Annotated in this window: 54 protein-coding genes (2 of these 54 running past the window's edge); 33 read left to right on the top strand and 21 right to left on the bottom strand. The window is 70.5% G+C overall.

What is annotated here, in order from left to right; translation table 11 throughout:
• Together G3I78_RS39050 and G3I78_RS39045 are read right to left on the bottom strand one after the other, a co-directional pair.
• A protein-coding gene (locus G3I78_RS39050) for a cation-translocating P-type ATPase (protein ID WP_164433717.1) crosses the window boundary here: on the bottom strand, positions 1 to 2,335 show its 5' portion. 56 nt of this gene lie to the left of the window's left edge; only the first 2,335 of its 2,391 coding nucleotides appear in the window; its start codon is at positions 2,333 to 2,335; its stop codon lies beyond the left edge, outside the window.
• A gap of 98 nt (positions 2,336 to 2,433) precedes the next feature.
• The gene (locus G3I78_RS39045) at positions 2,434 to 2,694 is read right to left on the bottom strand and encodes a DUF2530 domain-containing protein (protein ID WP_164433715.1); all 261 of its coding nucleotides are present in this window, start codon (positions 2,692 to 2,694) and stop codon (positions 2,434 to 2,436) included.
• Between the two features lie 112 nt (positions 2,695 to 2,806).
• Between G3I78_RS39045 and G3I78_RS39040 the strand changes: the two genes are divergently transcribed.
• Positions 2,807 to 4,201: an NCS2 family permease gene (locus tag G3I78_RS39040; RefSeq protein WP_164433713.1), complete on the top strand. Its 1,395-nt coding sequence runs from the start codon at positions 2,807 to 2,809 to the stop codon at positions 4,199 to 4,201.
• A gap of 7 nt (positions 4,202 to 4,208) precedes the next feature.
• Here G3I78_RS39040 and G3I78_RS39035 read toward each other — a convergent pair whose 3' ends face one another.
• Entirely contained in the window at positions 4,209 to 4,391 is a 183-nt protein-coding gene (locus G3I78_RS39035) for a hypothetical protein (protein ID WP_030317890.1), read from the bottom strand.
• Positions 4,392 to 4,542: 151 nt separating this feature from the next.
• Here G3I78_RS39035 and G3I78_RS39030 point away from each other — a divergent pair, with 151 nt between their 5' ends.
• On the top strand, positions 4,543 to 4,980 hold the full coding sequence (locus G3I78_RS39030; protein WP_037709597.1) for a MarR family transcriptional regulator: 438 nt from the start codon (positions 4,543 to 4,545) through the stop codon (positions 4,978 to 4,980).
• 23 nt (positions 4,981 to 5,003) lie between these two features.
• Positions 5,004 to 6,359 carry an MFS transporter gene (locus G3I78_RS39025; RefSeq protein WP_203616096.1) on the top strand — a complete coding sequence of 452 codons (1,356 nt, stop codon included), beginning with the start codon at positions 5,004 to 5,006 and terminating at the stop codon, positions 6,357 to 6,359.
• Between the two features lie 3 nt (positions 6,360 to 6,362).
• Here the strand turns inward: G3I78_RS39025 and G3I78_RS39020 are convergent, their stop codons facing one another.
• The gene (locus G3I78_RS39020; protein WP_164433709.1) at positions 6,363 to 6,881 is read right to left on the bottom strand and encodes a GNAT family N-acetyltransferase; all 519 of its coding nucleotides are present in this window, start codon (positions 6,879 to 6,881) and stop codon (positions 6,363 to 6,365) included.
• A gap of 26 nt (positions 6,882 to 6,907) precedes the next feature.
• Between G3I78_RS39020 and thpR the strand changes: the two genes are divergently transcribed.
• A complete protein-coding gene (gene thpR / locus G3I78_RS39015) occupies positions 6,908 to 7,480 on the top strand; it encodes an RNA 2',3'-cyclic phosphodiesterase (RefSeq protein WP_164433707.1) in 573 nt (190 codons plus the stop codon).
• A gap of 189 nt (positions 7,481 to 7,669) precedes the next feature.
• On the opposite strand, the gene G3I78_RS39010 is transcribed toward thpR, so the two are convergent.
• Positions 7,670 to 8,659, bottom strand: a complete 990-nt coding sequence (locus G3I78_RS39010; RefSeq protein ID WP_164433764.1) for an aldo/keto reductase — start codon at positions 8,657 to 8,659, stop codon at positions 7,670 to 7,672.
• A gap of 124 nt (positions 8,660 to 8,783) precedes the next feature.
• On the opposite strand from G3I78_RS39010, the gene G3I78_RS39005 reads away from it, so the two are divergent.
• Positions 8,784 to 10,388: an amidase gene (locus tag G3I78_RS39005; RefSeq protein WP_203616095.1), complete on the top strand. Its 1,605-nt coding sequence runs from the start codon at positions 8,784 to 8,786 to the stop codon at positions 10,386 to 10,388.
• 108 nt (positions 10,389 to 10,496) lie between these two features.
• Here the strand turns inward: G3I78_RS39005 and G3I78_RS39000 are convergent, their stop codons facing one another.
• The 4 genes from G3I78_RS39000 to G3I78_RS38985 all read right to left on the bottom strand — a co-directional run bounded on the left by G3I78_RS39000 (position 10,497) and on the right by G3I78_RS38985 (position 13,228).
• On the bottom strand, positions 10,497 to 11,417 hold the full coding sequence (locus tag G3I78_RS39000) for an RNA polymerase sigma-70 factor (protein ID WP_164433705.1): 921 nt from the start codon (positions 11,415 to 11,417) through the stop codon (positions 10,497 to 10,499).
• A gap of 97 nt (positions 11,418 to 11,514) precedes the next feature.
• Positions 11,515 to 11,898, bottom strand: a complete 384-nt coding sequence (locus tag G3I78_RS38995) for a DoxX family protein (RefSeq protein WP_164433703.1) — start codon at positions 11,896 to 11,898, stop codon at positions 11,515 to 11,517.
• 92 nt (positions 11,899 to 11,990) lie between these two features.
• Positions 11,991 to 12,620, bottom strand: a complete 630-nt coding sequence (locus tag G3I78_RS38990) for a 1,4-alpha-glucan branching protein (protein ID WP_164433701.1) — start codon at positions 12,618 to 12,620, stop codon at positions 11,991 to 11,993.
• A 17-nt stretch (positions 12,621 to 12,637) separates the two neighbouring features.
• Positions 12,638 to 13,228 (bottom strand): Uma2 family endonuclease, encoded by a 591-nt coding sequence (locus G3I78_RS38985; RefSeq protein WP_164433699.1) that lies wholly within the window; start codon positions 13,226 to 13,228, stop codon positions 12,638 to 12,640.
• 304 nt (positions 13,229 to 13,532) lie between these two features.
• Here G3I78_RS38985 and G3I78_RS38980 point away from each other — a divergent pair, with 304 nt between their 5' ends.
• Positions 13,533 to 13,841, top strand: a complete 309-nt coding sequence (locus tag G3I78_RS38980) for a DUF4111 domain-containing protein (protein WP_343243961.1) — start codon at positions 13,533 to 13,535, stop codon at positions 13,839 to 13,841.
• Here G3I78_RS38980 and G3I78_RS38975 read toward each other — a convergent pair.
• Complete coding sequence (locus G3I78_RS38975; protein ID WP_203616094.1) at positions 13,829 to 14,767, bottom strand: NADP-dependent oxidoreductase; 939 nt, start codon at positions 14,765 to 14,767, stop codon at positions 13,829 to 13,831. The genes G3I78_RS38980 and G3I78_RS38975 overlap by 13 nt on opposite strands.
• 241 nt (positions 14,768 to 15,008) lie before the next feature.
• Here G3I78_RS38975 and G3I78_RS38970 point away from each other — a divergent pair, with 241 nt between their 5' ends.
• The gene (locus G3I78_RS38970) at positions 15,009 to 15,392 is read left to right on the top strand and encodes a hypothetical protein (protein WP_164433547.1); all 384 of its coding nucleotides are present in this window, start codon (positions 15,009 to 15,011) and stop codon (positions 15,390 to 15,392) included.
• A gap of 9 nt (positions 15,393 to 15,401) precedes the next feature.
• Here G3I78_RS38970 and G3I78_RS38965 read toward each other — a convergent pair whose 3' ends face one another.
• Positions 15,402 to 16,079, bottom strand: a complete 678-nt coding sequence (locus tag G3I78_RS38965; protein WP_164433695.1) for a GDSL-type esterase/lipase family protein — start codon at positions 16,077 to 16,079, stop codon at positions 15,402 to 15,404.
• Positions 16,080 to 16,275: 196 nt separating this feature from the next.
• Between G3I78_RS38965 and G3I78_RS38960 the strand changes: the two genes are divergently transcribed.
• Complete coding sequence (locus G3I78_RS38960) at positions 16,276 to 17,295, top strand: WD40 repeat domain-containing protein (protein WP_164433693.1); 1,020 nt, start codon at positions 16,276 to 16,278, stop codon at positions 17,293 to 17,295.
• Here G3I78_RS38960 and G3I78_RS38955 read toward each other — a convergent pair.
• Complete coding sequence (locus tag G3I78_RS38955) at positions 17,275 to 18,111, bottom strand: TetR/AcrR family transcriptional regulator (protein ID WP_164433691.1); 837 nt, start codon at positions 18,109 to 18,111, stop codon at positions 17,275 to 17,277. The genes G3I78_RS38960 and G3I78_RS38955 overlap by 21 nt on opposite strands.
• Before the next feature lie 88 nt (positions 18,112 to 18,199).
• Between G3I78_RS38955 and G3I78_RS38950 the strand changes: the two genes are divergently transcribed.
• From G3I78_RS38950 to G3I78_RS38940, 3 genes are all read left to right on the top strand, one after another.
• A complete protein-coding gene (locus G3I78_RS38950; RefSeq protein ID WP_164433689.1) occupies positions 18,200 to 19,171 on the top strand; it encodes an ATP-binding cassette domain-containing protein in 972 nt (323 codons plus the stop codon).
• Complete coding sequence (locus G3I78_RS38945; protein WP_164433687.1) at positions 19,168 to 20,001, top strand: ABC transporter permease; 834 nt, start codon at positions 19,168 to 19,170, stop codon at positions 19,999 to 20,001. Before G3I78_RS38950 ends, G3I78_RS38945 begins: the two co-directional genes overlap by 4 nt.
• Before the next feature lie 132 nt (positions 20,002 to 20,133).
• On the top strand, positions 20,134 to 21,657 hold the full coding sequence (locus tag G3I78_RS38940; RefSeq protein WP_164433685.1) for a cellulase family glycosylhydrolase: 1,524 nt from the start codon (positions 20,134 to 20,136) through the stop codon (positions 21,655 to 21,657).
• An 82-nt stretch (positions 21,658 to 21,739) separates the two neighbouring features.
• Here the strand turns inward: G3I78_RS38940 and G3I78_RS38935 are convergent, their stop codons facing one another.
• The 3 genes from G3I78_RS38935 to serC form a co-directional block, all read right to left on the bottom strand.
• Positions 21,740 to 22,426 carry a hypothetical protein gene (locus G3I78_RS38935; protein ID WP_164433683.1) on the bottom strand — a complete coding sequence of 229 codons (687 nt, stop codon included), beginning with the start codon at positions 22,424 to 22,426 and terminating at the stop codon, positions 21,740 to 21,742.
• Between the two features lie 222 nt (positions 22,427 to 22,648).
• Positions 22,649 to 23,305 carry a TetR/AcrR family transcriptional regulator gene (locus tag G3I78_RS38930; RefSeq protein WP_164433681.1) on the bottom strand — a complete coding sequence of 219 codons (657 nt, stop codon included), beginning with the start codon at positions 23,303 to 23,305 and terminating at the stop codon, positions 22,649 to 22,651.
• Positions 23,306 to 23,639: 334 nt separating this feature from the next.
• A complete protein-coding gene (gene serC, locus G3I78_RS38925; RefSeq protein WP_164433679.1) occupies positions 23,640 to 24,758 on the bottom strand; it encodes a phosphoserine transaminase in 1,119 nt (372 codons plus the stop codon).
• Between the two features lie 127 nt (positions 24,759 to 24,885).
• On the opposite strand from serC, the gene G3I78_RS38920 reads away from it, so the two are divergent.
• From G3I78_RS38920 to G3I78_RS38900, 5 genes are all read left to right on the top strand, one after another.
• Positions 24,886 to 27,861, top strand: a complete 2,976-nt coding sequence (locus tag G3I78_RS38920) for an FAD-binding and (Fe-S)-binding domain-containing protein (protein WP_164433677.1) — start codon at positions 24,886 to 24,888, stop codon at positions 27,859 to 27,861.
• Between the two features lie 127 nt (positions 27,862 to 27,988).
• Complete coding sequence (locus G3I78_RS38915) at positions 27,989 to 28,588, top strand: hypothetical protein (protein WP_164433675.1); 600 nt, start codon at positions 27,989 to 27,991, stop codon at positions 28,586 to 28,588.
• A 61-nt stretch (positions 28,589 to 28,649) separates the two neighbouring features.
• Positions 28,650 to 29,468 carry a metallophosphoesterase family protein gene (locus tag G3I78_RS38910; protein WP_164433673.1) on the top strand — a complete coding sequence of 273 codons (819 nt, stop codon included), beginning with the start codon at positions 28,650 to 28,652 and terminating at the stop codon, positions 29,466 to 29,468.
• 23 nt (positions 29,469 to 29,491) lie between these two features.
• Entirely contained in the window at positions 29,492 to 29,950 is a 459-nt protein-coding gene (locus G3I78_RS38905; protein WP_164433671.1) for a GNAT family N-acetyltransferase, read from the top strand.
• 64 nt (positions 29,951 to 30,014) lie between these two features.
• Positions 30,015 to 30,854 (top strand): endonuclease/exonuclease/phosphatase family protein, encoded by an 840-nt coding sequence (locus G3I78_RS38900; RefSeq protein WP_164433669.1) that lies wholly within the window; start codon positions 30,015 to 30,017, stop codon positions 30,852 to 30,854.
• A 95-nt stretch (positions 30,855 to 30,949) separates the two neighbouring features.
• Here the strand turns inward: G3I78_RS38900 and G3I78_RS38895 are convergent, their stop codons facing one another.
• Entirely contained in the window at positions 30,950 to 31,828 is an 879-nt protein-coding gene (locus G3I78_RS38895) for a hypothetical protein (RefSeq protein ID WP_164433667.1), read from the bottom strand.
• Positions 31,829 to 32,040: 212 nt separating this feature from the next.
• Between G3I78_RS38895 and G3I78_RS38890 the strand changes: the two genes are divergently transcribed.
• The 5 genes from G3I78_RS38890 to G3I78_RS38875 all read left to right on the top strand — a co-directional run bounded on the left by G3I78_RS38890 (position 32,041) and on the right by G3I78_RS38875 (position 37,752).
• On the top strand, positions 32,041 to 32,190 hold the full coding sequence (locus G3I78_RS38890) for a hypothetical protein (RefSeq protein ID WP_164433545.1): 150 nt from the start codon (positions 32,041 to 32,043) through the stop codon (positions 32,188 to 32,190).
• Positions 32,191 to 32,365: 175 nt separating this feature from the next.
• Positions 32,366 to 32,500, top strand: a complete 135-nt coding sequence (locus G3I78_RS53025; protein ID WP_275424895.1) for a hypothetical protein — start codon at positions 32,366 to 32,368, stop codon at positions 32,498 to 32,500.
• Between the two features lie 74 nt (positions 32,501 to 32,574).
• Entirely contained in the window at positions 32,575 to 34,491 is a 1,917-nt protein-coding gene (locus G3I78_RS38885) for an ABC transporter ATP-binding protein (RefSeq protein ID WP_164433665.1), read from the top strand.
• A 108-nt stretch (positions 34,492 to 34,599) separates the two neighbouring features.
• Positions 34,600 to 35,505 (top strand): EamA family transporter, encoded by a 906-nt coding sequence (locus tag G3I78_RS38880; protein WP_164433663.1) that lies wholly within the window; start codon positions 34,600 to 34,602, stop codon positions 35,503 to 35,505.
• Between the two features lie 522 nt (positions 35,506 to 36,027).
• Complete coding sequence (locus G3I78_RS38875) at positions 36,028 to 37,752, top strand: ABC transporter ATP-binding protein (protein WP_164433661.1); 1,725 nt, start codon at positions 36,028 to 36,030, stop codon at positions 37,750 to 37,752.
• Here G3I78_RS38875 and G3I78_RS38870 read toward each other — a convergent pair whose 3' ends face one another.
• The 3 genes from G3I78_RS38870 to G3I78_RS51355 all read right to left on the bottom strand — a co-directional run bounded on the left by G3I78_RS38870 (position 37,753) and on the right by G3I78_RS51355 (position 39,834).
• Positions 37,753 to 38,493, bottom strand: coding sequence for a class I SAM-dependent methyltransferase (locus G3I78_RS38870; RefSeq protein WP_164433659.1), 741 nt, complete (start codon positions 38,491 to 38,493; stop codon positions 37,753 to 37,755).
• 67 nt (positions 38,494 to 38,560) lie between these two features.
• Entirely contained in the window at positions 38,561 to 39,199 is a 639-nt protein-coding gene (locus G3I78_RS38865) for a hypothetical protein (protein ID WP_239158321.1), read from the bottom strand.
• Between the two features lie 2 nt (positions 39,200 to 39,201).
• Positions 39,202 to 39,834 (bottom strand): hypothetical protein, encoded by a 633-nt coding sequence (locus tag G3I78_RS51355; protein ID WP_239158320.1) that lies wholly within the window; start codon positions 39,832 to 39,834, stop codon positions 39,202 to 39,204.
• Between the two features lie 207 nt (positions 39,835 to 40,041).
• On the opposite strand from G3I78_RS51355, the gene G3I78_RS38850 reads away from it, so the two are divergent.
• The 11 genes from G3I78_RS38850 to G3I78_RS38800 all read left to right on the top strand — a co-directional run bounded on the left by G3I78_RS38850 (position 40,042) and on the right by G3I78_RS38800 (position 52,534).
• Positions 40,042 to 40,446, top strand: a complete 405-nt coding sequence (locus G3I78_RS38850) for a GntR family transcriptional regulator (RefSeq protein ID WP_164433657.1) — start codon at positions 40,042 to 40,044, stop codon at positions 40,444 to 40,446.
• Complete coding sequence (locus G3I78_RS38845; protein WP_164433655.1) at positions 40,443 to 41,339, top strand: ABC transporter ATP-binding protein; 897 nt, start codon at positions 40,443 to 40,445, stop codon at positions 41,337 to 41,339. Before G3I78_RS38850 ends, G3I78_RS38845 begins: the two co-directional genes overlap by 4 nt.
• Entirely contained in the window at positions 41,336 to 42,313 is a 978-nt protein-coding gene (locus G3I78_RS38840; protein WP_164433653.1) for an ABC transporter permease subunit, read from the top strand. The genes G3I78_RS38845 and G3I78_RS38840 overlap by 4 nt, the downstream gene beginning before the upstream one ends.
• 183 nt (positions 42,314 to 42,496) lie before the next feature.
• The gene (locus G3I78_RS38835) at positions 42,497 to 43,291 is read left to right on the top strand and encodes a TIGR03084 family metal-binding protein (protein ID WP_164433651.1); all 795 of its coding nucleotides are present in this window, start codon (positions 42,497 to 42,499) and stop codon (positions 43,289 to 43,291) included.
• The gene (locus tag G3I78_RS38830; RefSeq protein WP_164433650.1) at positions 43,288 to 44,964 is read left to right on the top strand and encodes an acyclic terpene utilization AtuA family protein; all 1,677 of its coding nucleotides are present in this window, start codon (positions 43,288 to 43,290) and stop codon (positions 44,962 to 44,964) included. The genes G3I78_RS38835 and G3I78_RS38830 overlap by 4 nt, the downstream gene beginning before the upstream one ends.
• Positions 44,961 to 46,559 carry a carboxyl transferase domain-containing protein gene (locus G3I78_RS38825; protein WP_164433648.1) on the top strand — a complete coding sequence of 533 codons (1,599 nt, stop codon included), beginning with the start codon at positions 44,961 to 44,963 and terminating at the stop codon, positions 46,557 to 46,559. Before G3I78_RS38830 ends, G3I78_RS38825 begins: the two co-directional genes overlap by 4 nt.
• Positions 46,560 to 46,567: 8 nt before the next feature.
• Complete coding sequence (locus tag G3I78_RS38820; protein WP_164433646.1) at positions 46,568 to 48,409, top strand: biotin carboxylase N-terminal domain-containing protein; 1,842 nt, start codon at positions 46,568 to 46,570, stop codon at positions 48,407 to 48,409.
• 42 nt (positions 48,410 to 48,451) lie between these two features.
• Entirely contained in the window at positions 48,452 to 49,588 is a 1,137-nt protein-coding gene (locus G3I78_RS38815) for an acyl-CoA dehydrogenase (RefSeq protein ID WP_164433644.1), read from the top strand.
• 17 nt (positions 49,589 to 49,605) lie between these two features.
• Positions 49,606 to 51,201 (top strand): 4-coumarate--CoA ligase family protein, encoded by a 1,596-nt coding sequence (locus G3I78_RS38810; RefSeq protein ID WP_164433642.1) that lies wholly within the window; start codon positions 49,606 to 49,608, stop codon positions 51,199 to 51,201.
• A complete protein-coding gene (locus tag G3I78_RS38805) occupies positions 51,198 to 51,932 on the top strand; it encodes an enoyl-CoA hydratase family protein (RefSeq protein WP_164433640.1) in 735 nt (244 codons plus the stop codon). Before G3I78_RS38810 ends, G3I78_RS38805 begins: the two co-directional genes overlap by 4 nt.
• On the top strand, positions 51,920 to 52,534 hold the full coding sequence (locus G3I78_RS38800; RefSeq protein ID WP_164433638.1) for a TetR/AcrR family transcriptional regulator: 615 nt from the start codon (positions 51,920 to 51,922) through the stop codon (positions 52,532 to 52,534). Before G3I78_RS38805 ends, G3I78_RS38800 begins: the two co-directional genes overlap by 13 nt.
• Positions 52,535 to 52,609: 75 nt before the next feature.
• On the opposite strand, the gene G3I78_RS38795 is transcribed toward G3I78_RS38800, so the two are convergent.
• Positions 52,610 to 53,710: a citrate synthase 2 gene (locus tag G3I78_RS38795; RefSeq protein ID WP_164433636.1), complete on the bottom strand. Its 1,101-nt coding sequence runs from the start codon at positions 53,708 to 53,710 to the stop codon at positions 52,610 to 52,612.
• A 236-nt stretch (positions 53,711 to 53,946) separates the two neighbouring features.
• Between G3I78_RS38795 and pdxH the strand changes: the two genes are divergently transcribed.
• Entirely contained in the window at positions 53,947 to 54,576 is a 630-nt protein-coding gene (gene pdxH / locus G3I78_RS38790) for a pyridoxamine 5'-phosphate oxidase (RefSeq protein WP_164433756.1), read from the top strand.
• A gap of 43 nt (positions 54,577 to 54,619) precedes the next feature.
• Here pdxH and G3I78_RS38785 read toward each other — a convergent pair whose 3' ends face one another.
• Positions 54,620 to 55,083: the end of a PAS domain-containing protein gene (locus tag G3I78_RS38785; protein WP_164433634.1), read on the bottom strand. The gene runs 952 nt beyond the window's last position; the window shows 464 of its 1,416 coding nt (coding positions 953–1,416); its start codon lies off the right edge, out of view — the gene reads right to left on this strand; its stop codon occupies positions 54,620 to 54,622.

Here is a 55,083-nt window from a genome sequence, read left to right as displayed (position 1 = left end):
CCACCGAGATGCCCACCGCGATCCACGGCATGGTCACCCCGACCAGCTTCAGCGCGAAGAAGTCCTGGAGCCACGGCACGACCAGGACGAGCACGAAGCCGAGGCCCATCGCCGCGACCAGGGCGACCCGCCACCAGGTGTAGGGGCGGGCGACGATCGCCAGGACCCACATCGAGATCAGGAACAGGGTCAGGGTCGCCGCGCTGGTCTCCGCGTCCAACGAGCCCGCGCCGGTGTAGTGGTGACGGGCGATCAGATAGGTGACGAAGGTCGCGACCGCGGCCACCACCCCGCCCGGGATCGAGTACCGCATCACCCGCCGCACGAAGTGCGGTTTCGCGCGCTCCTTGTTGGGCGCGAGGGCCAGGAAGAACGCCGGGACGCCGATCGTCAGCGTGGACAGCAGGGTCAAGTGCCGGGGCAGGAAGGGGTATTCGACCTGCCAGCACACCACGAGGATCGCCAGCAGCACCGAGTACACGGTCTTCACCAGGAACAGCGTGGCGACCCGGGTGATGTTGCCGATCACCCGCCGCCCCTCCGCGACCACCGAAGGCAGCGTCGCGAAGCTGTTGTCGAGCAGCACGATCTGCGCGACCGCCCGGGTGGCCTCGGACCCGGAGCCCATGGCCACCCCGATGTCGGCGTCCTTGAGCGCGAGCACGTCGTTCACCCCGTCACCGGTCATCGCGACCGTGTGCCCGTGCGACTGGAGCGCTCCCACCATGTCCCGCTTCTGCTGCGGGGTGACCCGCCCGAACACCGTGCCCTCGTCGAGCGCCTCGGCCATCCCGTCCCGGTCGGCGGGCAGTCGCCGCGCGTCCACGGTGCCCCCGGTCAGCCCCAGCTTGGCCGCCACCGCCCCGACCGACACCGCGTTGTCCCCGGAGATCACCTTGGCCCGCACGTCCTGCTCGGCGAAGTAGCGCAGGGTGTCGGCCGCGTCGGGCCGCAGCCGCTGTTCCAGTACGACGAGGGCGGTCGGCCGTGCTCCCCGGGCCGGCTCGGGATCGTCGAGGTCATGGACGGCCCGGGCCAGCAGCAGCACCCTGAGGCCCTGTTCGTTGAGCCGCCCGGTCTCGGCGAGCGCGGGGTCGTCCGCGCCCAGCAGCACGTCCGGCGCCCCCAGCAGCCAGGTGCTGGACTCGCCGTCGCCCTCGCTGAAGGTGGCGCCGCTGTACTTGCGGGCGGAGGAGAAGGGCAGCGACTCGGTGCAGCGCCACTCCTCGACGTCCGGGTGGACGTCGATGATCGCCTGGAGCGAGGCGTTGGGCCGGGGGTCCGACTCGCCCAGGGCGCCCAGGACCTTGCGGACGTACGACGGGTCGGCCCCCTGGAGCGGTCTGACCTCGGTGACGTCCATGCCGCCCTCGGTGAGGGTGCCGGTCTTGTCGAGGCAGACCGTGTCGACGCGGGCGAGGCCCTCGATGGCCGGGAGTTCCTGGACGAGACACTGTTTCCGGCCGAGCCGGATGACGCCTATGGCGAAGGCGACCGAGGTCAGCAGCACCAGCCCCTCCGGCACCATCGGCACGATCCCGCCGACCGTGCGGGCGATGGAGTCCTTGAGGTCGTTGTCCTTCACGAACAGCTGGCTGATGACCAGGCCGATCGCGGTCGGGATCATCATCCACGTCACGTACTTGAGGATCGTGGAGATGCCCGAGCGCAGCTCGGAGTGGACCAGCGTGAACCGCGAGGCCTCTTCGGCGAGTTGGGCGGCGTAGGCCTCGCGGCCCACTTTGGTGGCCTTGAAGGCGCCGCCGCCGGCCACCACGAAGCTGCCGGACATCACCTGGTCGCCGGGCCGCTTCACCACCGGGTCGGCCTCGCCGGTCAGCAGCGACTCGTCGATCTCCAGGCCGTCCGCCTCGACGACCACCCCGTCCACCACGGCCTTGTCGCCGGGCCCGATCTCGATCAGGTCGTCGAGGACGATCTCCGAGGTGCTGACCTCGGCGGCGGTGCCGTCCCGCCGTACCGTGGGCCGGGCCTCGCCGATCACCGCGAGCGAATCGAGGGTCTTCTTCGCCCGCCACTCCTGGATGATGCCGATCCCGGTGTTGGCGAGGATGACGTAGCCGAACAGGCTGTCCTGGAACGGCGCGACGAACAGCATGATCAGCCAGAGCACGCCGATGATCGCGTTGAACCGGGTGAAGACGTTGGCCCGGACGATCTCGGGCAGGGACCGGCTGCTGCGCACCGGCACGTCGTTGACCTGCCCCCGCGCGACCCGCTCGGCGACCTCGGCCGCGGTGAGTCCGGTCACCGGCCGCCGGATGGTCGTGGGGTGCACAGGGTCGAGTTCGGCGCCCGCGTCGATGTGCGTCATGCATTCGACGGTACGTGCGGTTTTGCGGCTTCACCCGCCGAGTGGGCGGAAGTTCCGACCTGGGGAGGAGACGGCTCGTGCCCTGGTTGTACGCGGCCCTAGTCCTCTGCGGTGTCCGCAGCAGCCCGCTTGATCGCCGCGTCCCTCCTGCGCACGAAATAGGTCCCGTACAGCCCGAGCACTCCTCCGGCCAGGCAGGTCCACACCCACCAGGTGCGGTCGTGGTCCGCGAACCAGCCGTAGAAGGGCAGCTGCACGAGGAAGAGCGCGAACCAGAGGATCGTGCCACCGGTGATCGTGGCGACCACGGGCCCCTCAAGGGGTTCCGGTGCCTCGTGCTGGGGGGTCCACTTCGCCATGGGGACAGCTTACGAGGCGATCACATCTACGCGCGGAGATGGTCACCTTCAGAGTCATACGTTCATACTGAAACCGTTTCCCTCTGTCCACTTCTGCTCGTAGGAACATCCAATGCCAACCGCCCTCGACCGCTACTTCAAGATCTCCGAGCGGGGCAGCACCCTGCCCCGCGAGATCCGGGGCGGCTTCGCCACGTTCTTCGCGATGGCGTACATCATCGTGCTCAACCCGATCATCCTCGGCAGCGCCAAGGACATGTACGGCCACCACCTGGACAACGGCCAGCTGGTCACCGCGACCGCCGTGACCGCCGCCTTCACCACGCTCCTCATGGGCGTGGTCGGCAACGTCCCGATCGCGCTGGCCGCAGGGCTCGGTGTGAACTCGGTGGTCGCGCTCCAGCTCGCGCCCCGGATGTCCTGGCCGGACGCGATGGGCATGGTGGTCCTGGCGGGCTTCATTGTGATGCTTCTGGTCGCCACGGGCCTGCGCGAGCGCGTGATGAACGCGGTGCCCTTCGGCCTGCGCAAGGCGATCTCCATCGGTATCGGCCTGTTCATCATGCTGATCGGGCTCGTGGACTCCGGCTTCGTCTCCCGCATCCCGGACGTCGCCCAGACCACCGTCCCGCTCCAGCTCGGCGGCGACGGTCACCTCAACGGCTGGCCGGTCCTGGTCTTCATCCTGGGCGCCCTGCTCACCCTCGCGCTGATCGTCCGCAAGGTCTCCGGCGCGATCCTGATCTCGATCGTCACGATGACGGTCCTCGCGGTGATCATCGACGCCGTCGCCAAGGTGCCGTCCTGGGGCCTGACCACCCCGAAGTGGCCCGGAAACCCGGTCGCCACCCCTGACTTCGGCCTGCTCGGCAAGGTCAGCCTCTTCGGCGGCTTCGGCAAGGTCGGCGTACTGACCGGCATCCTCTTCGTCTTCACGGTCCTGCTGTCGTGCTTCTTCGACGCGATGGGCACGATCATGGGCGTCTCCGACGAGGCCAAGCTCACCGACGGCGAGGGCCAGATGCCCGGCATCAACAAGGTCCTGTTCGTGGACGGCCTCGCGGTCGCCGCGGGCGGTGCGAGCTCGTCCTCGGCGACGACGGCTTTCGTGGAGTCGACCGCCGGTGTCGGCGAGGGCGCCCGCACCGGCTTCGCGAACGTGGTCACCGGCGGTCTCTTCGCCGTGGCCCTCTTCCTGACACCCGTCGCCACGATGGTCCCGTCCCAGGCGGCGACCCCCGCACTGCTCGCGGTGGGCTTCATGATCCTGGCCAACTCGGTCAGGGACATCGACTGGGCCGACTGGACCATCGCGATCCCGGCGTTCGTCACCATGGTGATGATGCCGTTCACCTACTCGATCACCAACGGCATCGGCATGGGCTTCATCACCTTCGTGGTGCTGCGCCTGGCGGCCGGACGGGCCAGGGAGATCCCGGCCGCGATGTACGTCGTCTCCGCCGTCTTCGCCTTCTATTACCTGATGCCGGCGCTGGGTCTCACGTGATCCGCCCTCACGTGACCCCGTAGAACTTCTCCGTCTCGTCGACGGCGGTCTGGAACCGCTCGTCGAAGTCGTCTCGAATGAGCGTCCGGATCACATAGTCCTGGACGCTCATTCCCCTTTTGGCCGCATGGTCCCGGAGCCGTTCGAGCAGCTCCCCGTCTATCCGCAGGCTGAGCACGCTGGTCCCCATGTAGACGAGGGTCGCCGCCCGCGGGACGCGACGGTCACTTTCCGCACAGGACTCACTCGTTCGGGTGATGATCGGGTTTCAGTGGCCAGGCTCACGGGAATCCCGGTGCGCGCCAGCTTGTTTAGCGAGAGTAATGAGTTACGCTAAAGAGATGCCGGATCTAACCCATGGCGACGACGCTGCCGCCGTGAACTCCCTGCGATCAGCCGTGATGCGACTGTCCCGTCGGCTCAAGCACCAGCGGGTCGACGAGTCGCTGAGCCCCACCGAGATGTCGGTCCTGGGCACCCTCTCCATCTGCGGCAAGGCCACACCGGGCGAACTCGCCCGCAAGGAGCACGTCCAGCCGCCGTCGATGACCCGCATCGTGGCACTGCTGGAGGCCAAGGGACTGGTCCGTCTCGAGCCGCACCCCGAGGACCGGCGCCAGAAGGTCGTCACGAAGACCGAGCAGGCCGAGGCCATGCTCGCGGAGTCCCGCGCCAAGCGGAACGCCTTCCTGGCCACCCTGGTCGACGGCCTCGACGAGGACGAGTGGGCGAAACTGCGCGAAGCCGCCCCCGTGCTGGAGAAGCTCGCACACCTGTAAGCCACATCGAGGAGGCGACCCTTTTGAGTACGGGACCCGGAGCAGACTCCGCCCCCGCACCGACCCCTACTACCCCTGACACCCCCAGAACGCGCAAGTCCTCGATGTTCAGCTCGCTGAAGGTCAGGAACTACCGCCTGTTCTTCGTCGGCCAGGTCGTCTCCAACATCGGCACCTGGATGCAGCGCATCGCCCAGGACTGGCTGGTGCTCAGCCTCACCGGCTCCGCCACCGCCGTCGGCGTGACGACGGCGCTCCAGTTCCTGCCGATGCTGCTCTTCGGCCTCTACGGCGGTGTCCTCGTCGACCGGCTGCCCAAGCGCCGCGCGCTGCTGTTCACGCAGTCCGCGATGGGCGCCACCGGCATCGCGCTGGCCGTCCTCACCCTGACCGGACACGTCCAGGTCTGGCACGTCTACGTCGCCGCCTTCGCCATGGGCCTCGCGACCGTCGTCGACAACCCGGCCCGCCAGACCTTCGTCTCCGAGATGGTCGGCCCCGACCAGCTCCAGAACGCGGTCAGCATGAACTCCGCGAACTTCCAGTCGGCCCGCCTCATCGGCCCCGCCGTCGCGGGCGTCATGATCACCGGCGTGGGCACCGGCTGGGCGTTCCTCGCCAACGGCCTGTCCTTCGTCGCCCCGCTCGTCGGCCTGCTGATGATGCGGTCGCGTGAGCTGTTCGCCGTCGAGCGCGCCCCGCGCGGCAAGGGACAGCTGCGGGAAGGGCTCCAGTACGTGGCCGGGCGGCCCGAGCTGATCTGGACCATCGTCCTGGTCGGGTTCGTGTCCACCTTCGGCTTCAACTTCCCCGTGTACCTCTCGGCCTTCGCCGACGACGTCTTCCACGCGGGCGCCGGCTCCTACAGCCTCTTCAACACCCTGATGGCCGTCGGCTCCCTGGCCGGCGCCCTGCTCGCGGCCCGGCGCGGCACCGCCAAGATGCGGGTGCTGGTCGTGGGCGCGGTGGCCTTCGGCACGCTGGAGATGGTGGCCGCGGTCGCGCCCTCGCTGTGGCTGTTCGCCCTGTTCATGATCCCGATCGGGATGTTCGGCATGACGGTCAACGTCACCGCCAACACCAGCGTCCAGATGGGCACCGACCCGGCCATGCGCGGCCGGGTGATGTCCCTCTACATGATGGTGTTCATGGGCGGCTCCCCGGTGGGCGCCCCCATCGCCGGCTGGATCACCGACGCGTACGGCGTCCGCGCCGGCCTCGCGGCGGGCGGCGCGATCGCCGCGGCGGCGGCCGTGACGATCGGCCTGGTCCTGGCCAAGGTCGGCAACCTGCGGCTCTCGGTGGGCTGGAACCGCGGCCACCCGCACGTCAGGTTCGTCCCGCGCGAGGCGCAGGAGCGGCTGGCGACGGCGGCCTGAGCCCTACGGCAGCACGCGCATGGCCAGCACCTGGCCCGGCCACTCGCTCTCCCCGACGGTGAAGGCATCCGTCGGGGAGAAGCCGTTGCCCTCGTAGTAGCGCACCAGCTTGCCGTCGCCGCCCGCGTAGCAGTCCACCCGCAGCAGGGAGACGCCCGCGCGCCGGGTCACCTCGGCCGCGTGCGCGAGAAGGGCGCTGCCGACGCCGTGGCCCTGGAAGCGGCGGTCGGAGGCGAGCCAGTGGATGTACCGCTCGGGCTCGTCGACCGGCGGCAGGTAGGCGGAGGGGGCGTCGGTGAGGGTCAGCGTGGCCGCGGGGACCCCGTCCGCCTCGGCGATGTAGACGCTGCCCGTCTCCATGTACCGCGCCACGGATTCCACCGTCTTCGGGTGCTGGGACAGCGGCTTCGTGCCCCACTGTCCGGTACGCCCCTGCGCCACCAGCCACTCCACACAGCTGTCGAGCATGCCGAGGATCACGGGTATGTCGTCGGGTCCGCCGTCTCTGATGGTGATCTCCATGTGCCCATGGTGACAGGCTGACCCTCATGAGACTCTTCGCCGCGGTGCTGCCCCCGCAGGACGTGTCCGACGAACTCGCGCTGAAGGTGGCCGAGTTGAGGAAGCTGCCCGGCGCTGAGGTGCTGCGCTGGACCGGCGTTCCCGGGTGGCACTTCACTCTCGCCTTCTACGGCGAGGTCGACGAGGACGTCGTACCGGAGCTGTCGGAGCGGCTGGAGCGGGCGGCCCGACGGACCGCTCCCTTTCCGCTGGCCGTGCGCGGTGGCGGGGTGTTCGGGCACGGGAGGGCGCTGTGGGCGGGGGCCGCCGGTGAGCTGCCGGTGCTGCGACTACTCGCCGAGCGGGCGGAGGCGGCGGGGCGGCGGGCCGGGGTGGAGATGGGGGAGCACCGACGGTACAAGGCTCATCTGACCGTGGCGCGCAGCCGGGAGGCCTTCGAGGTACGGCCGTACCTGGAGGTGCTCGACGGGTTCACCAGCCGTACGTGGACGGTGGACGAGCTGGCGTTGGTGCGGAGCAATCTGCCCACCTCGGGGGTGGCGGGGGAGCAGCCCCGTTATGAGGTGGTCGGCCGTTGGGCGCTGGGCGGGGGCGGTTAGGCTCGACGCGTGGACCCGAAAACCCGGAACCGGATCATGGCCGGTGTGCTTGTGATGATGTTCGTCGTCGTGGCGTTGGCCGCCGCGCTCGGCAGGTAGGGGAACTGCGGCCAGTTCTCCGGCCGCTGCGCCGTCGTGGCTGGTCGCGCAGTTCCCCGCGCCCCTAGAGGCGCCTTTGCCGGCCTGCGGTCACCAGGCGAAGGCCTCCGGCGACGGGCCCGGGCCCGGGAAGATCTCGTCCAGGCCGGTCAGGACCTCTTCGCTCAGGTCCAGCTCCACCGCGCGGATCGCCGAGTCCAGCTGTTCGGCCGTGCGCGGGCCGACGATCGGGCCGGTGACGCCGGGGCGGGTGAGGAGCCAGGCCAGGGCCGCCTCGCCGGGCTCCAGGCCGTGCTTCTCCAGCAGGTCCTCGTACGCCTGGATCTGCGCGCGGGCGGCCGGGTCGGCGAGGGTGTCGGCGGCGCGGCCCGAGGCGCGGCGGCCGCCCTGGACCTCCTTCTTGATGACCCCGCCGAGGACACCGCCGTGCAGCGGGGACCAGGGGATCACGCCGAGGCCGTACTCCTGCGCGGCCGGGATGACCTCCATCTCGGCGCGCCGCTCGGCGAGGTTGTACAGGCACTGCTCGCTGACCAGCCCGATGGTGCCGGCGCGGCGGGCGGCGATCTCGTTGGCCTGGGCGATCTTGTAGCCGGGGAAGTTGGAGGAGCCGACGTACAGGATCTTGCCCTGCTGGACGAGGACGTCGATCGCCTGCCAGATCTCCTCGAAGGGAGTGGCGCGGTCGACGTGGTGGAACTGGTAGACGTCGATGTGGTCGGTGCGCAGCCGCTTCAGGCTGGCGTCGACCGCGCGCCGGATGTTGAGCGCGGAGAGCTTGTCGTGGTTCGGCCAGGCGTCGCCGTCCGCGGCCATGTTGCCGTAGACCTTCGTGGCGAGGACCACCTTGTCGCGGTGGGAGCTCTTCGCGAACCAGTTGCCGATGATCTCTTCGGTACGGCCCTTGTTCTCGCCCCACCCGTAGACGTTGGCGGTGTCGAAGAAGTTGATGCCCGCGTCGAGGGCCGAGTCCATGATCGCGTGGGAGTCGGGCTCGTCGGTCTGCGGGCCGAAGTTCATGGTGCCGAGGACGAGTCGGCTGACCTTGAGTCCGGTGCGTCCGAGCTGCGTGTACTTCATGGTCGTCAAGCCAACGCCTTGGAGTGGACTCCAGGCAAGTGTGGGCTTCGGGGGGATTGCTCCCCCGTGGAACCGGGGGACAGCCGGAGGGAGTTGGGGCGGTTCTGTCTCTAGCGTTCCCTGTATGAAGCACACGGAGGGTATGCACACCAGCCGGCGGAGCGTGCTCGCGCTCGGCAGCGCGGCGGCCGCCGCTCCCTTGCTGGGCGCGGTCCCGGCCCGGGCGGCCGACGTCGGTGCCGGGGAGTTCGACGAGCTGGGCGTCACCGAGCTGCGCGCCCTGATGGACGCGGGACGGCTCGACGCGGAGCGGCTCACCCGCTACCACCTGGAGCGGATCGAGCGGATCGACCCGCTCCTGCACGCGGTGATCGAGGTCAACCCCGACGCGGTGCGGGAGGCGCGGCGGCTGGACGCGTCGGGGCGCCCGCGCGGCCCCCTGCACGGTATGCCCGTACTGCTGAAGGACCTGGTGGAGACCGCCGACCGGATGCACACCACGGCCGGCTCCCTCGCCCTGGAGGGGCTGCGGCCCGCCCGGGACGCGACCGTCGCCGCCCGGCTCCGGGCCGCCGGCGCGGTCGTGCTCGGCAAGACCAACCTCAGCGAGTGGGCGGGCGGGCTCTCGCTCACCCACCACGCCGGCTGGAGCGCGCGCGGCGGCCAGACCCGCAACCCCTACAAGCTCGACCGCTCGCCCAACGAGTCCAGCTCCGGCACGGGCGCCGCCGTCGCCGCGGGCCTCTGCGTCGCCGGGATCGGCACCGAGACCAACGGCTCGATCATCGACCCCTCCTCCGCGAACTGTGTCGTCGGGGTCAAGCCGACCGTCGGACTCGTCGGGCGCGGCGGGGTGATCCCCGGAGTGCCGAGTCAGGACAGCGTCGGCCCCATGGCCCGTACGGTCCGGGACGCGGCGATCATGCTCGGCACCCTCGTGGGCGTCGACGGCCGCGACCCGGCGACGGCGGCGAGCCGGGGGCACTTCCACCGCGACTACACCCGCTTCCTCGACGCGGACGGACTGCGCGGCGCGCGGATCGGCGTCCCCAGGACCGTCTACTTCGGCTACAGCGACCACGCCGACGAGATCGCCGAACGGGCCATCGCCGTCCTGCGGTCGGCCGGCGCGGTGATCGTCGACCCGGCGGACATCCCGACCGCCGAGCAACTGGAGGACCTGCCCGGCTCGATGGTCGTCCAGGCCTACGAGTTCAAGCGCGCCCTGAACTCCTACCTGGGCGCCGCGCCCGGTGAACACCCGCGTGACCTGGCCGAGTTGATCGCCTTCAACCGGGCGCACGCGGACCGTGAACTGCGCTACGTACGGCAGGACGGACTGGAGGCGGTGCAGCGGCTGGACTTCTCGGAGCGGGAGTACCGCGAGGCGCTGGCCGTGAACCACCGGCTCTCCCGGGCCGAGGGCATCGACGCGGTACTGCGCCGCCACCGCCTGGACGCCCTCGTGATGCCCACGTCCGGCCCCCCGGCCAAGATCGACCTGATCCGCGGGGACACCTACGGCGGTGGCGCCTCCACCCCGGCGGCGCTGGCCGGCTATCCGGCGGTGAGCGTGCCGGCGGGGTTTGCGTTCGGGCTGCCGGTGGGGCTGACGTTCATGGGGACGGCGTGGAGCGAGCCGGTGCTGCTGAGGCTGGCGTACGCGTACGAGCGGGCGAGCAGGGTGCGGAAGGCGCCGACGTACCGGGCGGCGGACGTGGGGTTCTGAGGCGGGGTTCTGAGGCGGGGTTCTGACGTCGGGTTCTGAGGCGAGGTTCTGACGTCGGGTTCTGACGTGGGGTTCTGAGGCGGGTTTCTGAGGCGGGCTCGGCCGGGGTCAGTCCCCGGAGAGGTTGGCCCGGAACTCCCGGTGGATCGCCCACGCGTCCGCGACCGGGCCCACATGGCCCAGCTTGTCGGGGTTGATCACCGTGCGGATCGTCTGGATCCGGCCGTCGAGGACGTCGAGGGTCAGGGTGTGGAGGACCCTGCCCTCACGGTCGTAGAAGATCGCGCCGGGCTGGCCGTTGAGCTCGTGCGGCTCGAAGGTGACGGAGATACCGGCCAGCCGGGGCAGGACCGAGCCGAGCAGCCGGGCCACGTTCGGTGCGCCGGTGACCGCCCTGGCCAGCTGGGGGGCCTTGCCGCCGCCGTCGCCGACCATCGAGACGTCGGCGGCGAGCAGCCCCTGGAGGGCGTCCACGTCTCCCTCGCGCAGGGCGTCGAAGAAGCGGGCGGCCAGCTCCGCGCGCTCCGTCCGGTCCGCCTCGAAACGCGGGCGGCCCGCCGCCATGTGGCGCCGGGCCCGAGACGCGAGCTGGCGGCACGCCGCCTCCGAGCGGCCCACCGCCGAGGCGACCTCGGGGAAGCCGAAGTCGAAGACCTCCCTGAGGACGAAGACCGCGCGTTCCAGGGGGCTGAGCCGCTCCAGCAGCAAGAGGGCCGCCATCGACACCGAGTCGGCGAGTTCGGCCGCTCGCGCGGGGTCGTCGTAGGGGTCGTCGAGGAGGGGTTCGGGCAGCCACGTGCCGACGTACCGCTCGCGGCGGACCCGGGCCGAGCGCAGTACGTCGATCGCGATGCGGGTGACCGTGGTCGAGAGGTAGGCCCGCACCGACCTGGGCTCGGTCCCGACGGCCTCGTAGCGGATCCAGGTCTCCTGGACGGCGTCCTCGGCCTCGGCGACGCTGCCCAGGATGCGGTAGGCGATCGAGAACAGCAGCGGCCGCAGCTCCTGGAACTCCTCTGTCCTGGTCATGCGGGGCGCTCGGCTCCTCTCAGCCGGTGAGGGACTCGGGGCCGTTCAGCCGTCGTACGGCTCGGGGCCGATCAGCCGTCGAACGACTCGGAGCCGTTCAGCCGGTGAACGGCTCGGGTCCGAAGCGGCCCCACGCGACGAACACCGCGAGGGCCAGATAGGCCAGGTTCAGTACGACCAGCGCGGACTCGCCGCGCCGGCCGTGGGTGATCATCGCACCGATCATCAGGAGGACCCAGCAGATGGCGGTCACCGGGACCAGGACCGGGGCGATGCCGAGCGCCGCGGTGAGCATCAGGCCCGCCGCCGCGAGGAGTTCGAGGACGCCGAGCGTCTTCACGAACGCCGTGCCGACCTCTCCGGTCCAGCCGCCGCCGTGGGCCGCGGCCAGCTTCTGCCGGGGTACGAAGGTCTTGGTGACACCGCCGGTCAGGGCCACCGCGGCCAGCAGTCCGGCGGCGATCCACAGTGCGAGGTTCATCGTCCGCTCCTCGGTTCCTCGGTCGGGGTTCAGCTTCACCCCTCGGGACGAGACAGTCGGCCCCGCTGTGACACGCCTTCCCTCAGGTTCTCTCAGGGGGTGCGCAGGGTGGCGAACACGCCTCGCGCTCGGGTGCCGTCGGGGGCGTCCCACGCTCCGGCGACATGACCGGCCGCCGCCTCGGGGACCGCGGGCGACAGCACCCGGTGGACGGTGAGGACCGTGCCGCCCGGGAGGGAGAGCCCGGTGCCGTCCTGGTCCTCGGTGACCTGGGCCGGGCCGGTGGGGAGTCCGGGACCGGCGTAGGAGCGGACCACGTCGTCGTCGAGGGCGTCGCTGACGCTCTGGGCCTGGGCCCGGACGCGGCCCTCGATCAGGGCGAGGAGCTCGGTGCGCAGGACCGGGTCGTGGGTGCCGTCGTAGGCCCAGCGGGGGCCCAGTACGCCGTGTTCCATGGTGCCGACGAGGGCGTGCTCGGCGCCGGGCAGCGGGGCTGCGCGGTAGGTGAGGGGGACCAGGTAGGCGACGGGCTCGGGGCCGGAGGAGTCGACGGCCACCATGAATTCGATGCCGACCTCGCCCTCCGGATCATCCAGCCGGAACCCACCGGCCTTCGTCAACTCCGGTGTCCCGGCGCCGACGTACCACGGGCGGGTGGGCAGCCAGGCGGTGAGCAGTTCGAGCTTGGTGGGCTTCAGGGTGGTGCGGTGGATGATCGCCATGGGGCGGATTGTGTCAGTCAGTCCCGGGGGAACTCATCCGTTTTCATGGTGAGTTCCAGAGGGGTCGCGGTCATGTCGACGTCCACGCCGTAGGCGAGGGTGGTGTCGCTCAGGTACTCGCCGTCCTTGGGCTGGGTGTAGAGGTGGCACTTGCCCTGGTAGGGGTCGGCGATCAGGTAGACGGGGACCGCGGCGACGGCGTAGGCGCTCTTCTTGGGGCCGTAGTCGTTCCTGCCCGTGTCCGTGGAAATGACCTCGGCGACGAACTCGACGTCTTCGTGACGCCAGCGGCCCTCGGAGTTCTTCTCGGCGCCGTCGCGCAGCTTCGCGACGTCCGGAGCGAGACCGTTCTTGCGGCCGGGGAAGTCGATACGGACGTCCGAGAACACCCTCGTGCGCCGGCCGAAGTGGTCCCTCAGCGCATCGATGATCAAGAGAATGGTCTCCCAGTGGATGTCCCGCTGCGGCGACATGTAGATGGTCCCCTCGACGATCTCGACCTTGTATCCCTCGGGGACGGGCAGTTTTTCGAGCCGCTCGAACATGTCGTCGAGCCAGCTCGTGTCGTCGCTGTCGGCCATCGCGATCCTGTCTTCAAGGACGGTCATCGTGGCGCTCCTCCCCGGCCGCCCCATGGACGAGGGCAGCCGCGCGGTACAACGATACGCACGGTGACCAGGGCACGGAGGGGTGACGCACATGCCGGTCGAGGGCGCCGGGACAGTCGCGCGGATCATCCTCCGCACCCTCTCCGACAACCCCCTCGGCATCTGCCTCCACGGCTCCGCCGTCCGTGCAGGTCTCCGGGGGAGTTGATGCGGGTGTCCGGGGTGCTGGGGGCGCGGCCGGTGGAGGTCACCGTCGTCGTACAGGAGGACGTACGGGCCGCCACCGGCTCGGCTCCTCGATCCCGTGCCGCGCGAGGACCTCATGCGCGGGATCGTCGCCGGGGTGCCGGAGCTGCTGCGGGACCTGGACCACGACACCCGCAACGTCCTGCTCCCCCTCGCCAGGGTCTGGACCACGCCGGCCACGGGGGACATCCGTGCCAAGGACGCGGCGGCCGACTGGGCCGTTGGCCGGATGCCGCCCGAGCAGGGGGCGGTCCTGGCGCACGCCCGGGACGTCCATCTCGGTGCGGCGGAGGAGTCGTGGGCCGGGTGCGGGGTCCGTCCGTGTGCCGAGTTCCTGGTGGCGGCCATCGAGGGTCAGCGGGGGTGAACCGTCTCCTGCGGCCGGAGCACGATCTTGCCGTGGGTGTGGCCCTGTTCCAGGTCGCGGTAGGCGTCGCGCACCCGGTCCAGCGGGTAGGTACGGGCGATCGGCACCTCCAGGTCCCCGCGTGCGGCGAGGCGGGCGAGTTCGCCGACGACGACCGCGCAGGCGGCCGAGCCCTCCCCGTAGGTGCGGGCGCCGACCTCGGCCGCGGTCCGCCAGTCACGGATCGTGTTGATCCGCTCGGGGCGTACGCCCAGCTCGACCGCCAGCCGTACGTAGCCCTCGCCGAAGGTGTCCAGGAACGCGTCGACGCGCCCGTCGGCGGCCTCCCGGATGCGCTCGGCGACGCCCTCCCCGTATCCGACCGGGACCACCCCGCGGGCCGTCAGCCAGTTGTGGTTGCGCTCGCTCGCCAGCCCGATCACGGTGGCACCGCGCCGCCGGGCGAGCTGGACGGCCAGCGATCCGACGCCACCCGCCGCGCCGGAGACCACGACGGTGTCGCCCGGGACCGGGTCCACGGCGAACACGCCGGCGTAGGCGGTGGTGCCGGCCACGTACAGGGAACCGGCCACGTCCCAGGGCAGCCCCTCGGGACGCGAGACCAGGTTCACGTCGTCGGCCACGACGAACTGCGCGTGGCTGGCCCGCCGGTGGGTGAAGCCCAGGACCTCGTCACCCACCGCGAAGCCGCGCACCTGCGGTCCCGTCTCCACCACGACCCCGGCCAGATCACTGCCCTGCCCGGACGGGAACGTCGCCGGCCACCGGTCGTGCCGCGCCCCCTCCCGGATCATCACCTCCCCGGGCTGGATCCCGGCCGCCCTCACCTCGACGAGCACCTGCCCCGCCCCCGGGACCGGCCGCGCCACGTCCTCCACCCGCAGCACGTCGACCCCGCCGTACTCCCGAAACCGCACCGCCCGCATCACACGATCACCGCGCTTCCTCTTCCGTCCGGCTCGCGCGTTCAACGGCACGGGGAGAGACGGCTATTCCCGGAAGGAGGGGGAGAGAGAGCGGGTGGCGCGGCGGGCGGCTGGCGGCTGAGACGATCTGGGTCCCCTACCGATCGACGTCATGGAGGCGGTGCGTGAATGGCTGTGCGGCGACGGGATGCGACGCCCGGGTTCGTCCTCAGTTACACCGAGGTGCTGGGGAGTTCCGGGCGTGAGCGGTGAGGTGTCCCCAAGTGGGGAGGACGATCCGGGGAGTTGGGGGCCGCTGCCGGCCCTGGGCGCCGGCGGGGTGTTCGCCGGAGCCGCGGTCTGGCTGATCGGCAGTGTCTGGCGCACGTGTGACATCGGAACGGCCAACGGGGGTGCTCTGCTCGCCGTCTTCCTGGTGATGTGGGGAGTTCTCTCCGTGCTCTGGGGGCTGTCCTTCAAGGTGTTCGCCGGTCGGCGGGTCAAGTGGGCCTGGGCGGTGGCGGTTTGTGTGAGCGTGGGGCTCGTCTGGGCGGCGGTCGCCTGGATCGGGGTCATCGATTCGTACCCCGACCCCTTCTGCCCGGGGAACGTGCCGCCCTGGTGGCCGGACGCCGTGCCCGTGTAGCCGCCGGGGTCAGTCGGACTCGTACGGCTCGCCCAGGTCCCACGCCTGGTACATCGCCTCCGCGAACGCCGCCGCGATCTTGTGCTCGCCGTCGGAGTTCGGGTGGGTGCCGTCGTAGGTGTCGTGGTTGATGTCGTACGACGGCGGGGGCGAGACGGTGAGGAGCGGCGAGCGCGGTTCGTCGAGGTCGGCGAGGGCCTTGGCCAGGAGCTCGTTGAAGAGGGTGACCTGGGTGGAGAAGGCCGGATCCGACTCGGCGCGGACGTTCGGGATCACCGGGAGGATGGCCATGCGGATGCGGGGGTTCGCCCGGCGGGCCTCGGCGACGAAGGCCCGGACGTTCTCCGCGGTCTGCTCCGCGTTCGTGTAGAAGCCCAGGTCGATCAGGCCGAGGGAGACCAGGAGGACGTCCGCGCGGTGGGCCCGTACCGCGTCGGCGATCAGCGGGGCCATGTGCTGCCAGCCCTCGCCCCAGCCGGCCAGGTGGAACCGGGGGAAGTCGGGGTCGGCGTACTCGTACGACGTCGGCGCGTCCGCCGCCTTGTCGTGGAGCGTCTCGCGCGGCCCGACCAACGCGAAGGGGCCGCCGTAGGTGTCACGCAGGTGCTGCCACATCCGGTAACGCCAGGTGTGCTCGCCCGCGCTGCCGATGGTCATGGAATCGCCGACGGGCATGAATCGCAGCATGCGCTCATCATCGGTGATTCTTACCGGTGGGTAGCAGATCTTGGGGGTTCTGGGGTTGTGAAGATGGCCACGTGGGGATGGGGGCGGGGGTGGTGCCGGGTACCGCGTGCCGTCTGCCGCAGCCGCGCCTGCCGTGAGGCAAGCCCTCGGTGGTGCCCCCGGCCCGACCGGCGGCGCCGGATGGCAGGCTTGGGGCATGCGTCGACCCCTTGCCCTGCTCGCCGGGACCCTGCTCGTGGGTGTCTGTGCCCTGCCCGCCGTGCCCGCGTCCGCCGTGCCCGCCGCGTCCGCCGCCTCCGCTGCCGACGGGGACGGAAAGGGGGACAAGGGGTTCACCATCAGCGACCCGAGGATCACCGAGTCCAGCGGACTGGCCGCCTCCCGTCAGCACCCCGGCATCTACTGGACCCACAACGACCAGGACACCGGCGCCTACCTCTACGCCGTCGACAGCGCCACCGGCAAGACGGTCGCCCGGATCACGATGACCGGCGTGGGCACCCCGCGTGACGTCGAGGCCATCGCCATGGGGCCCGACAACCAGCTCTGGGTCGGCGACATCGGCGACAACGACGGTGTCACCTGGCCCTACGTCTGGATCTACAAGCTTCCCGAGCCGAAGGTCCTCAAAGACCAGTCGGTCAAGGCCACGCAGTACGTCGTGAAGTACACCGACGGCTCACGCGACGCCGAGTCGCTCGTCGTCCACCCCAAGACCGGGCACGTCTACATCATCGACAAGCACGAGGACGGCGGCCATCTCTACGAGGGTCCCGCCACCCTCTCCCCCTCCGGCACCAACGTCTTCAAGCCGGCCAAGCCCATCGACCTGTGGGCCACCGACGCGGCCTTCTCCCCCGACGGCCAACAGCTCGTCGTACGCGGGTACTTCGGCGGTCTCTGGTACGACTGGAACGACGGCGACCTCAAGAAGCAGGGGCGGATCAGCGTGCCCCTCGGGCAGGGGGAGTCCGTCTCCTACTCGCCCGACGGGACCAAGATCCTGCTCGGCATGGAGGGCACCGACAGCGAGGTGGAGGCACAGGACGCACCCGGGGACGGCGGGTCCAAGTCGCCCTCGGGCAGCGGGAGTTCGTCGGCCTCCGGCAGCGACGGCGGCGGTGACTCCGAGGGCACGGTGAAGATCGGCCTGCTCGTCGTGGCGGGCGCCGCCGCGCTCTACGCACTGCGCCGGCTATTCCGCCGTTCCTCCTGAGGCCGGTGACCCGGCTGCTCCCGAGGCCGACGACTCGGCTGCTCCCGAGGCCGACTCTGACTGCCTCCGGCGCTCCTCCACGCACACCTCGAGACCGTCCAGGATCCGCTGGAGCCCGAACTCGAAGTGGTCGAACTCCGGGCTCCAGGTGTCGTCGGCGAGGGACGCGAGGACGGGGTAGCGGCCGGCGGTCATGACCTTCTCCAGGAACGGCGCCTGGGCCGCGAAGAACTCCGAGGTCGTCATGCCGGAGTTGCGTTCCGCCTCCTGCTGGTAGACCTGGGTGCGGGCGGCCCCGACGACGTACCCGTCGATCATGATGGCCGCCGACACCAGCTCGGGATCGGTCAGTCCCATCGGGCGGATCCGGCCGAGCACCTTCTCCAGGCCGTCCAGCGCGCTCGGCCCGAGCAGCGGGCGGGCCTGGTTGACGCCGAGCAGCCAGGGGTGGCGGGTGTAGAGGGCGAGCGTGGCGCGGGCCACCGCCTCCAGCGCGGCCCGCCAGCCGCCGTCACCGAGGTCCGCCGGATTCTCGGCGGGTTTCTGGACGCGGTCCAGCATGAGGTCGAGCAGCTCGGCCTTCCCCGGTACATACCGGTACAGGGACATCGCGCCGGTCCCGAGCTCGGTGGCGATCCGGCGCATCGAGACCGCGTCGAACCCCTCCTCGTCCGCGATCCGGACGGCCACTTCCACGATCCGGTCCAGCGTCAGCCCCGGCTTGGGCCCCCGGCTGGGCCGCGGAGCCCCGTCCCACAGCAGTTCGAGGGTGCGGACGATGTCCCCGCTGCCACTGGTCTCCCCGCTGCTCGTCATGGCGTCAGCTTAGTTCCGCCGAAAAATTGAGTACAGCGTACGCGCAATCGGGTACGGTGTACTCAGTTAAGCAGAGAAGGGGGAACCCATGACCACCGACGACGGATACGCAGTCCGTGCCGAGGGGCTGACGAAGCGGTACGGCGAGAAGCACGCCCTCGACGGATTCGACCTCGCCGTCCGCGAGGGCACCGTGCACGGCCTGCTCGGGCCGAACGGCGCGGGCAAGACCACGGCCGTCCGCATCCTGTCCACGCTGCTCCGGCTGGACGGCGGCCGGGCCACCGTCGCCGGGCTCGACGTGGTCCGGCACGCGCGCGAGGTGCGGTCGAGGATCGGGCTCACCGGCCAGTACGCCGCCGTGGACGAGGTCCTCACCGGCCGGCAGAACCTGGAGATGTTCGGGCGGCTGTTCCACCTCGGCGGCAGGCGCGCCAAGAGCCGGGCCACCGAACTCCTGGAGCAGTTCGACCTCGCCGACGCCGCCGGCAAGGGAGTCGGCAAGTACAGCGGCGGTATGCGCCGACGCCTCGACCTCGCCGCGTCCATGATCCTCGCGCCCGCCGTGCTCTTCCTGGACGAGCCGACGACGGGACTCGACCCCCGCAGCCGCGGCGAAGTCTGGGAATCGGTACGGGCGTTGGTGGCGAGCGGTACCACGGTCCTGCTCACCACCCAGTACCTGGAGGAGGCCGACAAGCTCGCCTCCCGCATCACCGTCATCGACCAGGGCCGGGCCATCGCCGACGACACCCCGGACGGGCTCAAGGACCGGGTCGGCGGCGACCGTATCGAGGTCGTGGTCGCCGAGCGGACCGACATCCCGCGCGTGGTGAAGGTCGTCGCCCGGGTCTCCGACGGCGAACCCGAGGCGGAGGAAGGGGAGTTGCGGGTGCACGCCCCGGTCGTCGACCGGGTCTCCGCGCTCACCGAGGTGGCCCGCACCCTCCAGGACGAGGGCGTGCGGGTCGAGGACATCGGACTGCGCAGGCCGAGCCTCGACGACGTGTTCCTGCGCCTGACCGGACACCGTACGGAGCAGAAGGAGACGGCGGCATGAGCGCGATCGAGGCCGAGCCCGGCCGCACCATGGAGGCCACCCACGGCCGCACCTACTGGGTCCTCGCCGACGTCTGGAACATCGTCCGCCGCGGCCTCACCCACTACCAGCGCCAACCCATCAACATCGCCTGGCAGTTGGGCTTCCCGATCCTCTCCGTCCTGCTCTACGGCTATGTCTTCGGCAGCGCCATGCAGGTACCCGGCGGCGGGGACTACAAGGACTTCCTGATGCCCGGCATGTTCGTGATGACGATGGCCTTCGGCTTCATCAACACCGCGACCCTGGTGGTGTACGACGCCACGAAGGGCGTGATCGACCGGTTCCGCTCGATGCCGATGGCGTCCTCCGCGGTGGTCGCGGGGCGCGGGGTGACCGATCTCCTCGTGGCCTGTGCCGAGTTGGCCATCATGATGCTGACCGCGGTGGCGATGGGCTGGCGTCCCGACGGCGGCCTCGGCTTCCTGGCCGCGTTCGGACTGCTGCTGTGGCTCAGGTTCGCGCTGATCTGGATCGGCGTGTGGCTGGGCCTGATGGTCCCCAACCCGGAGGCGGCGGGCGGCCTGTTCGCGGTCGCGTTCCCCCTCACGATGATCTCCAGCATCTTCGTGGCACCGCAGCTGATGCCCGACTGGCTGGGCGCGGTGGCCGCGTGGAACCCGATCTCCTCCACGGCGGCGGCGACCCGGGACCTGTTCGGGACGCCGGTCGGCGGCGGGGACTCCTGGGTCGAGCAGCACGCGCTGCTGATGGCGTGGGTGTGGCCGGTGGTGCTGACGGCGATCTTCCTGCCGCTGGCGGTACGGAGGTTCCAGAAGCTGAGCCGGTGACGTCCGCGGACAAGGGGACGCCGAATGCCTTGACGTGTCCATGCGACCTGACTTCCATGGGAGGTGCAGGACGGTGGGAGCGCTCCCACCCGGGTTCCGGACCTGCTCCCCCTCCGAGAGGAAGCAGCGAACATGCTCCGCAGCTTGCGAAGAGTGCTGTGCGCGGTGACCGCGGCGCTCGTGCTGCCGCTGGCCGGCGTGCAGGCGGCCCGCGCCGACACGGTCCGCGCGGCCGACGCCGGCGCCGGCTACTGGCACACCAGCGGCCGCCAGATCCTGGACGCCTCCGGGCAGCCGGTCCGGATCGCCGGGATCAACTGGTTCGGCTTCGAGACCGGCAACTACGTCGTCCACGGCCTCTGGTCCCGCGACTACAAGTCCATGATCGACCAGATGAAGACGCTGGGCTACAACACCATCCGCATCCCGTTCAGCGACGACATCTTCAAGTCGGGCACGGTCCCCAACAGCATCGACTTCTCCAGCGGCAAGAACGCCGACCTCCAGGGCCTGAACTCCCTCGGTGTCCTCGACAGAATCGTGTCGTACGCCGGTCAGGACGGCCTCAAGGTCATCCTCGACCGGCACCGCCCGGACGCCGGCGGGCAGTCGGCGCTCTGGTACACGGCCGCGGTCCCGGAGTCCACGTGGATCGCCAACCTCAAGACGCTGGCGACGCGTTACAAGGGCCAGGACACGGTCGTAGGCATAGACCTGCACAACGAGCCCCACGACCCCGCCTGTTGGGGCTGCGGGGACACTTCTCTGGACTGGCGCCTGGCGGCCCAGCGGGCGGGCAACGCGGTGTTGTCCGTCAATCCCGACCTGCTGATCTTCGTGGAGGGCGTGCAGACCTTCAACGGCGTCTCGGGCTGGTGGGGCGGCAACCTGATGGGAGTCGCCCAGTACCCGGTCCAGCTGAACGTGGCGAACCGGGTCGTGTACTCGGCCCACGACTACGCCACGTCCGTCGCCCAGCAGAGCTGGTTCAGCGACCCGACGTTCCCCGCGAACATGCCGGGGATCTGGGACAAGTACTGGGGCTACATCTTCAAGCAGAACATCGCGCCGGTGTGGGTGGGCGAGTTCGGCACGACGCTGGCATCGACCGTGGACCAGAAATGGCTGGCGGCCCTGGTGGCGTACCTGCGCCCGACATCCACGTACGGCGCCGACTCCTTCCACTGGACCTTCTGGTCGTGGAACCCCAACTCCGGTGACACCGGCGGAATCCTCAAGGACGACTGGCAGACGGTGGACACGGCGAAGGACGGCTACCTGGCGAGCGTGAAGGCACCGGGCTTCCCTCCCAGCGGCGACCCGGGCGATCCGGGAGGCCCGGGTGACCCCGGCACGGCGGCCTGCACAGCCACCTACTCCGTCAGCAGCGACTGGGGCAGCGGCTTCAACGCCGAGGTCAAGGTCACCAACTCCGGTTCCACGGCCCTGAGTTCCTGGAAGGTCACCTGGACCTGGCCGGGTGCGCAGAAGGTCACTTCCATGTGGAACGCCTCGTACACCCAGACCGGCTCGACGGTGACGGCGGTCAACGCCTCCCACAACGGTGGTGTTCCGGTGGGCGGTTCGGCGAGTCTTGGGTTCGGGGGAGCGCCGGCGGGTGGGGGTGTGCCGGGTGTGAGCTGTACGGCTGCTTGAGGGGAGGGTGCGTCAGGGGAGGGTGCCCGGTGGATGCCGGGCACCCTTTCCCTGGCACCGCGGTGCCCCGAACTCATCGGTCTCAGCCGGTCAGCTTGGGGATGATCTTCAGGCGCTCGTCCATGTCGTTGAGGTCCTCCTGCATGCTGGACAGCGTTCCGTTCATCCCGCCCATCTGCGTGGACAGGGAGTCGATGCTCGTCTGCATCGCCTCGATGTTCCGGGCCACGGTGGGCAGCGACGAGGCGTCCTTCTCCAGGGCGCCGACACTGCTGTTGAGCTGGGAGATCTGGCCGCTCAGGGTGGATATCCTCGCGGCCGTCCCGGGCAGCGGCTCCATCAGCTTCCGCATGGCCGTCATGTTCTCGTTGAGCGCGATCATGCGGTTCTCGAGTTCACCGAGCACGGCGAGCTTCCTGTTGGTGACGCCGAGCTGGTCGTTGGTCGAGTTGAGCTTCCTGTTCGTGGTGCCCAGTTGCTGATTGGTGGCGTCGAGCTTCTTGTTCGTCTGACTCAACTGGTCGTTGGTCGTGGTCAGTTTGCGGTTGGTGTCGCTGAGCTGCTGGTTCGTCAGGGCGAGCCCGGAGGTCGTGCCGTCCTGGATGTGCACGAGCGCGGAGTGCATGCGGGTGAAGTTGAACTGCAGGACGCTGAGGATGCCGAGGTAGAGCAGCGGGGCGATGAAGATGATGCGGCGGGGCATGCCGGAGCTCTTCTTCTTGCCGCCGCCGCCGCTGTCGCTGTCGCTGGGTGGGGGGGGCGGACTCATCGCTCCGGGCGGGGAGCGTGGTCTGGTTGTCGGACATGGTCACCTCGTCTGTGGCGTGTGGGGGGGATGAGGGATCGGGCGTCTCTCGGCTGCGGGTGCGTTGGGGCTGGTCGCGCAGTTCCCCGCGCCCCTAAAAGCGGTGGGTGCAGCCTGGACTTGCTCCGACTGCAACCCACCCAGAGGCGCGGAGAACAGCGCTGCCGACGAACTACCGCCGAAGAGCTATCCCGGTGGCAGCGCCTCGTCGCGCAGGCACGTGTGCAGGATGAGCCGGGAGCAGATGTCGGTGGCCTCGTCGTCGCTGAGGGCGGTCCACGGCGGGAGATGCAGGCCCTCGATCAACGCGCATACCGCGATGGCCAGTTGGTCCAGATTGATCTCCGAGCGTATGCCCGGATGCGCCGACAGCAGCTCCAGCCGGTCCCGCAGCTGCTTGACGATGCTGTCGCGGATGCCGGTCTCCAGCTCCCGCATCTCGGGGTGGTCGATACACGCGTCGGACCACGCGGTCAGCAGACCGGCGGCACCGCGCCGGCGGGTCACCACGAGTGCCACGGTGGCCCTGAGCCCGCCGACCGGGTTGTGCAACAGCTCGCTGAACTCGGACGTCTCGACGATGCCGGTGATCTCCTCCAGGCGCTCGCCCACCACCGCGAGCAGCAGGTCGCGCTTGCTGCCGAAGCGGGTGTAGACGCTGCCCACGGAGGTGCCGGCGGCGGCCGCGACCCGCTCCACGGAGGTGCCGCGCCAGCCGTCGGCACTGAAGCCGGCGTCCGCGGCGCGCAGCAGGGCGGCGTGGGTCTCCTGACTGCGGCGCTGCTGGGGGCGACCCGGGCCGGAGGAGAAGGGCGAGAAGGGCCGGGGGGTGTTCGGGCTCATCCGGGCCTCCGTATATGAATCCGTATTCTTAATCGGGTTCATGTTTCTCCCTGGGTCTGAATATGTCAACCACAACTGGCCTCGGGGGCACTGAGTTTGATGCCGGGAACGGGGTTGATCGCGTCACTCCGGGGATGCGATCGGACACGTGGAGACGTGCGATGACGTCGGAGGTTTCCCAGAGGGGCCCTCCAGACGCAGTACGCCGGGTACGGGCCCCTGTGGGAAGTCCTGGAATGGCCGACCGCCCAGGACGTGACGCGCGACGCCGTCTACGAAAGACGAAGGGCGCCCGGCGGGATGCCGGGCGCCCTTCTCGTCGTACGACTACTCGCTACAGCTTCTCGATCACATAGTCGACGCACTTCGTCAGCGCCTCGACGTCCGCCGGGTCGATCGCCGGGAACATCGCGACGCGGAGCTGGTTGCGGCCGAGCTTGCGGTAGGGCTCGGTGTCGACGATGCCGTTGGCGCGGAGGACCTTGGCGACGGCGGCGGCGTCGATGTCGTCGGCGAAGTCGATCGTGCCGATGACCTGGGAGCGCTTGGCGGCGTCCGTGACGAACGGGGTCGCGTGCTTGGACTCCTCCGCCCAGGTGTAGAGGCGGGTCGAGGAGTCCTTCGTGCGGGCCGTCGACCAGGCGAGGCCGCCCTGGCCGTTGAGCCACTCCAGCTGCTCGTTGAGGAGGAACAGGGTGGCCAGGGCCGGGGTGTTGTACGTCTGGTTCTTGCGGGAGTTGTCGATCGCCGTGGGGAGGCTGAAGAACTCCGGGACGTGGCGGCCGGAGGCGTGGATCCGCTCGGCGCGCTCGATCGCGGCCGGGGAGAACACGCCGACCCACAGGCCGCCGTCGGAGGCGAAGGACTTCTGCGGGGCGAAGTAGTAGACGTCCGTCTCCGACACGTCCACCGGGAGGCCGCCGGCGCCGGAGGTGGCGTCGACCAGGACCAGGGACCCGGAGTCCGCGCCCGCGACCCGCTTGATCGGGGCCGCGACACCCGTCGACGTCTCGTTGTGCGTGAAGGCGTACACGTCGACGCCCGCCTCCGCCTGAGGCTCGGGGTGCGTGCCGGGGTCGGAGGTGATGACCGTCGGCTCGGCCAGCCAGGGCGCGAGCTTGGACGCCTTCGCGAACTTCGACGAGAACTCGCCGAACGTCAGGTGCTGGGACTTGTTCTCGATCAGGCCGTGCGTCGCGACGTCCCAGAACGCGGTGGACCCGCCGTTGCCGAGGACGACCTCGTAGCCCTCGGGGAGGGAGAACAGGTCACTGATGCCCTCGCGCACCTTGCCGACCAGGTTCTTCACCGGGGCCTGGCGGTGGGAGGTGCCGAGGAGGGAGGTACCGGTGGCGGCCAGCGCGTCCAGCGCTTCCGTCCGCACCTTGGAGGGGCCCGCGCCGAAACGACCGTCGGCGGGCTTGATGTCAGCGGGAATCTGGATCTCAGCCACGCATGGAGGTTAGCCGGTGGGGGAAACGTGGGTGAAACGTAGTCCGTCGGCTGAGACGTGGTCCGCCTGCTGAGACGTGCGCCGGAGCCGACGACCCGGGCGACAGCCGGGCTGGTTTGCTGGAGGTATGACGGAGCAGCTCCAGGCAGCGCTGCGGAAAGCGGTCCGGGGTGAGGTCGGGTTCGACGTCACCTCGCGGGCCCTGAACACCATGGACGCCTCCAACTACCGGCGGGTCCCGCTCGGGGTGGTCGCGCCCAGAGACGCCGACGATGTGGCGGCGGTGCTGGCGGTGTGCCGGGAGCACGGTGTTCCCGTGGTCCCCCGCGGCGGCGGTACCTCCATCGCCGGGCAGGCCACCGGGACCGGGGTGGTGCTGGACTTCACCCGGCACATGAACCGGCTCCTGTCGGTGGATCCGCAGGCACGGACCGCCGTCGTACAGCCTGGTCTCGTGCTCGACCGGCTCCAGGAGGCCGCCGCCCCGCACGGGCTGCGGTTCGGGCCTGATCCCTCCACGCACAGCCGCTGCACGCTCGGCGGGATGATCGGGAACAACTCGTGCGGCTCGCACTCGGTGGCGTGGGGCACGACCGCGGACAGCGTGCGTGAGCTGGACGTGGTCACCGCGCGGGGGCGCCGGCTGCGGCTCGGGCAGGGGTGGGCCGGGGCGCCGGACGGACTGCGGGAACTCGTCGACGGGGAGCTCGCGCGGCTGCGGACCGGGTTCCCGCGGCTGCCCCGCCGGATCTCCGGGTACGCCCTGGACGCGCTGCTCCCCGAGCACGGAACGGATCTCGCCCGGTCCTTCTGCGGCAGCGAGGGCACGCTCGGCATCCTGACCGAGGCCGTCGTACGACTGGTGGAAGCGCCACGCGCGCGTGCGCTCGCGGTGCTGGGGTACGCGGACGAGGGCGCGGCGGCCGAGGCTGCCGCCGGGCTGCTCGCGCACCGCCCCCTGACGGTGGAGGGCATGGCGGCCGACCTGGTGCCCTCGGTGGTCGCGCTGCCCAGGGGCGGGGCGTGGCTGTTCGTGGAGACCGGCGGGCAGTCGCCGGAGGAGGCACGCGCGCGTGCGGAGCGGATCGTGCGCGCGGCCGACGTCCTCGACGCGCTCGTGGTGACCGACCCCGCCGGGCAGCGGGCCCTGTGGCGGATCCGCGAGGACGCCAGTGGTACGGCCACCCGGATGCCGGACGGTTCCGAGGCCTGGCCCGGCTGGGAGGACTGCGCGGTGCCGCCCGAGCGGCTCGGCGCGTATCTGAGGGACTTCCGCGCGCTGCTGACCTCGCACGGTTTCCGAGGCACCCCGTACGGCCACTTCGGCGACGGCTGCATCCACGTCCGCATCGACTTCGACCTGCTCACCGAGCCGGGCATCGCCCGTTTCCGGCGCTTCTCCGAGGAACTCGCCGACCTGGTCACCGCGCACGGCGGCTCGCTGTCCGGCGAGCACGGGGACGGACAGGCCCGGGCCGAGTTGCTGCCCCGGATGTACGGCACGGAGATGGTGTCGCTGTTCGAGCGCGCCAAGGCGGTCTGGGACCCGGACGACCTGCTCAACCCCGGGATGCTGGTCCGCCCGGCACCCCTCGACACCAACCTCCGCTTCTCGGTCCTGCCCCGCGAGCCGGTCGACGTCGCCTTCGGCTATCCCTCCGACGGCGGTGACTTCTCCGCGGCCGTACGGCGCTGCGTGGGCGTCGCGAAATGTCGTACGACGTCGGCGGCCGGGTCCGCCGTGATGTGCCCGTCCTTCCGGGCCACCGGCGAGGAGGCGCACTCCACGCGCGGGCGGGCCCGGTTGCTGCACGAGATGCTGGCGGGGGTAGCGGGCCAGGCGGGTGAGACGGGTGAGGCGGGTGCCGTGGTCACCGGCGGCTGGCGGTCCGAGGAGGTGCGGGACGCGCTGGACCTGTGCCTGTCCTGCAAGGGCTGCCGGTCCGACTGCCCGGTCGGGGTCGACATGGCCACGTACAAGGCGGAGTTCCTGCACCACCACTACGCGGGGCGCCTGCGGCCCGCCGCCCACTACAGCATGGGCCGGCTGCCGTTCTGGCTGCGCTGGGTGGACCGTATGCGGGCGGCCTCCGTGGTCAACTCCCTTGCTTCCGTACGGTCGTTGGCGGCCGTCGGGAAGCGGCTCGGCGGGATCGCGGGCGAGCGGGGGATTCCGCGGGTGGCGACGGAGACGTTCAGCCGGTGGCTGCGGCGGCGGAACCGGGAGCGGATGCGGGAGTGGGTGGGCCTGGCGCGCTCGGGGCGGCGGCCCGCCGACCTGCCGGACACGACGGTCTACCTCTGGCCGGACACCTTCACCGAGCACTTCTCGCCGGACGTCGGCCGGGCGGCCGTACGGGTCCTCGAGGCGGCGGGGCTGGGCGTCCTGGAACCGCCCACGTGGCCGTGGCGGGTGCGGCGGACGGACGACAGCGAGCTGGAGAGCGTCGAGGTGCACCCACTGCGGAGGCGGCCCCGGGCCCGCGTCTGCTGCGGTCTGACATACCTCTCCACCGGCCAACTCGACCGCGCCCGTGCGGTGTTGCTGCGCACACTGAACCTGCTGGAGCCGTTCCTGCTGCCGGAGCTGGACGACGTGGCGGAGCAGCCGGTCTTCGTCGTCCTGGAACCGAGCTGCGCCGCCGCCCTGCGCACCGACCTCCCCGAACTGCTCCACGACGACCCGCGCGCCGCCCGTCTCGCCGCCCGGGTCCGCACCTTCGCGGAGGCGCTGGAGCAACTGGCCCCCGACTGGCGGCCCCCGGCCCTGAACCGTCCGGTCGTCGGCCAGACCCACTGCCACCAGCACGCGGTCCTCGGCGACGCGGCCGACCGCCGACTGCGCGAAGCCGCGCGGCTCACCGGGGAGTTGGCCGGCGGCTGCTGCGGCCTGGCGGGCAACTTCGGCTTCGAGAAAGGGCACTTCGAGGTGTCGCGTGCCTGCGCGGAGGAACAGCTGCTGCCCGCCGTACGGGAGGCGCCCGAGGACGCGGTGGTGCTGGCCGACGGGTTCTCCTGCCGGACGCAGCTGGGGCAGGTGGCGGGGGTGCGGGGGCGGCATCTGGCCGAGGTGCTGGCGGAGGCACTGGAGCATGGAGCATGAGTGAGCGTGTGGTGATGCGATGTGCGGTCCGTGAAGGGATACGGCTCGCGTTGCCTACTGGCCAGTCATGCTTTAGGTATCAAGTAGTTCACGGTAAGTGCATAACTGAAAGGCCGGACTCCGTCTCATGGCACCCCCCACCAAGAAGCCGCTGCGTCGTGCAGCGGTCGTAGCCGCCGCCGGACTCGCAGCGGTACTTCCCTTCGCCGGCACGGCGAGCGCCTCCCCGCTCGTCGGCCACGCCCACCGCACCGTCACCACCGCCGCCGGTGACACCTTCCACCTGAGGCTGACCGCCGGACCCACCGTCCTGCCCGCCGCGGGCGGCACGGTCGGCGTCCGGGGCAAGGGCTACGACCGGGCGCAGGGCATCTTCCTCGCCTTCTGCCCGATCCCGGAGGGTGTCGAGGTCGGCGACCCCTCGACCTACACCACCCTCCCCACCGGCTGCCTCGGCGGCCGAGAGTCGACGGACGGCTCGGCCCGCCGCATCACCGACCAGGGCACGGGCACGCCCGGCGTCACGATCCCCTACGAGAAGGGCGGCCGGTTCACCACGACGCTCAACATCCGTCCGGAGATCGCCGACGGGGTCGTCTGCGATGTGACCGTGAAGTGCGCGATCGTCACCCGCGCCGACTTCACGGCGACCACGAACCGGCTCTACGACCAGTACATCCCGGTGCACTTCGGGCGGTCTGGGCAGGGCTGGGCCGGGCAGGGCTGAACCGAGTCGGCCTGAGCCCCGATTCGGCCTGAGCCGAGACGCACGCGGGCAGAGTGGGTTCATGAACGCTCCCGCTCTGCGCCGCGTCGCCGTCCTGTCCGACATCCACGGCGTCCTGCCCGCCCTGGAAGCGGTCCTCGCGGAACCGGAGTTGGCCGCCGCCGAGCGGATCGTCCTGACCGGGGACGTCACCGCAGGACCCCAACCCGCCGAAGTACTGGCCCTGTTGAGAAAGCAGGGCGAGCGGGTGCTGTGGATCTCGGGCAACGCGGACCGGGAGCTCGTCGAGTACCGCAGGGGAGAGCGGACGCGGATCCCGGACCCGATCGGCCCGTACGCGGCGGACCAACTCGCCGACGAGGACGTGGAGTTCCTGGCCTCCCTCCCCCTCACTCGCACCCTCGCCGTCGAGGGCCTCGGCGATGTCCTCTTCTGTCACGCCACACCGCGCGACGACGAGGAGGTCGTCCTCGTCGACTCCCGCCCGGACCGCTGGACGGAGGTCCTCGCCGACCTCCCCGAGAGCGTCCGCACAGTGGTCTGCGGCCACACCCACATGCCGTACGTCCGCCTCGCCCACGGCCGTCTGATCGTCAACCCCGGCAGCGTCGGCATGCCGTACGGCCGCCCCGGCGCCCACTGGTGCCTGCTCGGCCCCGGCACCGACCTGCGGGTGACGCCGTACGACGTCCCCGGCGCGGTCGCGCGGCTGGTCACGGAGTGCGGGTACCCGGGGATCGCGGAGTGGGCCGACTGCTACCTCGGCGCGCGGGTGACGGACGGGGAGGCGCTGGAGGCGTTCGGGCCACGGGACGGCAGGCAGGTCGGTCAGGCCGGTCATACCTGCCAGGTCGGTCAGACCGGCCCGGTTCGTCCGTGATGCCTCCTGAGAGACTCCGGACCATGGACACACGTACCTGGACCCTGCGCCCCGCGCACCCCGCCGACGTCGAGCCGATCGCCGAGCTGCGGGCCGTGGTGATGCGTCCGGACCTGGAGCGGCTGGGCCGGTTCGACGAGCACCGGGTGCGGCAGCGGTTCAGGGACGCCTTCGTCGCGGGGCACACGTCGGTGATCGTGGCGGAGGGGCGGTTCGCGGGCTGCGTCGCCCTGCGCCCGGCGCCGGACGGGCACTGGCTGGAGCACTTCTACCTCGCCCCGGAACTCCAGGGCCGCGGACTCGGCTCGGCCGTCCTGCGCTCCCTGCTGGTGCGGACCGACGCCGACGGGATCGTCGTACGCCTCGATGTCCTTCAGGGCAGTGCGGCCCGGCGGCTGTACGAGCGGCACGGGTTCGGGGTGGAGTCCGAGGACGCGGTGGACGTGTTCATGGTGCGGGAGCCCGGGGCGCGGGCCGTGTAGTCGATTTACCGTGTAACCGTGTACGAAGAGGCCGGTCGGCCTGTGGAACCACGTCGGGGAGGCGATGGTGCTCGGAAAGGGCACGTGGGTGGTCGCGGGGGCCATGGTCGTGGTCTGGATGGTGCTCTCCGGTCCCAGCGCGCCGAACGGGTCCCTCGACTCCCGTTCGCTGCCCGCCAAGGCGGTCCGGGACGTCGTACCGGGCCGGGTCATGACGTGGAACCTCTGCAACCCCTGCGAGAGCGCCAACGACGACCGGGCGGCGGAGATCGCCAAGTTCGCGCCGCAGGTCATCGGGGTGCAGGAGGCTTGCGTGGGGGATGTCGCGAAGATCCGGGACTACCTGGAGGACCTGCACGGGCTCGTCTACCACGTCGAGTACGGGAGCGTGCTGCGCAACTGGGGCCGCTGCGGGGGAGCGCCGTGGAATCCGGGCGGCTACGGCCAGGCGATCCTCTCGGCGACGCCGATGACCGACGCCGAGGTCGTCGAGTATCCCGACGGCGGTTCCGAGGACCGCGGCTACATGGCGGTCACCACCACCGTGGGCGACCGGACCGTCCGGGTCTTCAACACCCACCTCGCCGAACGCCGCCAGGAACCGGTCCGCGCCGAGCAGGTCGGCGTCCTCGCCAAGGCAATCGCCCGCCACCAACAGACCGTCGTCATCGGCGACTTCAACGCCGTACCGGACGCGGCCGAACTCACCAAGCTCTGGCCCCTGGCCAAGGACGCGGACCCCGGCTGCCATCCCGCACCGACGGCCACGTGCCGTGTGACCACGGACTGGCAGAGCAAGTTCGACTACGTGTTCCTGCGGGGGGTTGCTTCGCGGGGGCAGCATGTGGATCCGAACTCGGTGTCGGATCATCATGTGGTGTACGCGGATCTGGTGGTCGGGTAGGCGCCGGGGGTCGGTTTGCTGCCGTGATGTGTACCGAACACTGACGAGAAGGGCGCCCGGCATCCCGCCGGGCGCCCTTCTCCGTGTCGGGACGGCTACTCGTCCCCGAACAGCTCCTCGGCCCTCTCCACACTCACCGACCGCTCGACCCAGGTCTCCAGGACCTCCAGGTCGACACAGGCCATGACCCGTTCCTCTACGGCCTCGGAGACCTCGACGCCGCGCGCGCGGAGGAATCGGAGGATGGCCTTGGCCTCACCCTTGGCCTCCCCTTGAGCCTCGCCCTCAGCCCTGCCCTCGGAGTGGACGCGAATCCACGCCTCCTCCATCACACTGCCGAAGCCGGGAAAGTTCGGGGTGTAGACGGCCATCAGTTCCCTCCAGTGATCACGGGCTGGACCTTCGTCCAGACCGGCCTCGACGAATTCCGCCCAGTCCGCGTTGGGCCCCAGCACCGGTGCCACCGCATCCAGTATGGCAAGGATGCCCGGATCCTTGGCGTTGATGAGGACGGAGAAGGTGGTGAGTGCCAGGTCCTTCGCCGCCTCCTTGGGGTCGGTGATCGCACGAATGCCGGTGGGCCCCAGTACCAGGGGGAACACCTGCATGCTCGTGTGGAAACGGCGCCCGATACGGATCGGCTCCGCCGCCCACGCCGCCGTCCTCTTGTCCCGGCACACCACCAGTAGGACCGGCGGCAACCGGTACTTGGCGTACATGTGCGCCATGTAGTACGCCCAGCTGTTGTGCTTCTCCGGGTCCGGTTTGCTCTGCGACTCGACAGCGAGGAGGAATCCTCCCTCGTCGTCGGTCGTACGGACCCGGAAGAAGCTGTCGACCCTGCGCTCCAACGGCCTGAGCTCGGTGAGATCGGTGTCGAGCGGCTCGATCGAGCTGTACTCGGGGAACTTGACGCCTGTCTCCGGCATGAGCCGGGCCAAGAGGTCCGGCTGCTGTCGGAAGATCCGATGCATGGCGTCATGTTGTGAACTGACCATGCGACGGAACGTAATCGAGCGAACACGCGACCTGCGTGCGGATGCCCGCATGATCAGCCTTACGGGTGAACATGCCGCTGGCGATTGCCTGTTGGGGAACCTGCCGACGCCGAGCGGGAGTTGAAGCTGCTTTCCCGGACTGGCTCATAGGGTGAAGCCAAGATCAGCCACCTGAAGGAGCAGACCGTATGTCCCTCCGTGTCCGAGCCGACGTGAAGCCGGACTGGCGGGCCGAGAGTCTGGGTTGGTTCGGGGAGGGCGGGGAGTTGGCGGGGGTGGGGCTCGTGCTCTACCGGCCGTTGCACAAGGCGCTCGACCTCTACATGTCCCGCCGCTGACCGGAAATCCCTTCTTACCCAACCAACTCTCAGCCTTACCAAGGCTATTCACAGTGCCCCTTTGCCTTCCGTAGCACTTTTCTTGGTGGGGGCCGTGTAGCTTCTTCGACATCGGGTTCCGGACGCGGAATTCGGCGAAACAAGGAACAGCGCAACCCCCTCCCAAGGAGCTGGAATGAGCCTCAAGAAGCTCGCCCCCCTGCCGAAGCCGAAGTCGAAGCAGCTGCCTCCCCCGCCCCCGCCGAAGCCCAAGAAGCACCACCACAAGCCGCCGGTGCCCAAGCCGATCCCGGGTGGTCAGGACAGCTGATCCAGGGCTGAGGAACAGGGGCTCGATGGTGCACCGTCGGCCCCTTTTCTCATGTGATTCGGGTGGGTTCATTTGTGAGTGACGACGGAAAGCATGTCGAATTCGAGGAAAGTGAATACGGCACCCCTACTATTCCCGCCCGCACCGCGTTCCGCCGTTTCTGGCCGCTGACGAAGGGGCTGCGCGGACAGCTTCTCGCCGTCTGGCTGTGCACCGTCCTCGCCGCACTCGCCGAGACCGAGGCCATCCTGCTCTTCGGTGAACTCACCGACCACGCCCTCCAGAAGGGCTCGCTCGCCGCGTTCTGGGCGCCGGCCGTGAAGTGGCTCGGGGTCGCCGTGGTCGGTGCGGTCGTGGCGTACGGCGGCAACTCCCTTGCCGCGTGGGCGACCGAACGGTTCGTGATGCGGCTGCGCGAGCATGTCTTCGACCACGTGCAGAAGTTGCCGCCGCACTTCTTCCAACAGCACCGCCAGGGCGACCTGTTGTCCCGGCTGACCGGCGACATCGAGGCGATCGAGACGATGGTCGTGTCGGGTCTGGTCGGTGCCGCGTCGGCGGCTTTCAGCGCTCTCTTCTACGCCGCCGCCGCGTTCTGGCTGCGCTGGGACCTCGCCACCGCCACCTTCGTCCTGGCCCCCCTGTTCTGGCTGGCCGCGCGCAGGTTCTCCGGCTCCATCAAGGACGTCTCCCGGGACGGCCGGGTCGCCGACGGCGCGATCACCTCCGTGGTCGAGGAGTCCCTCGGCAACATCGTGCTCACCCAGGCCTACGACCGCCGGGACGCGGAGCGCAGAAGGCTGGCCGAGGAGGCGAACGCCTGGTTCCGCGCCTCCGTCCGCTCGACCCGGCTCAACGAGGCGTACGAGCAGCTCGTGGCCGTCATCGAGACGGTCTGCGTGCTCGCGGTCATCGGCATCGGCGCCTGGGAGATCTCCACCGGCCGGATGACCCTCGGCCAGCTCCTCGCCTTCGCCGCCTTCCTCGGCTACCTGTACCCGCCGGTCCGCGGCCTCGCCCAGCTCGGCCTCACCGTGACCGCGGCCACCGCGGGCGCCGAGCGGCTGATCGAGATCCTGGACGTGCGGCCGGCGGTCGCCGACCCGCGGCGCCCCACGGACGCCGGGCGCCCTGACGGCCGTATCGACGTACGAGACGCCACGTTCCGCTATCCGGGCACGGACACGCCGGCCCTCTCCGGTCTCTCCTTCACCGTGCACCCCGGCGAGCTGGTGATCGTGACCGGCCCCAGCGGCGCGGGCAAGTCCACCGTCTCCAAGCTGCTGCTGCGTTTCTACGACCCCGAGGCGGGCCAAGTCCTCCTGGACGGCGTCCCGTTGTCCGACTTCCCGCTCGCCCGGCTGCGTGAGTACGTCACCCTGCTGCCCCAGGAGACGCTCGTCCTGCACGACACCGTGCGCGCGAACATCGCCTGCGGGCGGCCCGGCGCGAGTGAGCAGGCCATCGTCGAGGCGGCGCGGGCGGCCGACGCGCACGAGTTCATCGTCCGGCTGCCCGAGGGCTACGACACCCAGGTGGACCCCAACTCGGCGCGCCTGTCCGGAGGTCAGCTCCAGCGTCTCGCCATCGCCCGCGCGATCCTGCGGGACTCGCCGGTCCTGGTCCTCGACGAACCGACCACCGGGCTCGACGCCCTCGCCGCCCGCCGAGTGGTCAAGCCACTGCGCCGCCTGATGGCGGGCCGTACGACCATCATGATCACCCACGACCTCAACCTCGCCCCCGACGCCGACCGCATCCTGGTCGTCGACCGCGGCCGGATCGTGGAGGTCGGCCGCCACGAGGAGCTGCTGGCGTGGGGCGGGGCGTACGCGCGACTGCACCGGGGGCAGAGCGGCGCGGTGATGGACACGGGGGAGCTGCGGCTGCCGTTGTTCCAGGAGACCGCCCAGCCGTGGATGTCAGCTGCTAATGGAGTTCACACACCTGTCGAAGTCCAGTACCCTGGACCGAGCAGTGCATCATGGTGAACAAACTCCGAGCCGCTCCTGGACATCCCCGTGACGACCCCCAGCTCCACCACACCCGATTCCCCAGTTCCCGCCCAGCCGCCGACCGGCACAGGGGCAGATGCGAGCGTGGGCGCCGGTAGCGGTGCTTCCGCGCCCGGCGCCCCGCGCGGCCGACGCTCCCTCGGGCCCGTCGGTCTGGTCCTCGGCGCCGGTGTCTCCGTGCAGTTCGGTGCCGCGCTCGCCGTGACCCTCATGCCGAGGGCGGGCGCGTTCGGGGTCGTGACCCTGCGGCTGATGGCCGCCGCGGTCGTCCTCCTGCTGGTCTGCCGCCCCCGGATGCGCGGCCACTCGCGCGCCGACTGGGGCACGGTCGTCGTGTTCGGCCTCACCATGGCCGCGATGAACGGCCTCTTCTACCAGGCCGTCGACCGCATCCCCCTCGGCCTCGCGGTCACCCTGGAGGTCCTCGGCCCGCTCGGCCTGTCCGTCCTCGCCTCCCGCCGCGCGATCAACGCGGTCTGGGCCGCGCTCGCGCTCGGCGGAGTCTTCCTCCTCGGCGGCGGCGACCAGGGATTCGGTGAACTCGACCTGGTGGGCGTCGCGTTCGCGCTCGCCGCCGGTGCCATGTGGGCCGCGTACATCGTCTTCAGCGCGCGCACCGGCCGCCGTTTCCCGCAGGCCGACGGGCTGGCGCTCGCGATGGCGATCGGCGCGCTGGCCTTCCTGCCGCTGGGCATCGCCGAGTCGGGCGGCAAGCTCCTCGACCCGGTGACCGTGGCCCTCGGCGCGGCGGTGGCCGTGATGTCCTCCGTCCTGCCCTACACCCTCGAACTCCTCGCCCTGCGCCGCCTGCCCTCCTCCACCTTCGCGATCCTCATGAGCCTGGAGCCGGCCATGGCCGCCCTCGCCGGGTTCCTGATCCTCCATCAGTCGCTGTCCGCGCTCCAGGCACTCGCCGTCGCGCTGGTGATCGCGGCGAGCATGGGAGCGGTCCGCACGCAGGTCGGGCGGGGTGACCCAGCTACCCCCTAGGAATTACCAAGGTATTCACAGCATTTATCGGAGCCTTTCTTTCTGAGTTTTCGCTTGCGTTGCGCCGGGAGCTGTTAAGTTCCTTCTCATCCGGCGCACGAACTGGAAACTCAGGAGGATTCTTATGAGCTTCAGGGTGATTGCTCCACTCACGCCCCGAGGGAACGCGAACGCGGGCCAGAATGCCGCCTCCGACCCCAATCGGAACCTGAACCAGGTACCCCCGCCGCGTCAGCCGGGCCGTCGCCGCCCGCGCCCGGGTGAGCCGGTCCCGCCGCGCCAGGCCGGCTGACGCGACCGGGAGGGGAGATGAGCAGGCGTAAAGGCCGGGCACCGCGAAATTCGGAGAAGGAATATCCGCAGGCATCGCCAAAGGGATATCCGCGGGCGCTGCCACCGGGTTTCATTCTTTCCGAATACGGTTTTCCCGTACCCGTACCCGTACCCGAACAGTACGCGCCCGCTGGTCTCCCCGCCCTCCCCTCCCTCCATCCCCGTACCGCATTCCGCCGTTTCTGGCCCATGACCAAAGGGCTACGGCGCTGGCTGGTCGCCGTCTGGCTGTGCACCGTGCTCGGCGCGCTCGCCGAGACCGCCGCGATCCTGCTCTTCGGCGACCTCACCGACAACGCCCTCCAGAAGGGCTCCCTCGACGCCTTCTGGTCACCGGCCGCCCAGTGGCTCGGGCTCGCCGTGGTCGGCGCCGCCATCGGCTACGCGGGCGGCTCCCTCGCCGTATGGGTGTCGGAGCGGTTCGTGATGCGACTGCGTGAGCATGTCTTCGACCACGTACAGAGGTTGCCGCCCCACTTCTTCCAACGCCACCGCCAGGGCGACCTGTTGTCGCGTCTGACCGGTGATGTCGAGGCCATCGAGCAGATGGCCGTCTCCGGCCTGATCGGCACCGCGTCCGCCCTGTTCAGCGCGGTCTTCTACGCGGCCGCCGCGTTCTGGCTGCGCTGGGACCTCGCCGCGGCCACCTTCGCCCTCGCCCCGCTGTTCTGGCTGGCCGCGCGCAGGTTCTCCGCCGGGGTCAAGGCCGTCGCCCGGGACGGCAGGGTCGCCGACGGCGCGGTCACCTCCGTCGTCGAGGAATCGCTCGGCAACCTCGTCCTCACCCAGGCCTACGGCCGCCAGGACGCCGAGCGCCGCCGGCTGAGGCAGGAGGCCACGGCGTGGTTCCGGGCCGCCGTCCGCTCGGCCCGCCTCAACCAGGCGTACGGCCAACTCGTCCAGGTCATCGAGACGTTGTGCGTGCTTGCGGTGATCGGCATCGGCGTATGGGAGATCTCCGAGGGCCAGATGACCCTGGGCCAACTCCTCGCCTTCGCCGCCCTGTTGAGCTACCTCTACCCGCCCGTTCGCAGCCTCGCTCAACTCGGCCTGCTGGTCACCGCGGCCACCGCGGGCGCCGAGCGGCTGGTCGAGATCCTGGACGCGCGGCCCTCGGTCACGGACCCGGCGGGCGGCGCACAGCTGAAGCGGGGGCGCCCTGACGGCCGTATCGACATACGAGACGTGTCCTTCCGCTATCCGGGCACGGAGACCACAGCCCTGTCCGGCCTCTCCTTTACCGTGCTCCCCGGCGAGCTGGTGATCGTGACCGGCCCCAGCGGCGCGGGCAAGTCGACCCTCTCCAAGCTCCTGCTGCGCTTCTACGACCCGGAGGCGGGCCAAGTCCTCCTGGACGGCGTCCCGTTGTCCGAGTTCCCGCTGGAGCGGCTGCGCGAGTACGTGGCTCTGCTGCCCCAGGAGACCCTGGTCCTGCACGACACGGTCCGCGCGAACATCGCCTGCGGCCGGCCCGGAGCCAGCGAGGAGGCGATCGTGGCGGCGGCGCGGGCGGCCGACGCGCACGAGTTCGTCATGGAGCTGCCCGAGGGCTATGACACCCAGGTCGACCCCAACTCGGCACGGCTGTCCGGAGGTCAGCTCCAGCGCCTGGCGATGGCGAGGGCGATCCTGCGGGACTCACCGGTCCTGGTCCTCGACGAACCGACCACCGGTCTCGACGCGTTGGCCGCCCGCCGGGTCATCGAGCCGCTGCGCCGACTGATGGCGGGCCGTACGACCATCATGATCACCCACGACCTGGACCTCGCCCCGGACGCGGACCGGATCGTCGTACTCGAAGACGGCCGCATCACGGAGACGGGCCGCCACGCCGAACTGCTCGCCTGGGGCGGTACCTACGCCCGCCTGTACGGCTCGGGCCGCGAGACGACGGCGTACGGCCGGGCGGGCTGATTAGCCCCCAACCTTCTCCCACACCGACACATGCTTGCCGCTGTCACCGGTGAAGGGCTCCCGGCCCCAGTCCGCCCACCGCTCCCGCAGCCGCATCCCGGCCAGCCGGGCCATCAGGTCCAGCTCGGCGGGCCAGACGTACCGGAAGGGGACGGACCAGAAGGAGCCCCGGCCGTCCTCGACCCGTACGTGGTGCGAGGACATCGCCTGGGTGGCGAGGTCGTAGGTGTCGAAGCCGAGGCGGTTGTCGCCGACGTGGAAGGGGACGGTGGTCTGTCCCGGCGGAAGCTTCCGCAGCTCGGGGACCATGACCTCGACGACGAAGGTCCCGCCCGGTTCCAGATGGGCGGCGACATTGCGGAAGCAGTCCACCTGGGCGTCCTGGGTCGTCAGGTTCATGATCGTGTTGAAGACGAGGTACGCGACGGAGAAGGTGCCGGGCGCACGGGCGGTCGCGAAGTCCCCGACGACCACCTTCACGGCATCCCCGCCGGGCTTGGCCCGCAGCCGCTGCACCATCGCCCGCGACAGGTCGATCCCGTGCACCTCGACCCCGCGCCGCGCCAGCGGCAACGCGATCCGCCCGGTCCCGACGCCCAGTTCGAGCGCCCGCCCGCCCCCGGCGAGCCGCTCCAGCAGATCCACGGCGGGCTCCACCGCCTGTGCCGCGAACATCTCCGCCGACGACTCGTCGTACGTCGCGGCGACGGTCTCTCCGAAGTAGCCGTCCTCATCGATCACCGGGTGACGGTACTGCGGGGCGGGGGTGGGGCGCGCGGGAGTTTCTACGGCGGTGCCGGGCGCGGACTCACCTCTCCTGGACGTCGGTGATCTCCACGGAAGGCTCCGTGCCGGCCGACGCGGTGCTGATCAGGGACGGTGTGTAGCCGAGCTGGGTCTGGTCCGTCAGTTCGGCGGTCTCGATGACCGGGCCGGACTCGTCGCCCTGGATCTCGTAGGTGATCTCGTACGTCGCGTCCGGGTCGATGGTCCCGCTGTCGCCCAGGTAGGTCAGCTCCGGCTCCACGGTCACGTTGCAGCCCGCCGATCCGAAGCAGTGCCGTGCGGTGGTGCGGAGCCCGATCGTGAAGCTGTCGGTGCCGAGTTCGCCGTACGCCGGCTCGGGGGTCGGTTCCTCGGCGGCGGTCACGATGCCGTTGTCGGGGGTGGTGGGCGTGGCTGTGGTGGCCGGTTTGTCGTCGTCGCCCGTGGACGTGGACTGCGTGACGAGGAGGCCGGTGGTGACGACGGCGGCGATCACGGCGGCGGCCGAGGTGATGACGATGGCGTTGGTGCGGTTCCTTTTCGCCGGGGTCGGGGTCGGGGTCGGGGTCGGGGTCGCGGTCGGGGTCGGGACCGGTGGTGGGAAGGCGGGCGGCGGAGGCGCGGTGTGCTGAGGCGCTGTGGGCTGTGGCGCGGTGTGCTGCGGCGGAACGGGGTCGGTCATGGTCAGTCCCACCCGCCGAGCAGGCCGGAACTGAGCTGTGCGTTGCAGATGTTGTAGTCGCCCGCCGCGTGGGCCTTCTTCGTCTTCCCGTCGACCGTGACGGAGCAGTGGATGTCCCCGGACCCCTGGAGCTGCGCGGTGACGTTGAAGTACAGGGCGTCCTCGTCGAGCGGCAGGGTCGCCTCGAACTCGCCGTCCTGGAAGTCGCCGTCGCGGTTGTCGGAGTCCGACCCGTAGGTGATGTCGAGCGGTCCGAGGACGCCGGCAGGCGCGGTGCCCCACACCTTGAAGACGACGGCCTTCTCACCGGTCCCCTTCTCACCGGCCCCCTGCTTGCCGTCGGCCTTCTTCTCACTGTCCTGGACGGCGCCACCCTTGGCGTCACCGGCCCCTGCGTCCCTACTGGTTCCGGTAGTGGAACTACCGCCCCCAGCAGGGCTGTTGGAGCCGCCGCCCACGGCCGCGCCGACGGCACCGATCAGCACGAACAGCCCGACAACCCCGAGACACCCCAGCCCGATCACCTTCCCGGCCCCGGCCTTCTTCGGCGGCGGCGACTGGAACGGCGGCTGCCCGTACGGCTGTTGAGGACCGCCCCAACCGGGCTGGTGCTGTGGGTACTGCTGCTGGTTCATGATCCCCCCTGGGGCATACGTCACATCGTGCGAGGTGTGTGACATGTGCGGGGGATGTGCGGTTGCCGCGGATGGGGTGGGTTCACTCGATAGTGCCTCGATTGTTCCTCGGTGCCGCCGTGGAGTCGCCGTGGAGTCGCCGTGGAGTCGCCCACGGTGTTGACCGACCGCCGCCCCAGGAAGCTAAAGTGCTAGCTAACTAGATAAATGGAGGAACTGGTGATTGAGTTCCACCTGAGCGACCGGTCCGGTGCGTCGCCGTATCAACAACTGGTCCAACAGGTACGCCACGCGTTGCGGCTGGGCCTGCTGAAGGAGGGGGACCGGCTGCCCACGGTCAAGGAAGTGGCCAGGCAGGTCGCGGTCAACCCGAACACCGTGCTCAAGGCGTACAGGGAGCTGGAGTACGAGGGGTTGGTGGCCGCACGGCCGGGCGTGGGGACGTTCGTGACCCGGACGCTGGCGGACGCCTCGCTGGCCGCGCACGGTCCGCTCCAGCAGGAACTGCGGCGCTGGCTGACCAAGGCACGACTGGCCGGGCTCGACGACGAGTCCATCGAGGCCCTGTTCACGAGCACTTTTCGGAACGCCGCTGGGGAGGACGTAGCGTGAGCGCGGTATTACGGGCCCAGGCCCTGGGCAAGAGGTACAAGCAGCGCTGGGCGCTGCGGAACTGCGACCTGGACGTGCCCGAGGGCCGGGTCGTGGGACTGGTCGGCCCGAACGGGGCCGGCAAGTCCACCCTGCTGAACCTGGCCTCCGGGATGCTGACCCCGACCACCGGCACCATGGAGGTGTGCGGGGGCCGGCCCGCGGGCGGCACCGCACAGCTGGCCAAGGTCGGCTTCGTCGCCCAGGACACCCCGACGTACGCCGCCTTGAGCATCGCCGACCATCTCAGGCTCGGAGCCCGGCTCAACCCCGGCTGGGACCACGCCCTGGCCCAGGAGCGGATCCGGCGACTCGGTCTGGACCCCAAGCAGAAGGCGGGGAGGCTGTCCGGCGGCCAGCGCGCACAGCTCGCACTCACCCTGGGCCTCGCCAAGCGGCCCGAGCTGCTCATTCTGGACGAGCCAGTCGCCGCCCTCGACCCCCTCGCCCGGCGGGAGTTCATGCAGGACCTGATGGAGGCGGTGGCCGAGCAGGAACTGAGCGTGGTTCTCTCCTCCCACCTGGTCTCCGATGTGGAGCGGGCCTGCGACCACGTCATCGTGCTGGTCGACTCCCAGGTGCAGGTGGACGGCGACATCGACGACCTGCGCGCCACCCACCATCGGCTCACCGGCCCCCGCCGTGACCTCGACACCCTTCCGGCGGGCCTGCACTTGATCTCCGCCAGCCACACCGACCGCCAGACCACGCTGCTGGTGCGCGCCGACGGCCCGATCCACGATCCCGCCTGGACCGTCAGCCCGCTCGGTCTGGAGGACATCGTCCTGGCCTATATGACCCGGCCCGCCGGTGCCGTCCGTGACACCCGTCCCGCGCTGGAGGTCCTTCGATGATCTGGTTGACCTGGCGGCAGTTCCGCACCCAGGCCACCGTCCTGCTCGCCGCCGTGGCCGCCCTCGCCGCCGTCCTCGCGGCCACGGGCCCCCGGCTGGCCCAGCTCTACGACACCGCCGGACGCGACCTGCTGAGCCGGATCTCCGGCGCGGACCAGAGTCTGTACTACGTCGGATGGGCGGTCGTCCTCGCCGTACCGGCCCTCGTCGGCCTGTTCTGGGGAGCACCGCTGATCGCGCGTGAACTGGAGGACGGCACCCACCGGCTCGTATGGAACCAGAGCGTCACCCGCGCCCGCTGGCTGGCGACGAAGCTCGTCTTCGCCGGTCTGGCCACCATGATCGTGGCGGGCCTCGCCAGCCTCGCGGTGACCTGGTGGAGCGGGCCCGTCGACCGGGCCGTGGGCCTCGGCGGATCCGACGCCTCGGACCCCTTCTTCCCGAGGATCGACCCGTTGGTGTTCGGCGCCCGAGGTGTGGTTCCCATCGGCTACGCCGCCTTCGCCTTCATCCTCGGTGTCACCCTCGGCGTGCTGTTCCGCCGCACCCTGCCCGCGATGGCCGTCACCCTCGCCGTCTTCGCCGCCCTCCAGGTCGCCATGCCTCTGGTGGTACGGCCGCACCTGGCCACCCCGGTCCAGGTCACCCTGCCGTTCACGCAGGTCGAGCCGACGAACATCGGCGTCGACGCCGTGCGCGAGGTGGACTTCGGCCAACCCGGCGCCTGGATCCTCTCCCAGCACACCGTCGACGCGTCCGGCCACCGCGCGGGCCTGCCACCGTCGTTCACCGGCTGCGAGTCCTTCTCCGACTGTGTCGCCGTCCTCGTCGGATCCGGCTACCGGCAACAGGTGACCTACCAGCCCGCCGCCAACTTCTGGCCCCTCCAGTGGGCCGAGACCGGCGTCTACCTCGGCCTCACCGTCTTCTTGGCCGCCTTCTGTGCATGGTGGATTCGCGGTCGCCTGACCTGACCGGCCGGAAGATGTGTGTGCGAGGCCGGCGGCCGCGACGCAATCGCCGTCGCCGCTTCCGCTACGGCGACCACCGCGAATCACCATGAGTGGCGACCCGTACACACACGGCCCCGGACTCATGGACAACAAATTAATGCAAGCACGCTTGCTTGTTTCCTGGGCCGCTGACATCCTCACCCCATGGCAGACCCCATGCCCGTCATCGACGACCTGTGTGCGGAGAGCGAGGAACTCGACCTGCTGGTAGCCGAGTTGAGCCAGGAGCGGTGGGCGCTCGCGACCCCCGCTCCCGGCTGGACCGTGGCCCATCAGATCGCGCATCTCGCCTGGACCGACCACTCGTCCCTGCTCGCCGTGACCGATCAGAAGGCCTTCTCCCGCGAGGTCGAGAAGGCGCTGGCCGCGCCCGGCGACTTCGTGGACAACGGTGCGGAGGAGGGGGCCCGGAAGCCGCCCGCGCGGTTGCTGGCGTACTGGCGGGCCGGGCGTGAGGACCTGGCGGACGCCCTGCGCGCGGCACCGGAGGGGGCCCGTTTCCCCTGGTACGGCCCGCCCATGTCGACCGCCTCCATGGCCACCGCCCGACTGATGGAGACCTGGGCGCACGGCCTGGACGTGGCGGACGCGCTCGGCGTGACCCGGGAGCCCACCGACCGCATCCGGCACATCGTCCGACTCGGCGTCCGTACCCGGGACTTCGCCTTCGGGGTGCACGGACTGACCCCGCCGTTCGAGGAGTTCCGTATCGAACTCACCAGCCCTGGCGGCGAGTTGTGGGTCTACGGCCCCGAGGACGCCGTCGACCGCGTCACCGGCCCCGCCCTCGACCTCTGCCTCCTGGTCACCCAGCGTGCCCACCGCGCCGACCTCGCCCTGCGCGCGGAGGGTGAGGACGCCGAACGCTGGCTCGACATCGCCCAGGCCTTCGCGGGCCCACCCGGCAAGGGCCGTACGCCCAAGGGGGCGGCCGAATGACCCCCCTCCGCATAGGCAACGCCTCCGGCTTCTACGGCGACCGCTTCGACGCGATGCGCGAGATGCTCACCGGCGGTGAACTCGACGTCCTCACCGGCGACTACCTCGCCGAGCTGACCATGCTCATCCTGGGCCGGGACCGGCTGAAGGACCCCGGGGCCGGCTATGCCCGCACGTTCCTGAGGCAGCTGGAGGAGTGCCTGGGGCTGGCGCACGAGCGGGGTGTCGCGATCGTGGCGAACGCCGGAGGACTGAACCCGGCCGGACTCGCCACCCGCATAAGGGAGTTGGCTGAACGACTGGGCCTGGACGTCAAGGTCGCCCACGTCGAGGGCGACGGCCTCACCGCCCGTCACCCCGGCAGCCTCGCCACGCACGCCTACCTCGGCGGCTTCGGCATCACCGCCTGTCTGCGCGAGGGCGCCGACGTGGTCGTGACCGGCCGGGTGACGGACGCGGCCCTGGTCACCGGGCCCGCCGCCGCGCACTTCGGCTGGGGGCCCGGGGAGTACGACCGTCTCGCGGGAGCCGTCGTCGCGGGCCATGTCCTGGAGTGCGGGACCCAGGCCACCGGCGGCAACTACGCGTTCTTCACCGAGGGCGGGCACGACCTCAGAAGGCTCGGTTTCCCCCTCGCCGAACTCCACGAGGACGGCACCGCCGTCATCACCAAGCACCCCGGCACCGGCGGCTTCGTCGACATCGGTACGGTGACCGCCCAACTCCTGTACGAGACCCAGGGCGCCCGGTACGCGGGACCCGACGTCACCGCCCGCCTCGACACGGTCCGGCTCACCCAGGACGGCCCCGACCGCGTCCGGATCACCGGCGTACGCGGCGAGGCCCCGCCGCCCACCCTCAAGGTCGGCCTCAACCGGCTCGGCGGCTTCCGCAACGAGGTGACCTTTGTCCTGACCGGCCTCGACATCGAGGCCAAGGCCGCCCTGGTGCGGGAGCAGATGGGCCCCGCGCTCGCCAAGGTCGCCCACGTCACCTGGGACCTGGTCCGCACCGACCGGCCCGACGCGGACACGGAGGAGACGGCGAGTGCGCTGCTGCGGCTCGTCGTCCGGGACGCGGACCAGGGGGCCGTGGGGCGAGCGCTCAGCGGTGCCGCCGTGGAACTCGCCCTCGCCAGCTACCCCGGGTTCCATGTGCTGGCACCACCCGGGAAGGGCTCGCCCTATGGGGTCTTCGAGGATGTGTACGTCCCCCATGGAGCCGTGGACCATGTGGCCGTCCTCCACGACGGGCGGCGGATCCCTGTGGCGCCGGCCCAGGAGACCGCCGTGCTCGATGCCTCACCGGCACCACCCCTGCCCGAGCCGCTGCCGGAAGGCCCCACCCGCCACGCGCCCCTCGGCCTGATCGCCGGTGCCCGCAGCGGTGACAAGGGCGGCAACGCGAACATCGGCGTCTGGGTCCGCACGGACGAGGCGTGGCGCTGGCTCGCCCACACCCTCACCGAGGGCCGCCTCCGCGAACTCCTCCCGGAGACAGCGGAGTTGACCGTCACCCGGCACGACCTGCCCCACCTCCGCGCCCTGAACTTCGTCGTCGAGGGCATCCTCGGTGAGGGCGTCGCCGCCCAGCACCGCTTCGACCCGCAGGCCAAGGCCCTCGGTGAATGGCTGCGCTCCCGCCACCTGGACATCCCGGAGGCCCTGCTGTGACGATCCTGCGGACCACCCTCGACCCGGCCGGCCCCGACCACCGGGCGAACCGCGAGGCCATGCTCGCCAAGCTCGCCGAGCTGGACACCGAGCACGCCAAGGCGCTGGCGGGCGGCGGCGAGAAGTACCTGGAGAGACACCGCAAACGCGGCAAGCTCCTCGCCCGCGAGCGCATCGAGCTGCTCCTCGACCCGGACACGCCCTTCCTGGAACTCTCCCCGCTGGCCGCCTGGGGCAGCGACTACACGGTCGGCGCCTCCCTCGTCACCGGGATCGGCGTGGTGGCGGGCGTGGAGTGCCTGATCACCGCCAACGACCCGACCGTGCGCGGCGGCGCGAGCAACCCGTGGTCGCTGAAGAAGGCCCTGCGCGCCAACGACATCGCCCTCGCCAACCGGCTGCCCTGCATCAGCCTGGTGGAGTCGGGCGGCGCCGACCTCCCGTCCCAGAAGGAGATCTTCATCCCGGGCGGGGCCATCTTCCGTGACCTGACCCGGCTCTCGGCCGCCGGAATCCCCACCGTCGCCGTCGTCTTCGGCAACTCCACGGCCGGCGGCGCCTACATCCCCGGCATGTCCGACCACGTGATCATGGTCAAGGAGCGCGCCAAGGTCTTCCTCGGCGGCCCGCCCCTGGTGAAGATGGCCACCGGCGAGGAGAGCGACGACGAGTCCCTGGGCGGCGCCGAGATGCACGCGCGCGTGTCGGGCCTCGCGGACTACTTCGCCGTGGACGAGCAGGACGCCCTGCGCCAGGCCCGCAGGGTCGTGTCCCGCCTCAACCACCGCAAGGCGTACGGCGATCCGGGCCCGGCGGAGCCCCCCAAGTACTCGGCCGAGGAGCTTCTCGGCATCGTCCCCGGCGACCTCCGCACCCCCTTCGACCCGCGCGAGGTCATCGCCCGGATCGTCGACGCCTCCGACTTCGACGAGTTCAAGCCCCTGTACGGCACGAGCCTCGCGACCGGCTGGGCCGAACTGCACGGATATCCAGTCGGCATCCTGGCGAACGCCCAAGGCGTCCTGTTCTCCGAGGAGTCCCAAAAGGCGGCCCAGTTCATCCAGTTGGCCAACCAGCGTGACATCCCGCTCCTCTTCCTGCACAACACCACCGGCTACATGGTCGGCAAGGAGTACGAGCAGGGCGGCATCATCAAGCACGGCGCGATGATGATCAACGCGGTCAGCAACTCCAAGGTCCCGCACCTGTCCGTGCTGTTGGGAGCCTCGTACGGAGCGGGCCACTACGGCATGTGCGGCCGCGCCTACGACCCCCGCTTCCTCTTCGCCTGGCCCAGCGCCAAGTCGGCCGTCATGGGCCCCCAGCAACTCGCCGGCGTGCTCTCCATCGTCGCCCGCCAGTCGGCCGCCGCGAAGGGACTGCCGTACGACGAAGAGGGCGACGCGGCCCTGCGCGCGATGGTGGAGCAGCAGATCGAGTCCGAGTCGCTGCCCATGTTCCTGTCCGGGCGGCTCTACGACGACGGCGTCATCGACCCCCGCGACACCCGCACGGTCCTCGGCATGTGCCTGTCCGCGATCCACACCGCGCCCTACGAAGGCGCGCGGGGCGGCTTCGGCGTCTTCCGGATGTGAGGAACCCAGTGATTGCTTCTGTCCTCGTCGCCAACCGAGGCGAGATCGCCTGCCGGGTCTTCCGCACCTGCCGTGAGCTGGGCATCCGAACGGTCGCCGTGCACTCGGACCCCGACGCGAACGCCCTCCACACGCGCATGGCGGACGCGGCCGTACGACTCCCCGGAGCGGCCCCCGCCGACACCTACCTGCGCGCCGACCTGATCGTGAAGGCGGCCCTCGCCGCCGGCGCCGACGCCGTCCACCCCGGCTACGGATTCCTCTCCGAGAACGCCGACTTCGCCAGGGCGGTCCTGGACGCGGGCCTGGTCTGGATCGGCCCGCCCCCGTCCGCGATCGAGGCGATGGCGTCCAAGACGCGCGCGAAGCAGCTGATGGGGCTCGCGCCGCTGGGTGACGTGACCGAGTCCGACCTGCCGGTGCTGGTGAAGGCGGCGGCGGGCGGCGGAGGCCGGGGCATGCGGATCGTCCGCCGCCTCGAAGACCTGCCCGCCGCCCTGGAGAGCGCCCGCACCGAGGCCGCGAACGCCTTCGGCGACGGCGAGGTCTTCGTCGAGCCGTACGTCGAGGACGGCCGCCACGTCGAGGTCCAGATCCTCGCCGACACCCACGGCACGGTCTGGGCCCTCGGCACCCACGACTGCTCCCTCCAGCGCCGCCACCAGAAGGTGATCGAGGAGGCCCCGGCGCCCGGTCTGAGCGACGAACTCACCGCAGAACTCCACGAATTGGCGGTCCGGGCGGCCCGCGCGGTGGACTACGTCGGCGCGGGCACGGTCGAGTTCCTGGTCGCCGACGACCGCGCCCACTTCCTGGAGATGAACACCCGCCTCCAGGTCGAACACCCGGTGACGGAAGCGGTGTTCGGCGTGGACCTGGTGGCGGAACAGATCAGGATCGCGGAGGGTGCCGCGTTGTCCGACACCCCTCCTGGCGCACGTGGCCACGCCGTGGAGGCCCGCCTCTACGCCGAGGACCCGGCGAGGGACTGGACCCCCCAGACGGGCACCCTGCACCGCCTCGCGCTGCCCCCGTCGGTCCGCCTGGACACGGGCTACGAGAACGGCGACCCGATCCCCGTCCACTACGACCCCATGCTGGCGAAGGTCGTCGCCCACGCCCCCACGCGCGCGGAAGCACTCCGCAAACTGGCGGGCGCGCTGGAGGGGGCCCAGCTCCACGGCCCCACCACCAACAGGGACCTGCTGGTCAACTCCCTGCGCCACAAGGAGTTCACGACGGCCCGCATGGACACGGGCTTCTACGACCGCCACCTGCCGGAACTCACCCAGCCCGTCACGGACTTGCTGGCCCCTCTGGCGGCCGCGCTCTCGGACGCGGTCGGCCGCTCCCGCTTCGGAGGCTTCCGCAACCTCCCCTCCACCCCCCAGACCAAGCGCTACGAGATGGCGGGCGAGGAGCACGAGGTCCGTTACCGCCACACGAGGCAGGGCCTGGAAGCGGACGGGGTGCGGGTGCTGCACGCCGACGCGAGCAGGGTCGTACTCGAAGTGGACGGAGTACAGCGGAAGTTCGAGGTGTCGAGGTACGGCGACGAGGTGTACGTGGGCGGCACGGCCCTGAAGCCCCTGCCCCGCTTCCCGGACCCGACGACCCAGCACGCCCCAGGCTCGTTGCTGGCCCCCATGCCGGGAACGGTTGTACGGATCGCGGACGGCTTGGCGGAGGGATCCGCAGTGGAAGCGGGCCAGCCCCTCCTATGGCTGGAGGCAATGAAGATGGAACACAAGATCACGGCTCCACACGCAGGAACGCTCACCGAGCTCAATGCAGTTGTCGGCCAACAGGTAACGGTCGGCTCTCTACTGGCAGTAGTCCGATCTACCTAGGGGCGCGGGGAACTGCGCGACCAGCCCCAACGAAGGAGCCACATGCCCACGATCGAAACGCACGAGCACAAAGCCCTCCGAACAGCCGTAGCCGCCCTGGGCAAACGCCATGGCCGCGACTTCAACCGAGAAGACCTCTGGGAAGAGGCAGCCAAACTCGGCTACCTGGGCGTCAACCTCCCCGAGCAATACGGAGGCGGAGGCGGCGGAATCTCAGAACTCTCCATCGTCCTCGAAGAACTCGGCGCAGCAGGCTGCCCCCTCCTCATGATGGTCGTATCCCCAGCCATCTGCGGCACAGTGATCGCCCGCTTCGGCACGGAGTCCCAGAAGCAGGAGTGGCTCCCAGCTCTGGCCGATGGCACCCGCACCATGGCCTTTGGCATCACCGAACCCGACGCCGGCTCCAACAGCCACCGCATCACCACCACGGCCCGCCGCGACCCGGACACCGGAGACTGGCTGCTCACCGGCCGAAAGGTCTTCGTCTCCGGCGTCGACATAGCCGACGCCACCCTCATAGTCGGCCGCACGGAGGACTCCCGCACCGGCCGCCTCAAGCCCTGTCTGTTCATCGTCCCCCGAGACGCCCCGGGCTTCGACAGGCGCCATATCGAGATGGAACTGACCGCCCAGGAAAAGCAGTTCGAGCTCACCCTCGACGACGTGCGACTCCCCGCCGAAGCCCTCGTGGGAGACGAGGACGCAGGCCTCCTCCAGCTCTTCGCCGGCCTCAACCCCGAACGCATCATGACCGCGGCCTTCGCGATAGGAATGGGCCGCTACGCCCTCTCCCGGGCGATCACCTACGCCCGCGACCGCACCGTGTGGAACACCCCCATCGGCGCCCACCAGGCCATCGCGCACCCCCTCGCCCAGGCCCACATCGACCTCGAACTGGCCCGCCTGATGATGCAGAAGGCCGCGCACCTCTACGACGAGGGCGACGACATGGGCGCGGGCGAGGCCGCCAACATGGCGAAGTACGCCGCCGGGGAGGCCTGTGTGAAGGCCGTGGACCAGGCGGTCCACACCCTCGGCGGCAACGGCCTCACCCGCGAGTTCGGGCTGGCCTCGCTGATCACGGCCGCGCGTGTGGCCCGTATCGCCCCGGTGAGCAGGGAGATGATCCTCAACTTCGTCTCCCACCAGACCCTGGGCCTTCCCAAGTCGTACTAGGCCGCCCTGGAGGAGCCGTGTTCCGCAGCGAGTACGCAGACGTCCAGCCCGTAGAACTTCCCATCCATGACGCGGTGTTGGCCCGTGCCGCGGAGTTCGGTGACACGCCCGCCCTGATCGACGGCACCGACGGCACGACCCTCACGTACGCCCAACTGGACGCGTTCCACCGGCGCGTGGCGGCGGGGCTCGCGGACGCGGGGGTGCGCAAGGGGGACGTGCTTGCCCTGCACAGCCCCAACACGATCGCCTTCCCGACCGCGTTCTACGCCGCCACGCGCGCGGGTGCCTCCGTCACGACCGTGCACCCGCTGTCCACGCCGGAGGAGTTCGCCAAGCAGCTCTCCGACTCCGACGCCCGCTGGATCGTCACCGTGTCCCCGCTGCTGGAGACCGCGCGCAGGGCGGCCGAACTCGCGGGCGGGGTACGGGAGATCTTCGTCTGCGACAGCGCCCCCGGCCACCGCTCCCTGCTCGACATGCTCGCCTCGACGGCCCCCGAGCCGGACATCGCCATCGACCCGGTGACGGACGTGGCAGCACTGCCGTACTCCTCGGGCACCACCGGCACCCCCAAGGGCGTGATGCTCACGCACCGGCAGATCGCCACCAACCTCGCCCAGCTGGAACCCCTGATGTCGGCGGGCCCCGAGGACCGCATCCTCGCGGTCCTGCCCTTCTTCCACATCTACGGCCTCACGGCTCTCATGAACGCGCCCCTGCGCCAAGGCGCTTCGGTCGTCGTCCTGCCCCGCTTCGACCTGGAGACCTTCCTCGCGGCGATCCAGAACCACCGCATCACCGGCCTGTACGTGGCCCCGCCGATCGTCCTCGCCCTCGCCAAGCACCCGTTGATCGAGCGGTACGACCTCTCGTCCCTGCGCTACATCGTCAGCGCCGCCGCCCCGCTGGACGCGGAACTCGCCGCCGCCTGCTCGGCCCGGCTCGGCCTCCCGCCCGTCGGCCAGGCGTACGGCATGACGGAACTCTCGCCCGGCACCCACGTCGTCCCCCTCTCCGCCATGCGCGAGGCGCCACCCGGCACGGTCGGCAAGCTCATCGCCGGCACCGAGATGCGGATCGTCTCCCTCGACGACCCCGACAAGGACCTCGACATCGGCGAACCCGGCGAGATCCTCATCCGCGGCCCGCAGATCATGAAGGGCTACCTCGGCCGCCCCGACGACACCGCCGCGATGATCGACCCGGACGGCTGGCTGCACACCGGTGACGTCGGCCATGTCGACGCGCACGGCTGGCTGTTCGTCGTCGACCGGGTCAAGGAACTCATCAAGTACAAGGGCTTCCAGGTGGCCCCCGCCGAACTGGAGGCCCTCCTGCTCACCCACCCCGGCATCGCCGACGCGGCCGTCATCGGCGTCTACAACGAGGACGGCAACGAGGTCCCGCACGCCTATGTCGTCCGCCAGCAGGCCGCGTCCGGCCCCTCCGATCTCTCCGATCTCTCCGATCTCTCCGAGGGTGAGGTCATGATGTACGTAGCCGAGCGCGTCGCCCCCTACAAACGGGTCCGCCAGGTCACCTTCATCGCCGCAGTGCCCCGCGCCGCCTCCGGCAAGATCCTCCGACGACAGCTCAGGGAACGCGCATGACACTGATCGCCCGTACACGCGCGCGTGCCGTCGAGACCCTCACCCTCGACTCCCCGCACAACCGCAACGCCCTGTCGGCCGCGCTGGTGGGGGAGTTGGCCCACGCTCTCGACGACTGCGCCAAGGACCCGGATGTCCGCGCGATCGTCCTCACCCACACCGGCAACACCTTCTCCGCGGGCGCCGACCTCAAGGACCCCCCGGACCCTTCCGAACTGGTCGGCGTCCTGCGGCAGATCGTGGAGCTGGGCAAACCCGTCGTCGCCCGCGTCCCCGGCCACGTCCGCGCGGGCGGCCTCGGCCTCCTCGCCGCCTGCGACATCGCGGTCGCGGCCACGGAGTCGACGTTCGCCTTCACGGAAGTACGGATCGGAGTCGCCCCCGCGGTCATCTCCCTGACGCTGCTGCCCCGCACCGACCCCCGCGCCCTCGCCCGCCACTACCTCACCGGCGAGCGCTTCGACGCGGCCGAGGCCGCCCGGATCGGCCTGGTCACGGCGGCGGGCGACGACGTGGACGCCGTACTCGAACCGATCCTCGACGGTCTGCGACGGTCCGCCCCCGAGGCCCTGGCGGAGACGAAACGGCTGCTCACGGCTAGGGTGCTGGAGACCTTCGACCGGGACGCGGCCCACCTGACCGCGCTCTCGGCCCGGCTGTTCGCCTCACCGCACGCGCGGGAGGGCATGACGGCCTTCCTGGAACGACGGGATCCCTCATGGGTGGTGTGACCACGATCGGCGACCGGGCGGAGCGCAGGCCCAAACAGGACCGCAGCCGCGCCACCCGCCAACGCCTCCTCGAAGCGGCCGTCTCCTGCCTCGCCGAACACGGCTGGGCGGGCTCCACGGTCACGGTCGTCGCCGAACGCGCCGGCGTCTCCCGAGGCGCCGCCCAACACCACTTCCCGACCAGGGAGGACCTCTTCACGGCGGCGGTGGAGTACGTGGCGGAGGAGCGCTCTACGGCCCTGCGCGCCCTGTTCCCCGAGGGCGCGGCCGACGACAGACGCGCGGTCGTCTCAGCCCTGGTCGACCTCTACACGGGCCCCCTCTTCCGAGCCGCCCTCCACCTCTGGGTGGCAGCCTCGAACGAGGAGCAACTACGGCCCCGGGTGACGGAGTTGGAGGCTCGCGTCGGCCGCGAGACCCATCGCATCGCGGTGGAGCTGCTGGCCGCGGACGAGAAGAAGCCAGGAGTCCGAGAAACAGTCCAGGGCCTGCTGGACATGGCGAGGGGCCTGGGCCTGGCGAATCTCCTCACCGACGACCACGCTCGCCGAGAGAAGGTTGTGGAGCAGTGGGCTGTACTGCTGGACGAGGCCCTGCTTTAGGTTTTTTAGGGGCGCGGGGAACTGCGCGACCAGCCACAAACGGCCCGCAGCCGCCCACACCCCTCAGCCACACCCTCAGTGGGCGATCCCCTCATACCCCTCGATGTCCCGAGGATCCCTGGACCCGGGCCCCACATACCGCGCAGAAGGCCGCACAAGCCGCCCAGTCCGCTTCTGCTCAAGAATGTGCGCCGACCACCCAGCAGTCCGCGCACACGTGAACATCGAAGTGAACATGTGCGCCGGCACCTCCGCGAAGTCGAGCACGATAGCCGCCCAGAACTCCACGTTCGTGGCCAGCACCCGATCCGGCCGCCGCGCATGCAACTCCGCCAGCGCCGCCTTCTCCAACGCCTCAGCGACCTCGAACCGGGGCGCCCCCAGTTCCCGAGCCGTACGACGCAGCACACGCGCGCGTGGATCCTCGGCCCGGTACACCCGGTGCCCGAACCCCATCAACCGCTCACCCCGGTCCAGCGCCTGCTTGACGTACGCCTCCGCATCGCCCGTCCGCTCGATCTCCTCGATCATCCCGAGCACCCGGGACGGTGCCCCGCCGTGCAGCGGCCCGGACATCGCTCCTACGGCCCCGGAGAGCGCGGCGGCGACATCCGCACCGGTGGAGGCGATCACGCGCGCGGTGAAGGTGGACGCGTTCATCCCGTGCTCGGCGGCAGACGTCCAGTAGGCGTCCACGGCGGCCACATGCTTCGGGTCCGGCTCCCCACGCCACCGGATCATGAACCGCTCCACGACCGACTGCGCCTTGTCGATCTCCCGCTGCGGCACCATCGGCAGCCCCTGCCCGCGCGCGGACTGGGCGACGTAGGAGAGCGCCATGACGGCGGCCCGGGCGAGGTCGGCACGGGCCTGGTCGGCGTCGATGTCGAGCAGCGGCCTGAGCCCCCACACCGGCGCGAGCATGGCGAGCGCCGACTGGACGTCCACGCGGATGTCCCCGGAGTGCACCGGGATCGGGAACGGCTCGGCGGGCGGCAGACCGGGATCGAAGGCGCCGTCGACCAGCAGCCCCCACACGTTGCCGAACGAGACATGGCCGACCAGATCCTCGATGTCGACGCCCCGGTACCGCAGCGCGCCGCCCTCCTTGTCCGGTTCGGCGATCTCCGTCTCGAACGCGACGACGCCTTCGAGGCCAGGTACGAAGTCGGACATCAGGCGGCTCCTCATGATGTGAACGACGGATGACGCCACGATATCCCCGAGTGCCACCTTTGGGGAGTGTTGGCGGCACTCAGTGCCACCGTCTGTGGTGGTGGGGGATGGGGGGAAGCGGCCGTACGGCAATCCGTGGGGAAGCGGGCTGTACGGCAATCCGTGGGGAAGCGTCCGTACGGCAAGATGACCGCGTGACCGACGCAGCACACGCCGCCTCCCCGGACCCCGCCTCCATGCGCGAGCAGTACCGCGCGGAGGGCCTCGCCGAGGCCGACCTGGCCGCCACGCCCGTCGAGCAGTTCGCGCGCTGGTTCAAGCAGGCGGCCACCGAGGCGCACCTCTTCGAGCCGAACGCCATGGTCGTCTCCACCGCCGACGCCGAGGGGCACCCCAGCTCCCGCACGGTGCTCCTGAAGCAGTTCGACGAACAGGGCTTCGTCTTCTACACCAACTACGACTCCCGCAAGGCGAGCGACCTCGCGCGGAACCCGTACGTCTCCCTGCTCTTCCCCTGGCACCCGATGGCCCGCCAGGTCATCGTCACCGGCGTGGCCCGCCGCACCGGCCGCGACGAGACCGCCGCCTACTTCCGCACCCGCCCGCACGGCTCCCAGCTCGGCGCCTGGGCCAGCGCCCAGTCCTCGGTCATCGACTCGCGCGACCAGGTCGACACCGCGTACACCGACCTCGCCGCCCGCTACCCCGAGGGCGAACAGGTCCCGGTCCCCCCGCACTGGGGCGGCTTCCGCGTGGCCCCCGAACGCGTCGAGTTCTGGCAGGGCCGCGAGAACCGCCTCCACGACCGCCTGCGGTACGTGGCGGAGGCGGACGGGGGGTGGCGGGTGGAGCGACTGAGCCCTTGAGACGGCGGTCGAACGGGCACTCAGAACGTGGTGGAGCCGGCCCCTAAGACCCCGGCCGCTCCACCACCCCGCCCAGATCCAGCGCGGAAGCGATCCGCACCGCCACATCCTCCGCGTACACCGCGTCGCCCCGTTCGAACTGCCCCCGCCCGGAACCCCGCAGGAACGTCACGACGCCCAGGGTCCGCCCCCGGCTGCGCAGCACCGCGCACAGGGCGTGCACCACGTCCGCGGGCCACTGCCGGGCCAGGGCCCACTCACGGGCCCGGTCACCCGGCACCGCCCCGACGCTCGCCCGCACCGAGCCCACCCGGTCCACGCACTGCAACGCCGGATGCCCCTCGGCGTACCGCACGGGCAGCCCCGCGGCGCCCGAGGCCTGGAGGCTCGGGCCGGGCGCCCCGGAGGGGGTGGCTGCGACCCGGACCAGCCGTACGGGCCCGTCCGGCTCACCGTCGGCCAGCGCGCCCCCGGCCACCCGGTCGATCAGCGCGTGGTCGGCGAACC

It is taken from the genome of Streptomyces sp. SID13726 (genome assembly GCF_010548375.1).
Classification (GTDB): Bacteria; Actinomycetota; Actinomycetes; order Streptomycetales; family Streptomycetaceae; genus Streptomyces.
Note: the sequence above shows the minus strand (reverse complement) of the source record. Positions and strands in the feature narration are given on the sequence as shown.

What these genes read in the sequence shown, in the direction of transcription:
- G3I78_RS38815 (WP_164433644.1), top strand. Translation starts at nt 48,452, where the DNA reads ATGCCCACGATCGAAACGCACGAGCACAAAGCCCTCCGAACAGCCGTA.
- G3I78_RS39040 (WP_164433713.1), top strand. Translation starts at nt 2,807, where the DNA reads ATGCCAACCGCCCTCGACCGCTACTTCAAGATCTCCGAGCGGGGCAGC.
- G3I78_RS38795 (WP_164433636.1), bottom strand. Translation starts at nt 53,710, where the DNA reads ATGTCCGACTTCGTACCTGGCCTCGAAGGCGTCGTCGCGTTCGAGACG.
- G3I78_RS38830 (WP_164433650.1), top strand. Translation starts at nt 43,288, where the DNA reads ATGACCCCCCTCCGCATAGGCAACGCCTCCGGCTTCTACGGCGACCGC.
- G3I78_RS38995 (WP_164433703.1), bottom strand. Translation starts at nt 11,898, where the DNA reads ATGAACCTCGCACTGTGGATCGCCGCCGGACTGCTGGCCGCGGTGGCC.
- G3I78_RS38840 (WP_164433653.1), top strand. Translation starts at nt 41,336, where the DNA reads ATGATCTGGTTGACCTGGCGGCAGTTCCGCACCCAGGCCACCGTCCTG.
- G3I78_RS38930 (WP_164433681.1), bottom strand. Translation starts at nt 23,305, where the DNA reads ATGAGCCCGAACACCCCCCGGCCCTTCTCGCCCTTCTCCTCCGGCCCG.
- G3I78_RS38990 (WP_164433701.1), bottom strand. Translation starts at nt 12,620, where the DNA reads ATGGCGATCATCCACCGCACCACCCTGAAGCCCACCAAGCTCGAACTG.
- G3I78_RS53025 (WP_275424895.1), top strand. Translation starts at nt 32,366, where the DNA reads ATGAGCCTCAAGAAGCTCGCCCCCCTGCCGAAGCCGAAGTCGAAGCAG.
- thpR (WP_164433707.1), top strand. Translation starts at nt 6,908, where the DNA reads ATGAGACTCTTCGCCGCGGTGCTGCCCCCGCAGGACGTGTCCGACGAA.
- G3I78_RS38955 (WP_164433691.1), bottom strand. Translation starts at nt 18,111, where the DNA reads ATGACGAGCAGCGGGGAGACCAGTGGCAGCGGGGACATCGTCCGCACC.
- G3I78_RS39020 (WP_164433709.1), bottom strand. Translation starts at nt 6,881, where the DNA reads ATGGAGATCACCATCAGAGACGGCGGACCCGACGACATACCCGTGATC.
- pdxH (WP_164433756.1), top strand. Translation starts at nt 53,947, where the DNA reads ATGCGCGAGCAGTACCGCGCGGAGGGCCTCGCCGAGGCCGACCTGGCC.
- G3I78_RS38950 (WP_164433689.1), top strand. Translation starts at nt 18,200, where the DNA reads ATGACCACCGACGACGGATACGCAGTCCGTGCCGAGGGGCTGACGAAG.
- G3I78_RS38850 (WP_164433657.1), top strand. Translation starts at nt 40,042, where the DNA reads ATGGAGGAACTGGTGATTGAGTTCCACCTGAGCGACCGGTCCGGTGCG.
- G3I78_RS38985 (WP_164433699.1), bottom strand. Translation starts at nt 13,228, where the DNA reads ATGACCGTCCTTGAAGACAGGATCGCGATGGCCGACAGCGACGACACG.
- G3I78_RS38905 (WP_164433671.1), top strand. Translation starts at nt 29,492, where the DNA reads ATGGACACACGTACCTGGACCCTGCGCCCCGCGCACCCCGCCGACGTC.
- G3I78_RS51355 (WP_239158320.1), bottom strand. Translation starts at nt 39,834, where the DNA reads ATGAACCAGCAGCAGTACCCACAGCACCAGCCCGGTTGGGGCGGTCCT.
- G3I78_RS39010 (WP_164433764.1), bottom strand. Translation starts at nt 8,659, where the DNA reads ATGAAGTACACGCAGCTCGGACGCACCGGACTCAAGGTCAGCCGACTC.
- G3I78_RS38900 (WP_164433669.1), top strand. Translation starts at nt 30,015, where the DNA reads ATGGTGCTCGGAAAGGGCACGTGGGTGGTCGCGGGGGCCATGGTCGTG.
- G3I78_RS39045 (WP_164433715.1), bottom strand. Translation starts at nt 2,694, where the DNA reads ATGGCGAAGTGGACCCCCCAGCACGAGGCACCGGAACCCCTTGAGGGG.
- G3I78_RS39035 (WP_030317890.1), bottom strand. Translation starts at nt 4,391, where the DNA reads ATGGGGACCAGCGTGCTCAGCCTGCGGATAGACGGGGAGCTGCTCGAA.
- G3I78_RS38910 (WP_164433673.1), top strand. Translation starts at nt 28,650, where the DNA reads ATGAACGCTCCCGCTCTGCGCCGCGTCGCCGTCCTGTCCGACATCCAC.
- G3I78_RS38875 (WP_164433661.1), top strand. Translation starts at nt 36,028, where the DNA reads ATGACCAAAGGGCTACGGCGCTGGCTGGTCGCCGTCTGGCTGTGCACC.
- G3I78_RS38975 (WP_203616094.1), bottom strand. Translation starts at nt 14,767, where the DNA reads ATGCGGGCGGTGCGGTTTCGGGAGTACGGCGGGGTCGACGTGCTGCGG.
- G3I78_RS38920 (WP_164433677.1), top strand. Translation starts at nt 24,886, where the DNA reads ATGACGGAGCAGCTCCAGGCAGCGCTGCGGAAAGCGGTCCGGGGTGAG.
- G3I78_RS39005 (WP_203616095.1), top strand. Translation starts at nt 8,784, where the DNA reads ATGAAGCACACGGAGGGTATGCACACCAGCCGGCGGAGCGTGCTCGCG.
- G3I78_RS38935 (WP_164433683.1), bottom strand. Translation starts at nt 22,426, where the DNA reads ATGAGTCCGCCCCCCCCACCCAGCGACAGCGACAGCGGCGGCGGCGGC.
- G3I78_RS39030 (WP_037709597.1), top strand. Translation starts at nt 4,543, where the DNA reads ATGCCGGATCTAACCCATGGCGACGACGCTGCCGCCGTGAACTCCCTG.
- G3I78_RS38960 (WP_164433693.1), top strand. Translation starts at nt 16,276, where the DNA reads ATGCGTCGACCCCTTGCCCTGCTCGCCGGGACCCTGCTCGTGGGTGTC.
- G3I78_RS38805 (WP_164433640.1), top strand. Translation starts at nt 51,198, where the DNA reads ATGACACTGATCGCCCGTACACGCGCGCGTGCCGTCGAGACCCTCACC.
- G3I78_RS38865 (WP_239158321.1), bottom strand. Translation starts at nt 39,199, where the DNA reads ATGACCGACCCCGTTCCGCCGCAGCACACCGCGCCACAGCCCACAGCG.
- G3I78_RS38835 (WP_164433651.1), top strand. Translation starts at nt 42,497, where the DNA reads ATGGCAGACCCCATGCCCGTCATCGACGACCTGTGTGCGGAGAGCGAG.
- G3I78_RS38895 (WP_164433667.1), bottom strand. Translation starts at nt 31,828, where the DNA reads ATGCATCGGATCTTCCGACAGCAGCCGGACCTCTTGGCCCGGCTCATG.
- G3I78_RS38800 (WP_164433638.1), top strand. Translation starts at nt 51,920, where the DNA reads ATGGGTGGTGTGACCACGATCGGCGACCGGGCGGAGCGCAGGCCCAAA.
- G3I78_RS38945 (WP_164433687.1), top strand. Translation starts at nt 19,168, where the DNA reads ATGAGCGCGATCGAGGCCGAGCCCGGCCGCACCATGGAGGCCACCCAC.
- G3I78_RS38940 (WP_164433685.1), top strand. Translation starts at nt 20,134, where the DNA reads ATGCTCCGCAGCTTGCGAAGAGTGCTGTGCGCGGTGACCGCGGCGCTC.
- G3I78_RS38890 (WP_164433545.1), top strand. Translation starts at nt 32,041, where the DNA reads ATGTCCCTCCGTGTCCGAGCCGACGTGAAGCCGGACTGGCGGGCCGAG.
- G3I78_RS39000 (WP_164433705.1), bottom strand. Translation starts at nt 11,417, where the DNA reads ATGACCAGGACAGAGGAGTTCCAGGAGCTGCGGCCGCTGCTGTTCTCG.
- G3I78_RS38915 (WP_164433675.1), top strand. Translation starts at nt 27,989, where the DNA reads ATGGCACCCCCCACCAAGAAGCCGCTGCGTCGTGCAGCGGTCGTAGCC.
- G3I78_RS38965 (WP_164433695.1), bottom strand. Translation starts at nt 16,079, where the DNA reads ATGCTGCGATTCATGCCCGTCGGCGATTCCATGACCATCGGCAGCGCG.